Genomic DNA, 56592 nt, shown 5'->3' with positions numbered 1-56592 from the left:
TGCGCCGGTACGGGCCCACGTCGAAGGCGGTGGTGTGGGCGCACAACACGCACATCGGCGACGCCCGGGCCACCGATCAGTCCCAGTACGGCGAGATCACCATCGGTCAGCTGGCGCGGGAACGGTACGGCGACGCCCAGGTGCTGCTGGTCGGTTTCGGCACCTACCGGGGAACGGTGGTGGCCGGCCCGGGCTGGGGACAGCCGATGGAGGTCATGGGCGTGCCCGAGGCGCGGCCCGGTTCGCTGGAGGAAGTCTTACACGCGGCAGCTCCGACGTGCGGGTTGTTCGTCTTCCCCGCCGAGGGCCCGCGACCGGATCTGCTCACCACTGTGCTGCCGCACCGGGCGATCGGCGTGGTCTACCGGGCGGAGCGGGAGCGCTGGGCCAATTACGTGCCGACCGTGCTGGGTGAACGTTACGACGCGTTTCTGTGGTTCGCCGAGACGCGGGCGCTGCGGCCACTGCACACTCTCCGGGTGGACGCGCACGAGCCGGAGACGTACCCCAGCGGTGTCTGATTAACACCATGAAGGACCGGTTAAATGGATCTTTTGAATCTCGGTGGCACATCATTCAGTTGACGTGTGCGGATGCCTGAAAGGGCACGGACATGTGCCCGTGAATGCTGATCCACGGTGGGGGAGAACGGTTTTAGGCTGTGGCCTCCATCGATCATCCATTTCGGATACAGCAGGGAACGGGGTGCCATGAAGAAGATCTCCCGACTCATCCTCGCCGCGTTGATCGCCGCGTGCGGGGTGGTCGTCGCGACCGCCGGACCGGCGTACGCGACAGTGCCGGGATACGTGCTCAGCTCGTCCACCGCGAGTCTGCCGCCGAGTCTGTCCGCTCTCGCCACCGGCAAGCGGATCCAGTACGTCACCACCAACATCAACGGTGGGGTCATCACCGCGACCGGCCTGGTCCTCACACCACGCACCAACAAGAAGAACCGGGTCGTGGCGTGGGGACACGGCACCACCGGGCTCGCCGACACCTGCGCACCCTCCACCAACCATGCGGTCTTCTGGGAAGAGGCCCGGATCGCCGTCGCCGAACTGCTCGAACGCGGCTGGACGGTGGCCGCGCCGGACTATCCCGGGCTCGGGACGGTACAGCAGCACCCCTACCTGATCGGAGCCAGCGCCGGCCGGTCGATCATCGACAACGTACGGGCGGCCCGCAACCTCGACTCCGCACTGTCCACCCAGTACGTGGTCGACGGCCACTCGCAGGGCGGCACCGGCTCGCTGTTCGCCAGTCAGCTCGCCCCGTCCTACGACGGCAATCTGGTCCTCAAGGGCGCGGTGGCGATCGCCCCGCTCTCCAACGCACAGGAGATCATTCCGTACATCGCGGGCACTCCGGTCCAGGGCTACCTGGTGATGGCCCTGTACGGCGTGGCAGCCGTCGAACCGAGCTTCAAACCCGCCAACGTCCTCGCCGCTCCAGCCGAGGCCAAGCTCGGCGTTCTCCAGACCGGCTGCCTGTACGAGATCATGGCCGCCTTCGAGAACTTCACCGCCGAGCAGCTGGTCGAGGGCGGCACCGTGCCGGCCGCGGTGATCACCAAGATGGCCTCCTACGAGAACCCGCTCCAGACCGCGCCGAGCTCGCCGATCCTGCTCGTGCACGGCACCGACGACGAGGCCGTCCCCTACTTCCTCTCCGAGATGCTGGCCGGACAGATCCAGGCGTACGGGGTCTCGCTCACCTTCGAGACGATCGACGGCGCCACCCACGACACCGCCGTGATCCAGTCCGCCGACCTGGTCGCGAACTGGATCGCCGCCCGGTTCACCTGATCATTCGCGGACGCGCCCGGCGGCTCAGCCCGCCGGGCGCACCGCCCCGACCAGGCGCACCCCGGTGCTCATCGCCGGCGGGTCGGGCAGCACCGGCGCGAGCGCGGCCAGCAACCCGGGCCGGCGCTCGGCGGGGACCCGGCGCAGCACGGTCCGGCCCGCGTGCGAGTCCACCCAGGCGAGGAAGTGCTCCAGGTCGCGGAACTCACTGCGTACCGTCAGATCGCCGATCGTGACGTCGGCGAAGCCGGCGGCGCCGACCGCGGACCGCAAGGTGTCCTCGCTGTCGAACATCGCCGGGAGTTTCGGCTGCTGAGACGGCTCGTCGGTGTGTTCACCGATCACCCGCATCGCCTCCCGGTAGCCCGGGTCGAACGCCGCGAAACAGCTGAACGCGAGCCGGCCGCCGGGCCGCAGCAGCCGGAGGTACGCCCGCAGCGCGGCCTCCGGGTCCGGCAGGAAGAACAGCACCAGACCGAGCGCCACCACATCGAACGAGCCGGCCGGGAAGTCCGGCGCCTGACCGTCGCCGACCGTCACGGTGACCTGCGGCAAGCCGGCCGCCGCGGCCCGGGTCAGAACCACCATCGCCGGTGCCATGTCGATTCCGGTCACCGAACCGGACGGCCCGACCGCGGCGGCGGCCGGGAACAGCACCGCCCCGCGCCCGCAGCCCACGTCCAGCACCCGCTCACCGGCCCGGATCCCGGCGGCGGCGACCAGCGCCGACCCCATCGGCCCGACGAAATCCACCCCCACGCTGTCGTAGTCCGCCGCTGCCGCATCGAAGACGTCATATGGTTTCGTCACGGGATCAGAATGCATAACGAACCCGCAGATACGGCGTACGCTCGCCGATCAGATCGGTGAGCGCCGTTACGTAGGAGCCCTTCGCGCCGGTGCGGTAACGGACGTCCAGATCGCCGCTCTGCGAGCGTTTCACCTGCTGGAGGCCGGGCCGGAAATGCGCTCGATGTCGGCGAAAACGGTGATCGGATTGCTGTAGCCCTTGTGTCGCGGGACATAGCAGTAGGCGCAGCCGTTCGCCGTCGACGGGGCGATGAAACCGGCGGAGCGGCCGTTCGGGCGGGCGGTGATCGTCTTCTTCACACCCAGGACCAGCGCCTCCCGTTTGATCCGCACCCGGCGCCGGACATTCGCCTCGTCACCGTGCACCTCCGGGATCCGCTGGTGGCTCTCCGCCTCGACGATCGCCGCCCCCGGGAACCGGGCCAGGGTCTCGCGGCCACGAGGCAGATCGGCGGCGGCCGGTTCGAGGTAGATGCGTCGGATGTCCAACAGCTCACTCACACCCCGATTGTCCGTCAGGCCGGGTGAATCGGTTCGCCCTGGCGCGTGCACTACCGCCACGATCGGGCGCACAGGGATGTCCGGTGCCGCCGGAATGCCGTTGACTCGGCGCCGTCACCGCAGTCCCGCGACACCCGGATCGGAACCCGCGTGCCCCTTCTCCTGACCATCGGGCTGGCCGTCTCGCTCGTCACCGTGGCCCTGCTCCTGCTCACCCGCCGCCGCTCCAGCGCCGCACCCACCGCACCGGAACCGGACCCGGCTCCCTCCGGGCCGCGCGCCCCGATCACCGAGCCGGCTCCGGACCGGTCGCGTTTCCCGGCGTCGGCTCCGGACCGGGCGCGTTCTCCGGAGCCGACTCCCGGAACGGGTGCCGGGCTCGTGGCCGTGGTGGATCCGGGACCGTTCGGATCAAGGGGGTGGATCGTGCTGGACGCCGAACGGTCGGCGCTGGCCTGGGAGCCTCTCGCCCAGAGGCCGGCCTCCAGCGCCGAGAGGCCGCGATGTTCACGATCGTGACGTCGAGGCTGATGATGAGCAGGCTCATGCAGCAGATGGCCAGGATCGGGTAGCGGCGGGGCGCCTGTCGGTTGTACCCGCCGTCAGGAAACCCGACCCGGGGGACATTGGTCACAGTTTTCTCGCGGGGCGGTATTGGGCATGGTTGGCGCATGCATATCTGGCCGGGCAACCCGTACCCGCTGGGGGCCACCTACGACGGTGGCGGCACCAATTTCGCGCTCTTCTCCGAGGCGGCCACCCGGGTCGAGTTGTGCCTGTTCGACGAGGACGGCCGGGAGACCCGGATCGACCTGCCCGAACGGGAGGCGCTGGTCTGGCACGGCTACCTGCCGCGGGTGGTGCCGGGGCAGCGGTACGGCTACCGGGTGCACGGGCCCTACGATCCGTCCCGGGGGCTGCGGTGCAATCCGGGCAAACTGCTGTTGGATCCGTACGCCAAGGCGATCGACGGGGATTACCGGTGGGATCCGGCGCTTTTCTCATACGATTTCGGTGATATCGGTTCTTATAATGATGCGGATTCAGCGCCTTTTTCACCCCGATCCGTCGTCATAAACCCCTATTTCGACTGGGGCAACGACCGGCCGCTCAAGATCCCGATGTGGGAGACGGTGATCTACGAGGCGCACGTCAAGGGCATGACGATCCGGCATCCGAACATCCCGGACGACGTGCGCGGCACCTACTCCGGCCTGGCCCACCCGGTGATGATCAAGTACCTGAAGAGCCTCGGCGTCACCGCGGTCGAGCTCATGCCGGTGCACCAGTTCGTCCACGACAGCGGGTTGGTCGAGCGGGGCCTGACCAACTACTGGGGCTACAACACCATCGGCTTCTTCGCGCCGCACAACGGCTACTCGTCGTTCGCCGGCGGGGGCGGGCAGGTGCAGGAGTTCAAGGCCATGGTGAAGGCGCTGCACCAGGCCGGCATCGAGGTGATCCTGGACGTCGTCTACAACCACACGGCCGAGGGCAACCACCTGGGCCCCACGCTGTCCTTCCGGGGCATCGACAACCCGGCCTATTACCGGCTCGTCGACCAGGACAGGCAGTACTACTACGACACCACCGGCACCGGGAACAGCCTCAACGTCCGGCACCACGAGTCGCTGCGGCTGATCATGGACAGCCTGCGCTACTGGGTGACCGAGATGCACGTCGACGGGTTCCGGTTCGACCTGGCCGCCGCCCTGGCCCGGGAGTTCCATGAGGTGGACCGGCTGGCCGCGTTCTTCGACCTGGTCAACCAGGACCCGGTGGTGTCGCAGGTCAAGCTGATCGCCGAGCCGTGGGACGTCGGCGACGGCGGCTACCAGGTCGGCGGCTTCCCACCCAACTGGACCGAGTGGAACGGCAAGTACCGCGACTCGGTCCGCGACTTCTGGCGTGGCGAGCCGGCCGGGCTCGGCGAGTTCGCGTCCCGGTTCACCGGCAGCTCCGACCTCTACCAGGACGACGGCCGCCGCCCGATCGCGTCGATCAACTTCGTCACCGCGCACGACGGGTTCACCCTGCACGACCTGGTGTCGTACAACGAGAAGCACAACGACGCCAACGGCGAGGGCAACCGGGACGGCGAGAGCCACAACCGGTCCTGGAACTGCGGCACCGAGGGCGAGACCGAGGACGCCGACATCATCGTGCTGCGCGAGCGGCAGAAACGGAACTTCCTGGCCACCCTGCTGCTCAGCCAGGGCGTCCCGATGATCGCGCACGGCGACGAACTCGGCCGCACCCAGCGCGGCAACAACAACGTCTACTGCCAGGACAACGAGGTCTCCTGGGTGGACTGGGTTGAGGCGCGCAACGAGGACGTGCTCACCGGGTTCGTCCGGCGGCTGCTCAAACTGCGCGCCGAGCACCCGATCTTCCGGCGCCGGCGGTTCTTCACCGGCGACCCGGCCGGCGACTCGAAACTGCCCGACATCGCCTGGCTGCGCCGCGACGGCCAGGTCATGACCGAGGCGGACTGGAACACCCGCAGCGGCATGACCATGACAGTGTTCCTCAACGGGCACGGCATCCCGGAGCGCGACGCCCTCGGCGAGGAGATCCGGGACGACTCGTTCCTGCTGCTGTTCAACCCGCTCGACGAGGACGTGGCGGTCACGCTGCCGGATCGCGACTACGGGCGGACGTGGGAGGTCTCGGCCAACACCGCCGACCCGCTGCTGGCAGCCAGGCGCAAGACCGCGCGGGCCGGCGGGCAGTTCACCGTGACCAGGCACAGCCTGGTCGTGCTCCGCTGCCGTTACTAGCGGGTCAGGCCCGCGACGTGTACCACGCGATCTTCTCCCGGACCCGTCGCTGCTCCCGGCGCAGCTGCTCGATCTTCGCGTCGATCTCCTGATCGTGCTCGCGCAGCAGCGCCGTCCGCTGCTCGGCGCCCTCGTCACCGGTCTGCAACAGCTCGGCGAAGCGCCGCAGCCGGGAGATCGGCATGCCCGAGTCGCGCAGGCAGCGCAGCAGCCCCAGCCGGGACAGGTCGTCGTCGGAGAAGATCCGGCGGCCGCTGGAGTTGCGCTGGATGCCGTGCAGCAGCCCGATCTTCTCGTAGTAGCGGATCGTGTCGATGCTGACACCGAGCCGTTCGGCGGTCTCCCCAGGTGTGTAAGGCACGCCTGAGATTAACCGCTTCACCGCATTGGCAGCCGCCCCCACTGGTGCCGGACATGGCCGCGATGCTAGGCAGAGGCATGGAACGCGTAGCGCGGCCCCGGTTGCACTTCACCCCTCGCGCCGGCCAGGTCGGCGACCTCTTCGGTGTCCTCGCGGCGGACGGCCGCTACCAACTCTTCTACGAGCACCTCTCCGGCCAGGAGCCGGCCTGGGGGTACGCGGTCTCCGACGATCTCATCCTGTGGACCGAGCAGGCGGTGGCCGCGCCACCCGCCGGCCCCGGATCGGCCCGCCGCGGCGCGGTCGTGGCCGGTCCGGACGGGCCGGTGCTGTTCCACACCCGCGACGGAGGGGAGGTGGCCCGCGCGGTCGCGGCGCCCGGCCTCACCGGCTGGCGCCAGGACCCGGCCGGTCCGCTGATAGCCACGCCACCCTCCGGCGTCAGCGAGATGCGCGATCCGTACGTCTGGTGGGCCGGCAGCGGCTGGCGGATGCTGCTCGGCGCCACGATGCGCGGCGGGGCCGCCGCCGTCCTCCAGTACCACTCCGCCGATCTGCTGCGCTGGGCCTACGACGGCGTGATCGTCTCCCGCGAGCAGGGCGACTGGAACTGCCCGCGGCTCTTCCCGCTGGACGACGCCTGGGTGCTGCTCGTCTCCAGCGGCGACGAGGTCGCCTACGCGGTCGGCGGCTACGACGGCCTGCACTTCACGCCGCGCGCCTGGGGCGCGTTCGGGCGTGGCCGCCTCGGCCCCACGGTCACCTTCGTCGACGCGGCCGGGCGCCGCTGCGTGCTCGCCCGCCTCGGTGACGCCGAGGCCAGTGCCGGGTCGGTCTGGGCGGGCTCGCTCAGCCTTCCCTGGGTTCTCTCGGTACGCGACGACCGGCTGATCGCCACCCCGCATCCGAACCTCGACCCGTACCTGATCAGCGGCGCCAGCGGGCTCACCGCGGCCGGCGGGGAGGTCCGCGACCACGGCGAGCTGATCCTCACCATGCCCGCCGGCGGGGAGACGGTGCTCTTCGCCGACGCCGACATCGTCGAGGTCGCGGTCGAGGGCGTCAGCGGTCTCGGGGTGGCCAGGCGAACCGGCCCCACCGCGCCCGGTGTCAGGTTCGCCCGGTTCGGCACGGCTCCCGGCGAATGACGGCCCGGCGTTTGCCGGATCCGGCCACGGGCAACCTCTCCGGTATGCCTGGACGTGACGAACTACCCGAAACCCTCAAGCGATCCCCGAAGAAGGCGCAGGACACCTTCGTCAAGACCCACGACTCCGCCGTCGACCAGTACGGCGAGGGCGAGCGCGCCCACCGCACCGCCTTCTCCGCGGTCAAACACTCCTTCGAGAAGGTCGGCGACCACTGGGAGCCGAAGGTGAAGAAGGGCCCGAGCGACGCCAAGGCCGCCGGCGGGCGCGACACGAAAGCCGACACCGCGGGTGGCGTGGACGCCAACGCGAGCAAGGAGCACCTGCTGGGCGTGGCCCGTAAGCTGGACATCTCCGGCCGGTCGAGGATGACCAAATCGGAGCTGGTCGACGCGATCCAGAAGGCCAACGCCAGGGAGACGCGACGCGCGCGTGGATGATCTGATCCGATTCGTACGGGCACAGGACGGCGTCTTCGAGCGGGCGCTCGCCGAGTTGAGAGCCGGCCGCAAACGCACCCACTGGATGTGGTTCGTCTTCCCCCAACTGGCTGGCCTGGGCTCCAGCCCGACGGCGCGGACCTACGCCGTCCGGGACCTCGGCGAAGCCCGCGACTATCTCGGCCATCCCCTGCTGGGGCCGCGGCTGCTCCAGTGCGCCGAGGCGATGCTGGAGCATCACGGCCGCACCGCCGAGGAGATCCTCGGCTACCCCGACGACCTGAAACTGCGCTCGTCGATGACGCTCTTCGCCCGCGCCGCCGACGACCCGGCCCTGTTCGAGCGGGTGCTCGACCGCTACTACGACGGGCCGGATGAGCGGACGGTCGCGCTTCTCGGCGCACTGTAGGGGATTCCACCGTCCGGCGGGCTGCCGCCGTGTGACGATCGCGGCGGTCCCGTTCCCGCCGACGACGAGGTGGCTCCTTCATGCGACGTGCCCGCGCCCTCGTCGTGGCGGTGGCCGCCACCCTGCTCGGTGTCCCCGACCCGGCGGCCGCGTCCGGCGGGGGCACCGGCGATCTCGACCGGATCCTCACCGGCGCCGCGCTGGCCGGCGCCACCGTCGCCGTGGACGTGCGCGACGCTGCCGGGGGCGCCGTCTACCAGCGGAATCCCGGTCTTCGGGTGCTGCCGGCCTCCAACCAGAAACTGCTCACCGCGGCCGCCGCGCTCGAGGTGCTCGGCCCGGCGTACCGGTTCCGCACCACGGTCCGCGCCCGTGGCGGCGACCTCCACCTGCGCGGGCAGGGGGACCCGACCCTGACGATCGCGCGATTCGACGGGCTGGCCGCGGACGTCGCCCGGAGCCGGAAACGGTTCAGCGGGCGGCTGGTCGTCGACGACACCTGGTTCGACCGGGTGCCGCTCGGGCTGGACTGGTCGTGGCAGGACGAGTCGTTCGGTTGGACCGCACCCGTCTCGGCCCTCACCTTCGCGGCGAACGAGCGGTCCGACACCGGCGCCGTCGAGATCCGCTACCGGGGTGCCGCCGGGCGGCGGCCGTCGGTCACGGTGTGGCCACCGACCCGCAGCGTGCGGGTGGTCAACCGGGCGGTCACCGGGCGGGGCGACAGTGTGAGCGCGGTGCGGGTCCACGGCGGCCGGACGGTGACGGTCACCGGATCCGTCGCGCCCGGGCGCTCCGGGACCACGCTGGTGTCGGTGCCGGATCCGGCCCTCACCGCGGCCGGGGTGTTCCGGGCGGCGCTGCTCCGGCACGGGGTGACGGTTGCCGGGGGCACGGTCCGGGGGCCGGTCCCGCGTGCGGCCCGGACCCTCGCCACGCGGGCCTCCGCCCCGTTGCGTGAGATCCTGCGGCCGTTCCTGAAGCTTTCCCACAACGGCATCGCCGAGACGCTGGTCAAGGCGATGGGCCGGGCCGCGACGCCCGCGAGGCCGGGGAGCTGGCCGACCGGGCTGGCCGCGGCGACCGCCGCCCTCGGCCGTCTGGGCGTCGACACCCGGCTGCTCACCATGGGCGACGGCTCCGGCCTGAGCCGCCGCAACTGGGTCACCGCCCGGCAACTCACCACGCTGCTCACGGTGGCCCGGCGGCGCCCCTGGTTCCCGGCCTTCCGGGCGGCCCTCCCGGTGGCCGGCGCCGCGGACCCGCTGGTCGGCGGCACCCTGCGCCACCGCATGCGGGGCACCGCCGCGGCCGGCAACGTCCGCGCCAAGACCGGCACGCTGACCGGCGTGAACGCCCTCTCCGGCTACGTGACCACCCGCGACGGCCGCCACCTGACCTTCGCCGCACTGATCAACGGCGCCCTGACCAGCGCGAGCCCCACCCTCGACCGGGTGGCCGTGGCCCTCGCCGAGAGCACCGGCACGCCGGGAGGTCAGTCCTCCGGGAGGAAGGCGGCGGCGATGGGGGCCACCGTCTCCCAGCCGAGGGTCCGGTAGAGGTGCTGCCCGGCGTCGGTGGCGACCAGGACACCGGTGGTCATGCCCAGGTGCCGGGGCGAGTGGCCTGCCGGTCCAGGGCGGTGAGGCGGGCGGTGTCCCAGGTGCGCAGGACGTGCCGGAGCCGGTGGCCGGGCAGGTCCACCTCGGCGCGCCAACCGCCGGGAACGCCGACCGGGGCCGGCACGCCACGCGACGCGGCGTCGATCTGAGGACCGACGCCCGCAACAGCTGCTTCCGGGCCACGATCGCCGGGCTCGGCGCCCTGTTCGAGGGGATGGCACCGTCTCGCCGAAACCGGCCGGCCGGGGAGCCGGCCGGAGTCGCGCGGATGAGGCGTCAGCTGGAGCAGGTGTTGAGCATGGTCTGGAGCGCGGTCTTCTCGGACGACTGGAGCTTCAGCGCCCAGTAGTACTTCACCGCGATCCACATCTTGGCGTAGGTGCAGCGGTAGGAACTGACCGACGGCTGCCACGTCGACGGGTCCTGGTCGCTCTTCGACTGGTTCACGTTGTCGGTGACGGCGATCAGCTGCGGGCGGGTCAGGTCGTTGGCGAAGCTCTGCCGCTTGCTGGTGGTCCAGGCATTGGCGCCGGAACGCCACGCCTCGGCCAGCGGGACCACGTGGTCGATGTCGACGTCGGAGGCGGCGGTCCAGGTCGCCCCGTCGTACGGGGAGTACCACGAACCGGAGGTGGCGGCGCACGCCGAGCTGGTGACGACGTTGGTGCCGTCCCGCTTCAGCACCGTCTCCCGCGTGTTGCAGGTGCCGGAGATGGTGATCCAGTGCGGGAACAGGTCGCGGTCGTAGGTGCTCGCGTTCGCCTCGGCGGCCACGGTCAGGGCGTTCAGGTAGGTCTGTGCGGTCGCCTTGGACGGGATGCCGGTCGGGGCGGCCTGGGCGGGGGAAGCCAGCAGACCGATAGTGATCAGGCCGGCGGTGAGGCCGGCGATCAGGGGACGGGGGGAGAGGCGCATGCAACGGCTCCTTTGTGTCGTCCGATTCGGACACTGAAGAACTACGGGAGCCAAACGTCACCGGATGATGACAAGCGTGAATTTCTCATGACCGAACAAAAAAGATCAAAACTGCGCCGGAAACATCCCGTTAACAGACGGCGGGCGCGCTCCGCCCGTACCGGAAAAGGGGGTTGGCGAAGCCGATAGGGTGGGCGGGTGAGACCTCTGCTGGCCGTCGACGCCCCGAGCCTCTACTTCCGCGCGTTCCACGGCATTCCGGAGAAGGCGGCCCGGACCGAGGCCGGTGAACCGGTGAACGCGATCCGCGGCTTCCTCGACATGCTCGCCCAGCTCATCCGCACCCGCCGCCCGGACCGGCTGGTGTGCGCGCTGGACGCCGACTGGCGCCCGGCCTGGCGGGTGGAGCTGGTGCCGTCGTACAAGAAGCACCGGGTCGCCCACGGCGATGTCGAGGAGGTGCCGGCGTCGCTGGAGCGGCAGGTGCCAGTGCTGCTGGAGACCCTCGAGGCGATCGGCATCCCGGCGTTCGGCGTGAAGGGGTACGAGGCCGACGACGTGCTCGGCACGCTGGCGTTCGGGCAGCCGGCGCCGGTCGAGGTGGTCTCCGGCGACCGTGACCTGTTCCAGCTCGTCGACGACACCCGCGGGACCCGGCTGCTCTACTGCGGCCGTGGCGTGGCCAAGCTGGAGGACGCCGACGAGGCGCTGGTCCAGGCGAAATACGGGGTCGAGGCGCGGTGGTACGCGGACTTCGCCGCCATGCGCGGCGACCCCAGCGACGGTCTGCCGGGCGTGGCCGGCGTCGGCGAGAAGACCGCGGCGCGCCTGATCGAGAGGTACGGCGGGGTCGAGCAGATCCTGGCCGCCCTGGACGACCCGGACGCCGGTTTCGCCCCCGGCGTGCGGACGAAACTGCTGGCCTCCCGGGAGTACCTGGGCCGCGCCCTGCCGGTCTGCAAGGTCGCCACCGACGTGCCGCTGCCCGGCTTCGACCCGGTCCTGCCGACCGCACCACGCCACCCGGACGCGCTGCTGGCGCTCGCCGAGCGGTGGAACCTGGCCGGATCGGCCCGGCGCCTGGTGGACGCGATGGCCGGCTGAGGCCGGTTGCCGGACGGTTGCGGCCGCAGCGGGCGGCTCATGTCGGCCCCCGCGGACCCGATACGGCGAGTCGGCAAATGCCCGCCGCCTCACGATCGGAGTACGCCTTGTCGACGCGAGCCGTTCGCGCGTGCTTCGGTGTCTGGATCCTGGCTCTCGCCGGTGTCTATTACGCCGTTCCCGGCAGTCACCTCTACATATGGGCGGCGCTGGGCTGTTCGAGCGCCGCGACGGTGCTGCTGGGTGTCCGGATGCACCGCCCGGAGCGGCGGCTGCCGTGGATTCTGATCAGCGTCGCGCTGGTCCTCTTCACCACCGGTGACATCTGGAACAACCCGTTGGCGGACCTGTTCTACCTGCTGGCGTACCCGCCGCTGGCGGCCGGGTTGCTGCTTCTGGCGCGGGCCCGCGGCGGTGGCGCCGCCAACCGCGCGGCGCTGCTGGACGCGCTGGTGCCGACGGTCGGGCTGGGCCTGCTGGCCTGGGTGTACTGGATCGCGCCGTGCGCCCGCGCCGACCATCTGTCGGGACTGGGGAAGCTGGTGTCGATCGGCTACCCGCTCGGCGACGTGCTGGTGCTCGCGATGATCCTGCGGATGTTCACCGGCGCCGGCCGCCGGCGGGGCGCGGTCGCCGCCCTGGGCGCCGCCGTGGTGGGTCTGCTGGTCGCCGACGTGTTCTACGGCCAGTCGCGTCTGTACAGCGCGTGGGTGCTGGGCGGCCCGGTCGACCTCGGCTGGATCGTCTTCTACGCGGCGACGGGCTTCGCGGCGCTGTCGCCGACGATGCGGTCGCTGTCGGCGCCGGGCGAGCCGGTCATCCCGGAGATGGGCCGCCACCGGCTGTTCTGGCTGACCGCGGCCGCGCTGATCGCGCCGGCCGTGCTGGCCGTCGAGTACTTCCAGGGCCGGCAGGGCGTGGCCGACGCGCCGGTCATCGCGGCCGCCGCGGCGGTGATGTTCCTGCTGGTGCTGGGCCGGGTCGCGGACCTGGCCCGGATCCAGCGGGCGGCCGGTCTCCGGGAGCGGGCGCTGCGTGAGGCCGTGGCGCTGCTGAACGCGGCCGTCACCGACGTGGGCGTGGCCGCCGCGATCCGCCAGGCGGTGAGCCGGCTGATCCCCGCGGGCGAGCCGTACCACCTCCAGCTCTCGGTGCCCGAGCCGGGCACGGCCACGGTGGGGGTGAACCTGGTGGCCGCCGCCGATGTGCCGGACGGGCTGGACTCGGGCGGCTTCCCGCACGCGCTCTACACCACCCAGCGGCTGCCCGGCGAACGGGTCGGGATCATGGTGCTCGGCGCGCCGGACCCCGTCCTGCACGTGATGCGCCCGGCGTTCGAGACGCTCAGCGCACAGATCAACGCGGTGCTGGACCGGATCGGGCTGACCGACGAGGTGAGCCGCCGGGAGGGTGAGGCCCGGTTCCGCACCCTGATCCAGAGCGCCTCCGACGTCATCCTGATCCTGGACGCCGACGGTGTCATCCGCTACGCCACGCCGTCCGCGGAAACCCTGTTCGGCGCCGACCCGACCGGTACCCCGATCGCCGGGCTGATCGCGTCGCCGGAGGCGCTGCGTGAGGTCCTCGACCGGGTGGACTTCGGCGATCTGGACGACATCGAGCTGACCGCGGTGGGCGCCGGCGGCCGCACCATCGAGCTCGAGTGCGGCCTGCGGGACCTGCGCGACGACCCGACCGTGGGCGGCCTCGTGGTGACGCTGCGGGACGTGACCGCCCGGCGCGGGCTGGAGAGCGACCTCACCCACCAGGCGTTCCACGACGCGCTGACCGGGCTGGCCAACCGGGTGCTGTTCAAGGACCGGCTGGAGCAGGCGTTCTGTGTGGCCGAGCGGGACGGCGCGACCCTCGGCGTGCTCTTCGTCGACCTGGACGACTTCAAGGAGGTCAACGACACCCTCGGGCACGCGGTCGGCGACCAGCTGCTGCTGGCCGTGGCGCGGCGGATCTCGGCGATCATCGGGGCCGGCAGCACGGCGGCCCGGATGGGCGGCGACGAGTTCGCCGTCCTGGTCGAGCAGAGCGACACCGTGGACGCCGCGGAGACGGTGGCGGCGCGGCTCGTGGAGGCCCTGGGAGCGCCGATCGAGGTGTTCGACGCCGACGGTGGCACGCACGTGGTCAGCGGCGCGGCCAGCATCGGCGTGGCCACGAGCCGGGACGCCGAATCGGCCACCGAGCTGCTGCGCCACGCCGACCTGGCGCTCTACCTGGCCAAGGGCAACGGCAAGAGCGGCTGGCGGCGTTACCAGAGCGACCTGCACACCGCCATGGTGCAGCGGCTGGAGATGCGTACCGCCCTGCACGAGGCGATCGAGAGGGAGCAGTTCGTCCTCCAGTACCAGCCCATCGTGGAGCTCGCCGACCAGCGGATCACCGGCGTCGAGGCGCTGGTCCGGTGGCAGCACCCGTCCCGTGGCCTGCTCGGCCCGTTCTTCTTCGTGGAGGCGGCCGAGGAGAGCGGCGCGATCGTCGGGATCGGCTCGTGGGTCATCCGTGAGGCGCTGCGGCAGTTCGCGCGGTGGCGGGCCGAGAACCCGGAGACCACGCTGCGCTACGTGAGCGTCAACGTGTCGGCGCGGCAGTTCCGGACCGTGGACTTCGCCGACCAGGTACGCCGGGCGCTGGCCGAGACCGGGGCCCGGGCGCAGTGGCTGCTCCTGGAGATCACCGAGAGCCTCGTGCTGCGGGACGCCGAGAAGGTGCTGGCGGATCTCGAGGAGTTGCGGGCCATGGGCGTACGGATCGCGATCGACGACTTCGGCACCGGCTACTCGTCGCTCAGCTACCTTCGGCAGATGCCGGTGGACGTCGTTAAGCTGGACAAATCATTCATCGACGACATTCTGACCAGCCGGCAGCAGCACGCGCTGGTCGACGCCATCGTCACCCTGTCGCACAACCTCGACCTCGCGGTCGTCGCCGAGGGCATCGAGGAGGCCGGTCAGCGGGCCGCCCTGGATGCCATGGGCTGCCGTTACGGCCAGGGCTACCACTTCGCCAAGCCGCTGTGGCCGGCCGACATCCCGGAACTCACCGGGATGCCTTCCACACGTCGGGAAGCAACCGTATGACGGAACCCGACAGATAAGCGTGCGGGTGGTTAGACGGATATCTACTGGCGCGACCCGCCGCCAAGAGGCAGGGTCGGGGGTGTGCTGAACAACCCCGTGTGGGCCGCCCTCACCGGGCCGCAGGCGTGTTTCGCCGAGGCCGCGGGCAACGCCGCCCGATACCTGCCCGATATCGCCCCGTTCGCCGCGCTGAGCGACCCAGCCGACCCGGCCGCCTGGCGTGATCTGGCGACGATCACCAACTACGCACTCCTCACCGGCCCGTCCATCACTCCGCGCGCGGGGTGGGAGGTGGACCAGGTCACCCCGGGAGTGCAGATGATCGGCCAGAGCATGTCCGGCGTCGAGGATCCGGAGGCCGTCCTGCTCACCGAGAAGGACGTCCCCGAGATGCTCGACCTGGTCGCCCGCGCCGAGCCGGGCCCGTTCCTCAAGCGCACCGTCGACCTGGGCCGCTACCTCGGCATCCGGGACTCCGGCCGCCTCGTCGCGATGGCCGGCGAGCGGTTCCGGATGCCCGGCTGGACCGAGGTGAGCGCGGTCTGCACCGACCCGGCGTACCGCGGCAAGGGCCTCGGCGCACGGCTCACCCTCGCCGTGGCGGCCGGCATCCTGGCCCGCGGCGAGCTGCCGTTCCTGCACGCGGTCCACGACAACGAGAACGCGATCCGGCTCTACGGCCGCCTCGGCTTCACGCACAGCGCCGACGTGGTGTTCGCGTCGTTCAGGTACACGGGGTAGAGGTTCGAAGGCCGGCCGTCGACGGCCGGCCTTCAGAGTTGCCCGTGATTCGGCGGCAGCAGGTCCGAGAGCTCGTAGGCCGCGATGTGCGCGTACTTCCAGTCCATCGGGTCGTGGACGCTGTGCGTGCGCGCGTTGCGCCAGTGCCGGTCCAGGTCGTACTTCGCGGCCGCCGAACTCGTCCCGCACATGGTGAACAGCTCCGACCCGGCCTCCAGCGCGACCTCGCTGCCGAAGGCCTTCGCGGCCGCGACGGCGAGCGAGCCACGTGCCGCGGCCTCCGCGTCCGCGGGGATCAACCCCACTTCCTCGAGCGTACGGGCAGCCGAGTCCAGCAGGGCCTCCGCCGCTCGCACCCTGGTCGCCAGCCGTCCGTAACGGTGCCGCACGTGCGGGTCGTCGACGGCCGCCGCCGCACCGGACCGGACCGCCTCGGTGGACGGCCGCGCCTTCTCCCGCAGGTAGGACCGGGCGTCCCGCAGAGCCGCGCCCGCGATGCCCACCTCGATGGCCGCGTGCACCAACTGCGCCCGGGCCCCGATCTGCTGCGGGACCTCGTACGCGCCCGCGTAGTCGACACGCAGTCCGGCCTCCACCGGCACCCGCCGGAACGTGGCCGTCCCACTGATCGTCGCCCGCTGCCCGAGCATGTCCCAGTCGGTGTCGACCGACACCCCCTCGGCGGCCCGCGGCACCAGGGCCAGCACCAGCCGCCCCGTCTCGTCGAGGGCGCTCACCGCGATCCACGCGCTGGTCAGCGCCCCGGTGGTGTAGTACTTCACCCCGTCCAGCAGGCCGTCGGTGATCCGGGTGCGCAGATCCTGGGCATGCTGCCCGCCGCGTTCGGCGAACGCGTTCCCGAGCCGGCGGCCGGCCAGCACGTCACCGAAGGCGCGCTTGCGGGCCTCCGGGCCGGCGTGCACCGCGAGCACGTCCACCAGCAGGAAGTGGCTCTGCGGGACCTGGGCGATCGCCGGGTCGGCGGCCGCGACGATCCGCGCCACCTCTCCCAGGGTTCGCGGGCCCAGCCCCGGGCCGCCGTCGGACACCGGGACGGTGATGCCGAGCAGCCCGGAGCCGTCGAGTGCGGCCAGGGCCTCGTGCGGGACGACCTCCGCGCCGTCCCGGTCGCGCTGGATCGCGCCGGGCTCCAGGACCGCGGCGAGCCGGTGGGCGGCGGTGATCGCCTCATCGTGTGTCTGAAGTACGGCCTTGACTTCCTCCCCACGGCTATGGCCGGGGGATTCCTGGACCTCACGGCCCGAGGTTTTCTCCTTCATCGATTGCTGCCTTCCCGCGCTAGGCGCGAGGAGGTCTCACGCCATCTCCAGAGACGGACACCGCCAGCCCGGCGGCCAAGATGTTGCGCGCCGCGTTGACGTCACGGTCATGGACGGCCCCGCAAGGGCAGATCCAGGTCCGGACGTTCAGCGGCATGTTCGGGTTGATCCGCCCGCAGGCGGAGCAGGTCTTGGACGACGGGTAGAACCGATCGATCGCGATGACGGTCCGCCCGTACCAGTCGGCCTTGTATTCCAACTGGCGGCGCAGTCCCGACCACGAGGCGTCGTGGATGGCGCGGGCCAGGCTGTGGTTGCGGACCATGTTGCGGACCGACAGGTCCTCGATGACCACCGTTTGGTTCTCGCGGATGATCTTCGTGGACAGCTTGTGCAGGGTGTCGCGGCGACGGTCGGCGATCCGGGCGTGGATGCGGGCCACCTTGAGGCGGGCCTTGGCCCGGTTGGCAGAGCCCTTCTCCTTGCGGGCCAGGTTCCGCTGGGCCTTGGCCAGCCGGTCCCGGTCGTGCTGCTCGTGCTTGGGGTTGGTGACCTTCTCCCCGGTGGAGAGGGTCACCAGCGCGGTGATCCCGGCGTCGATGCCGACCGAGGTCCCCGCCGGCGGCAGGGCTGCGATGGCCTCCTCGACCAGGATCGAGATGAACCAGCGGTCCGCCGTATCCCGGGACACCGTCACCGACGACGGGTGCGCACTTTCGGGCAGCGGACGGGACCAGACGATGTTCAGCGGCTCGCTGCATTTGGCCAGCTTGATTCGGCCGTCGCGGAAGGTGAACGAGTTCCCGGCCGTGAACGTGGCCGACGGTTGGGACTTCCGTTTGGACTTGAAGGTGGGGTACTTCGCCCGCTTCTCCCAAAACGCTGCATACGCACCCTGGAGATGCCGTAGAGCCTGCTGGAGCGGAACGTTGGATACCTCCTGGAGCCAAGCCACCTCCGATTCCTGCTTCCAGGCGGTCAACATCTTTGCGGTCTCGACGTAGTTGATCCGCTTGCCGCCCTGAAACCAGGCGCGGTGTCGTTCCGCCAGCGCTCGGTTGTAAACGTAGCGGACACAACCGAACGTCCGATTCAGCAGCTCCCGCTGCTGATCGGTGGGATAGAAGCGGTACCTGTACGCCCGCTTCACCGCTCGGCTCGGCACGCTAACACGATAACATCTCAATGTGTTAGGGGAACGATTTCCCTGCGCTAAAGCGAGGCGTTTGCGCGTTACGGCTCATTGATCAGCAGATCCTATGGGTCCGCCTCCTCAAGTCGGCTCGCGCGGGACCGATCACCCCGGGGTCCAGCCCGGACGGAGGAGGGGTCTTGCAGACGCGGAGTCGACAGGTGCGGCCATCGTTCACCGCCGGTGCGCTGGTGATGTTCATCGCCGGGACGCTGGTGCAGATCATGATGCTGGCGCGGGCCTGGAATGACGGCGAGTTCTTCCCGTGGGGTGGCCTCGCCCTCGCCGGGGCGGCGCTGAGCGGGTTCGTGCTGTACCGGCAGACGCTGGCCCAGCGGGACAGCGGGCTCACCGACGGCCTGACCGGACTCGGCAACCGCGGCATGTTCCGGCAGGCGTCGGATCGGGCCCGTGACCGGCGGATGGGCGTCCTGCTGATCGACATGAACGGCTTCACGGAGATCAACGACACCCACGGTCACGCGTCCGGCGACCGGGTGCTCGTCGCGTTCGCCGAGGTGCTGCGCCGCTGCGTCCAGCGCCCGAACCTGCCGTTCCGCCTCGGTGGCGACGAGTTCGCGGTGGTGCTGCCGGACGTGGCCCGGCCCGAGGACGCCTACGAGGTGGCCGGCCGGATCGCCGCGGCCCTGGGCACGATCGCCGTCGACGGCCGGCTGGTCACGCTGGCGGCGAGCATCGGCGTGGCGGTCACCGAACCCGGCGAGCTCACCCACGACGAGATCGTGCACCGCGCCGGCCTGGCGATGCGGAAGGCGAAGTCGCTCGGCCCCGACACCCGCTGGGCGATCTGGCAGGAGCCGCTCGCCTCCGAGCTGCCCACAGCCGCTTGAAACCCGCATATCGTACGGAAGGGGCCGTCGCCAACCGCAACGGCCCCTTCCGTCCGCTCCCCGCGAGCCCGCCGGGCCCCAGGCCCGTGCCGCGCCCGCCGGGCGTGGCCCGCCGGGCGTGGTGGGTGGTCCGTGGCCCCGGCGCGCCCTACTCGTTGTGCAGGACCCGGGCGATGGTGAGGCGGGCCGCCGAGCGGGCCGGCAGCAGCGCGCCCACCACCGCGATCAGGACACCGCTGAGCACCAGCAGGGCGAGTTGCAGCGGGTCCCACACCCGCAGGACCGACTCCGGCAGCGTCACCTTGGCGGCGCCCGCGGAGAGCGGCACCACCAGCCGGTGCGCGACCATGCCGAACGGGATGCCGAGTAGGCCACCGGCCACGCCGAGCGCCGCCATCGAGGTGACCAGCATGGTGATCACCTGGCGTGGGGTCATCCCGATGGATTTCAGCATGCCCAGGTCACGCCGCCGGTCCAGGACGTTGAGCGCCACCGTGTTCAGCACGCCCAGCGCCGCCACCGTGGCCAGCAGCACCGCCAGCACACTGGAGAAGCCGGTCACGATCACCTGGAGTTCGTTGCTGCCGCCACGGCTCCACGGCGACAGCCCCGGATCTGCCGAGCGGATCGCCTCCATGTAGGCCTCCCGGTCCGTGCCCTCGGCGAGATCGACCTGGTAGAAGTAGTCGAACGGCTCCGCGTCCTCGAACTCCCGCCACGGGGCGAACAGGCCGTCCCCGGGGCCGGGCAGGTTCTGCAGCGTCTCGCCGACGACGGTCACGGTGGTCCGGACGCCCTGCAACTCCATGGTGATCGTGTCGCCGACCTCCAGACCCCGCTTGTTGAGCAGCTCCGAGGTCGCCACCATCTCGTCCGGCGCGGCCATCCAGCGGCCCTCGAGAAGCTGGTCCTCATACCCCATCGCGGCGACGTCGCCCCGGACGAAGTTGACCTGGATCGGCTCGCTCTGACCGAGGACCGACACCGGGCGGCCCAGCGCGACCCCGATCCTCTCGGTGCCGGGAAGGCCGCGCAGCAGCGCCTCCACCTCCTCGTCGGTGCGGCTGCTGGTCACCCCGGTGGGCCCGTCCGGCGGCTCCGGGCGGATGCCGACGTCACCGCCGGCCGCCGCGTCGAGCGCCGAGAACCGGATCAGCGTGTCGGAGAGGCCGGTCGCGAACGTCACCGTGGTCACGCCGAGCAGCAGCGACGCCATGGTCAGCGCGGTCCGGGCCGGACGGGCGAACAGGTGGCCCAGCCCGAGGCTGACCGAGCGTGGCAGACGAGTACCCCCGAGGGCTCTCTGCACGCGCAGACCGTGACCGCGCCGTGGGGCGCTGCCCGCGCTGATCGCCTCGGCGGCGGAGAGGCGGTGCGCGCGTGAGGCGGGCACCAGCGCGGTCAGGAGGACCAGCGCCGGTATGCCGACCAGCCCGGCCGCCCACACCCAGGCCGGCACGCCGGTGTCCTGCCCGAATCCCATCCCGCGGAAGGTGTCCTCCAGCAGTGGCCGCGCGCCGAGGTCGCCGAGCGCGGTGCCGAGGATCGCGCCGACCGTCGCCGGCACCGTCACCATGGTCAGGTAGACGGCGACCACCTGGCGTGGGGTGAAGCCGAGCGCCTTCAGCATCCCGATGTGCCGGAAGCCGGAGATGACCGCTCCACTCACCACATTCCCCACGATGATCACCGCGATGATCAGGCCGAGCACGCCGAAGGTTCCCAGGAACGGCAGGTACACGCCGGACCCCTCGGCCGCCTCCTCCTTGACGACCTGGTACGGCTGGGCCGCGATCAGCGCGTCCCCGGGAAGCCCCGTGGTCACCCCGGTGAGCCGCTGCTGAACCGCCTCCCTCGTGGACACGTCGCCGGAGAACCGGTACAGCATCTGCGTCCCGGTCGGCCGCAGCGCCGTCATCTGGTCCGGTGTCACCCAGCCGTCCGCCGAGCCGCCCACGCTGAACGCCCAGCCGACCACGGTCAGTGTCGTCCCGTCGGCGGTGAGCGACGGGATCCGGCTGAACGGGCCCATGGTGAAGCTCGTCTCGTCCTCGGGTGGCGCGTTCAGCACGACCTCGCCCGGCGCCGACGCCCACCGCCCCCGCCAGAGGTCGAGGCGGTCCACGTCGCCACCGGGGTCGGCCCGCCCGACCAGCGTCAGCGGGCCCCGCACGACCGGGCCGGACCCGCCGCCCATCTCGAACATCACCTGCCCGAACGGGCCGGCGGCCGCCTCCACGCCGTCACGCGCGGCCGTGAGCTGCGCGTCGGTCACCTTGGCCGGGTCGAACGCGGCGACCGCGTGCGCTCCCCGCTGCTGGGCCAGGGCCCGGTCGAACGGCGCCGACATCGCGTCCAGCAGGGCCAGCGACACCACCACGGTGGCCGTGCAGAAGAGCGCGACCAGGCCGATCACGAAGGTCTGGAGCCGGCGGCGGCGGATCGCGGCCTTCGCGGCCGCCCACACGGCGCTCATGAGTGCGCTCCGGTCTTCTCCGCGGCCGCCCGCACGGCGCTCACACCCGGTCCAGGGCGGACTCGCGGGCGATCCGGCCGTCGGCCAGCTCGACCAGCCGGCTGGCGCAGCGGTGCGCGAGCCGCTCGTCGTGGGTGACGATCAGCAGCGTCTGACCGATCTGGTTGAGGTCGATCAGCAGGTCCATCACCTGCTCGCCGGCCCGGCTGTCGAGGGCGCCGGTGGGCTCGTCGGCGAGCAGCAGCGCAGGCCTGTTCATCAGTGCGCGGGCCACCGCCACCCGCTGCCGCTCGCCGCCGGACAGGGCCGCCGGGTAGACGTCGCGGCGGCCGGCGATCCCCAGCTCGTCGAAGAGCTCCAGCGCGCGGCGCCGGGCGGTGGCCGCCGAGGACCCGGTCAGCTGAGCGGCCAGGGCCACGTTGTCCAGCGCCGACAGGTCGTCGAGCAGGTTGAAGAACTGGAAGATCATGCCGAGGTGGTGGCGGCGGAACAGCGCCAGCCCCGTCTCGTTCATCAGGTCGAGCCGCTCGCCGTGCACGGTCACCTCGCCCGCGGTCGGCCGGTCCAGGCCGGCGACCATGTTGAGCAGGGTGGACTTGCCGCAGCCGGACGGGCCCATCACGGCCACCGCCTCGCCGCGGCGGATCTCCAGCGAGACGCCGTCCAGGGCGGCCGTCTCACCGAACTCCTTGCGCACTCCATCGAGCCGCACCACCGTCTCTGTCGTCATGCCGGGAACGCTACGGACGACCGAGAGTGGCGTCATCGGCTTCCGGATGCAACCACCCAGGGTCTGTCATACCGGGGATGTAGGCGTGGCCGACCACGGGTTGATGTGCCGCCCGCGCCGGCATGCCAAGGTGGTCGGAGTGAGGACGCTGATGCTGGTCGTGGCACTCGTGGTGGCCTGCCTGGCCGCCGCGGCGCTCGGGTTCGCGCTGCGCCGGGCCCGGCAGCGGCACGAGCGGGCGCTGGGGGAGCGCGGCTGGCTGCTGGAGCGTGAGCGGGAGGCGGCGGCCCTGGCGGCGGTCGGTGCGGAGCGCGCGCGGATCGCGCGGGAGCTGCACGACATCGTCAGCCACAACGTCAGCGTCATGATCGTGCAGGCGGGCGCGGCGCGGGAGGTGCTGGCGAGCATGCCGGAGGAGGCGGCGTCGGCGCTGGCCGCGGTCGAGCGGGCCGGGCGCGACACGATGACCGAGCTGCGTCACCTGCTGGGCCTGCTGGCGCCCGCGCCGGACGGGTCGGAGGAGACCGAGCCGGAGGATCTCGCGCCGCAGCCCAGCCTGGCCCGGCTCGCACTGCTGGTGGACCGGATCGCGTTCGCCGGCCTGCCGGTCGACGTCCGGGTCTCGGGCGAGCCGTGCCCTCTGCCGACCGGCATCGACGTGACGGCGTACAGGATCGTCCAGGAGGCGCTGACGAATGCCCTGAAGCACGGCGCCGGCGGAAAGGCCGAGGTCACCATCCGTTATGCGGAGCATGCCCTGCGGGTCGAGGTGCTCACCACCGGCCCGAGCGTGCTGACCGGCGGCCCACCACCGGGCCGCGGCGGCGACGGCGCGGGCCGTGGTCTCGCCGGCCTCCGCGAGCGGGTCGCCGTCTACGGCGGCGACCTCGACGCCCGGCGCCGTCTCGGCGGCGGCTACCGGGTCCGCGCCCGCCTCCCGCTGGACGCGCCATGACCATCCCGCCGACCTTGGGAGCCTGATGAGTGCCGTTGCGGAGACGCCGAACGGGGACCGGGTGCCACGTGTGCTCATCGTCGACGATCAGGAGCTGATCCGGACCGGGTTCCGGATGATCCTCACCGCCCGCGGCATCGAGGTGGTGGGTGAGGCGGCCGACGGGGCCGCCGCCGTCGACGCCGAGCGCCGCCTGGAGCCGGATGTCGTCCTGATGGACATCCGGATGCCCGGGGTGGACGGGATCGAGGCCACCCGCCGCATCCTGGCCCGCAACCCGCGCTGCCGCATTCTCATGCTGACCACGTTCGACCTGGACCGTTACGTCTACACCGCCCTGGCGGCGGGGGCCAGCGGCTTCCTGCTCAAGGACGTGACGGCCGACCACCTGGCGGCGGCGGTGCGCCTGGTCGGCACCGGCGACGCCCTGCTCGCCCCGTCGATCACCCGGCGGCTGGTGGAGCGGTTCGCGGTCGGGGAGCAGCCCCCGGCGGTGCACCGTGACCTGGCCCAGCTCACCCCGCGTGAGCTGGAGGTGCTCACCCTGCTGGGCCGGGGCCTGTCCAACACCGAGCTGGCCGAGACGCTGACGCTCAGCGAGGCGACCGTGAAGACCCACGTCGCCCGGATCTTCGCGAAACTGGAGCTGCGGGACCGTGCCCAGGCGGTGGTTCTGGCGTACGAGACCGGGCTCGTCACACCATCCGGTTGAACGCTCGTTAAGCTGAGGTCATGACCGTGGATCGCATGCTTCCCACCCCTGAAGCGCACGACCTGCTCGACCTGACCGCCGAACTCGCCACCCGGGAGCTCGCCGGCAAGGTCGACGACTTCGAGGCGCGCGGCGAGTTCCCCCGAGACGTGCTGCGCACCCTGGGCCGATCCGGCCTGCTCGGCCTGCCCTATCCCGAGGCCGACGGCGGGGCCGGCCAGCCGTACGAGGTGTACCTGCAGGTCCTCGAGATCCTGGCCGGCACGTGGCTGGGCATCGCCGAGGCGGTCAGCGTGCACACCCTGTCATGCTTCCCGGTCGCCGCCTTCGGCACCCCGGATCAGCGCAAGATGCTGCCGGACATGCTCGGCGGGGAGCTGCTCGGCGCGTACGCCCTCTCCGAACCGCAGGGCGGAAGCGACGCCGCGGCCCTGGCCACCCGCGCGGTCCCCGACGGTGACGACTATGTCGTGACCGGCACGAAAGCCTGGATCACCCACGGTGGCCGCGCCGACTTCTACAACATCTTCTGCCGCACCGGCGGCCCCGGCGCCCGCGGCATCTCCTGCCTGCTCGCCGATGCCACCACCCCCGGCCTGCTGCCGCAGGCGACGGAACGGCTGATGGGCCTGCGCTCGTCCGCGCCCGCCCAGATCGTGCTGGAGGGCGCCCGCATCCCGCGCGACCGCCTGGTCGGCACCGAGAACGAGGGCTTCGCCATCGCCATGAAGGCGCTCGACGCCGGCCGGCTCGGCATCGCCGCCTGCGCGGTCGGGCTCGCCCAGGCCGCCGTCGACTACGCGACCGGGTATGCGAAGGAGCGCGAGCAGTTCGGTAAGCCGATCGCCTCGTTCCAGGGCCTCGGCTTCATGCTCGCCGACATGGCCACCCAGGTCTCCGCGGCCCGTGCCCTGCTGCTGTCCGCGGCCCGCCTCAAGGACGCCGGCCGCCCGTTCTCGATCGAGGCGGCGAAGGCGAAACTGTTCGCCACCGACATGGCCATGCGTGTCACCACCGACGCCGTCCAGATCCTCGGAGGGTACGGCTACTCCGCCGAGCACCCGGTCGAGCGCTGGTTCCGCGAGGCGAAGGTGCTGCAGATCGTCGAGGGAACCAACCAGATCCAGCGGATGGTGATCGCCCGGTCGATGACCGGAGGCTGAACGGAGGTCACCACCACCCGCGGCGCCGTGCCGTCCGGGCCGTTCGAGGGCACGCTTGCCGAGTCCTACCCGAAGGGCGCGGGCGGCATCACGCTGTCGGCCGCGAAGGCGGTCACCGGGTTCAGCGCGGCCGAGGCGAAGGCCGCGCCGTGCACCGCCACCTCGGGGCCGAGGATCCGGAGGACATCCGGCGGGCCGGCCATCCGCTGGATGTCACGGGCACCTGCTGACCGGCGGTTGACCGACCAGTAATGTGGCGCCGTGGAAGAGATCGACCAGGCGATCGTGTCGGCACTGACCGCGGACGGCAGGTTGTCGTACACCGACCTGGCCGAGCGGGTGGGCCTCAGCGTCTCCGCCGTGCATCAGCGTGTGCGCCGGCTCGAGCAGCGCGGCGTCATCAACGGCTACACCGCCCGGGTCTCGTACGAGGCGCTCGACCTGCCCCTCACGGCGTTCGTCGCGATCCGCCCGTTCGACCCGTCGCAGCCTGACGACGCTCCTGACCGGCTCGCCCATCTCGCCGAGATCGACTCCTGCTACTCGGTCGCGGGTGAGGACTTCTACCTGCTCCTGGTGCGGGTGAAGAGCCCGGCCGACCTGGAGCGGCTGCTGCAGGACATCCGCACGGCGGCGAACGTCACCACCCGTACGACGGTGGTGCTGTCCACACCGTACGAGAACCGGCCACCCCGGATCGCCGCCCCCGAGAGCTGAGGTCCGCTCACTGGCGGTGGCCTGCCCCGCTCACTACCGCAGGCCCGCTCTGCTCACTGGCGATAGTCCGCCAGGAAGGTGCCGAGCCGGCTGATCGCGTCGTCCAGCACGTCGACCGGGGCCAGGAAGACCACGCGCAGGTGGTCCGGCGTGTCGATGTTGAAGCCGGTGCCGTGCGAGAGCAGCAGGTGCTGCTCCTCCAGCAGATCGATGATCATCCGTTCGTCGTCGTGAATCTTGTGGACCGTCGGGTCGAGGCGGGCGAACAGGTAGAGCGCCCCCTCCGGCTTGACACAGTCGACGCCGGGGATCGCGACCAGCCGCTCCCAGGCGTGGTTGCGCTGCTCGTAGAGGCGGCCGCCGGGACGGATCAGCGCGTTGATGCTCTGGTAGCCGCCGAGCGCCGTCTGGATCGCGTGCTGCGCCGGCACATTCGGGCACAACCGCATGTTGGCCAGCAGTTGCAGGCCCTCCAGGTAGTCGGTGTCCCGGCCGCTGAAACCGCTGATCGCCAGCCAGCCGGAACGGAAACCGGCCGCCCGGTACGTCTTCGACAACCCGCCCATGCTGATCATCGGCACGTCCGGCGCCAGGGCGGCGGCCGTGTGGTGCAGCGCGCCGTCGTACACGATGCGGTCGTAGATCTCGTCGGTGAACACCAGCAGCCCGTGCCGCCGGGCCAGGTCGAGCATCCCCTCGAGGACCTCGCGCGAGTAGACGGCGCCGGTCGGGTTGTTCGGGTTGATGATCACCATGGCCCGGGTGGCGGGCGTGATCCGCGACGCCAGATGCTCCAGATCGGGCTGCCAGCCGGCGCTCTCGTCACAGCGGTAGTGCACCGCCCGGCCCCCGCACAGCGAGACCGCACCGGTCCACAGCGGGTAGTCGGGGCTCGGCACCAGCACCTCGTCACCGGTGTCCAGCAGCGCCTGCAACGCCATCACGATCAGCTCGGAGACGCCGTTGCCGAGCATCACATCCTCCGGCCGCACGGAGGTGACACCCTGGGTCTGGTAGTACTGCGCCACCGCGACCCGCGCCGAATAGATGCCGCGGGCATCGCTGTACCCCTGCGCGGCGGCGAGATTGTGCACCACGTCGGCGACGATCGGATCCGGCGTGGCCAGGCCCCACGGCGCCGGATTGCCCAGGTTCAGCTTGAGGATCTGGTGCCCGGCGTCCTCCAGCTCCTGGGCTCGGCGCAGCACCGGGCCGCGGATGTCGTACCGGACGGCCTTGAGCCTCTGCGCCTGTTTCACCAGGTAACTCTCCCACCCGAGGGTGGCAGTGTCGCGGTCCAATCCGCGGCGGGCGGACGTTTCATCGCCGGTGCTCTATCTTCTCGGTGTGGACCTATACACACGGATCGGTGAGGGACCGGCGGTCACGGCCGCCGTCGACGCGCTCTATCGGGTGGTTCTCGGCGACCACCGCCTGTCCGGCTATTTCGCCGCGACCGACGTGCCGCGCCTCAAGGAACACATGGTCGCGCTGCTCAGCCAGGTGCTCGGCGGCCCCCAGGACTACAGCGGGCGCGATCTGCGCGGCGCGCACTTCGGCCTGGGCATCACCCCGGCGGACTACGACCTGGTCGGCGCCTACCTGCTCGGCATCCTGGCCGGCCTGGGCGTCGACGACGAGGTCCTCGCAGCGGTCCGCGGCGTCCTCACCTCCGTCGCCGACGACGTCGTCGGCTGACCCGGACCCCACCCCTCACGGCAGGGTCCTGAAAACCTTTCGTGGTCGAGGTCCGCGTTCCACTTCCGGCTCTTTTCCGGTACGCGTGACCTCGCCCCGCCTCATCACGACCGTCCCGTCCGGTCGACGCGATCTCGCTGCCCGCTCCAGCCTGTGCCGCACCCGCCGGGCGGAGATCGGTGCCCGGGCAGGCCCGGCCAGTCATCCCCACGGCGCCTGCCGCCGCTCACGGTGATCGGTGCGTGGGGGCGGGCCGGGCTGGTCATCGCCACCCCGCCCCGCTGCCGGTGGCGGCCCGGGCGACGGGCTCGCCGGCCACCGGTCACGCTGATCGGGCGGTCACGATCCCGCCGGTGTGCTCGGGCGGCGCGGCGAAGAGGCGGTCCAGGTGGGAGTCGAGGATCCCGCGCGCCTGATCCGGCGTGTACTGCCCGCCCAGCAGGTAGACTCCCAGGCCCTCCATGAGGGCCAGTAGCCCGGCCGCCGCGTTCTCGGCATCGGGGCCCGGCAGCAGGCCGGCGATGAAGCCGACCATCTGCTCGGTTTCCTCCCGCAGCGCCGCGGACGCGGTTGGTCGCACGGCCGTATAGGCCAGGAACGCCAAGGCCACCCGCCCATCGGCGCGAGCCACCTCGTCCAGGGGCAGTAGCGTCCCGATGATCGTCTGCAGCAGGTCACGCGGCGACGGCGCGGAGCCCAGGTGGGTGACGGCGTCGGTGACGCGGATCTGGGTGCGCTCCCGAACCACATCCAGCGCGAAGGTCATCATCTCGTCCTTGGTGCGGAAGTAGTGCTGCACCATCCCGGCGGAAACACCCGCCTCAGCCGCGACATGGCGCAGGCTGACCGCTTCCAGGCCCTGTTCGGCGGCGACCCGCATGAGCGCGTCAGCGATCTGGGTGCGGCGCTTCTGGCGGTCGACCTTCTTGGGCATGGCGTCGATGCTGTCACAATGCCGTGGTCACGGTCCCGGCCGCACCGTCCACGGTGACCACCTGGCCATCAGTGATCAGCCGGGTCGCACCGGGAACGCTGATGACAGCCGGCAACCCGTACTCCCGGGCGACGGTGGGCCCGTGCGCCATGATCGCTCCCGTCTCGGTGACCAGGGCGGCCGCGGTGAGGAACAGTGGCGTCCACCCCGGATCGGTGGTAGCCACCACCAGGACCTCCCCGGGCTCGACGCGGGCTCGCGCAGGATCATGGACGATCCGGGCGCGGCCGGTCACCCTCCCCGCCGAGGCGCCGACCCCACGGAGCACGCCCGCAGCCGCCACTTCGTCCGATCCGCCTTCCCCCACGGGCGGCGCACCCCTGTCTGATGCGCGCTGCTCCGCGGCCAGCGCCGCCTCGACATCAGTGCCGTCGGACAGCAGAACCGGTGGCACGTGCCGCCGTAGGCACTCGGCTTCATACCAGCCTTTCCGTGCGGCGACGACCGCCCGCAGATCCGCGATGCCGGCGTCGGTCGTCAGGCTCGTCTCACCCGCGGGCCCGGATGGGGAACCGGTGCGCCGGCCCGCTGGGTCCGGCACCGATCCGGCCACGGACGGCTCCGCGGCCGCCGCTTCGCCGGGGGTCAGGAACATGATGTCGGCGGGCTCGGCGAGGCGGCCCGCCGCGACGAGTCGCGCTCCGGTCTCCAGGAGGCGACGGCGGTCGGCGGCAAGGTGGTACAGGCCGGCGAACTTGCCGGACTCCCGCAGACCGGCCAACTCGCGTGCCCGCCGCAACAGGAACACCGCCAGCGCTCCACGGACCGGGCGCCGCCGCCGAGCGCGGACGGCCAGGTCGGCGAGCGCGGCCTCGGCACGCTCGGCAGCGCGCGCGAAACGGCGATCGGGCGCCTGATCGAGGTCGGTCAGGCGCAGGTAGTTGGCGATCGCCGCGAACACCGGAGCCGGATCCTCGGACCAGCGTGGAACACCGAGATCAGCCTCCGCGGCGGCCCGATGACCGTAACGGTCCAGGAAGGCGCCCAGCCCGATGTCCGGCAGCCCGCCGCTCAGGTAGAGCCCGGCGAGGTCGGCAGGTGGGGTCTTGAGCAGTAGATCGGCGTGATCGCGGGCGGTATCGGCGAGCCGCCACAAGGCCAGGTCCATCTCGATGGTCACGTTGTGCGGCAGCCCGCCGAGCACCGTGTGGATCTCATCGTCGGTGACGACGCCGTCGAGCAGCCGCCCAGGCAGCGCGGATGCGAGCATCCCGGCGACGATCGGCCAAGTCAGATCATCGGAATCCGATGCCCCCGATGAGTTCGGTGTAACCGGGGACCCCGATGAAGCCGGCGATGCCGCCGAGGTCGAAGACGCCGGCGAAGCCGGCGAATCGATTGAAGCCGGCACCCCGGATCTGTCGTCGCCGCCCGCTGCGGCAACCCGGACGTGACCCTCTTCCCGGACCGCACCGCTCTCACCGGCGAGGCGGGCCACGGCCTCAGCCACGCGGGCACGGGCCGCGGCGGGGCGGGCGAGCGCGCGGCTGATGCCGGTGAGCGCCCGGAACGCGGTGGCCGGGGAGCCCGCGGGCCGGGTCGAACCACCCTTGACGGGCGCGAACCGGGGATCGGTCAGCACATGCTCCATGGCTGCCTGAGCTCGCGGGCCGAAGTCCACCGCCATGAGCTTGACCAGGCGGTTACGGGTCGCCGGGTGGCGGGCCAGGTCGGTGAGGTCGCCGTAGAGGCGGCCGCCGATGTCCACGATCTCCGCCCGGAAACCGAGCGCGGCGAGCATCGCGCTGATCACGTCCTTCAGCGTCGCCATCCCCATCGGGGTGACCGGCCGCAACATGCCCTGGACGTGACCGAACTCCACATAGACGCGCGGATCATCACTCGCCGGCGGTGCGGGGAAGAGAGTCGTGATCGGCCGGGACTGGAGGACCCACAGGGCGCCGGCGGGATCGATGGCCCATTCGACGTCCTGCGGGCAACCCCGGTGCCGCTGTAGTCGCTCGCCGAGGGCCCACAGCTCCGGCATCGCGGCGCCGTCGGCCAGGATCCGGCGGCTCACCGGGCCGCACCCGTCGACCACCGAGGTGCCCGGGCCGGAGGCGGACTCCACCATCATCTCGGTGCGGCGGCCGGTGACCGGATTCGCCGTGAAGAGGACGCCGGCCGTCTCCGCCCGGACCATCCGTTGCACCACGACGGCCATCCGCACGGTGTCGTGCCCGATGCCGCGGGCATCGCGGTAGGCCCTCGCCCGCTCACCGTGCAGCGACTCCCAGCACTCGGCGATCGCGGCGAGCACCGCCTCGGGCCCGGTGACGTCGAGGACGGTGAGATGCTGGCCGGCGAAGCTCGCGCCGGCCAGGTCCTCGGCCGTCGCGCTGGACCGGACCGCCACCGGACCGCCGCCGAGCGCCTCGTAGGCGGCGCGCACCTCGGTCTCGGGAAGCGCGCCGCGCCGGTGGGCGTCGGTGGTGACGCAGAACCCGTCGGGCACCCGCTCGCCCAGCCGGATCAACTCGCCGAGCCCGGCCGCCTTGCCGCCGGCGAGTGCGATGTCGGCGGCCGACACCTGGGAGAGCGGGATGACGAGCATGACAGGCCCCCGGTTGCGATACGACTGTATTGCCATTGACTCTACCCGCGTCAGCGATGCGATCGCAATGGAAAAGGGGGGCATGATGGCGGTCATGGATCACAGGGACGTCGACGACGCGGTGGCCGAGATGACGCGGGTCCTGCGGCCGGTTCAGGAGCGTGACTGGGAGGTGCGGGCCGGCCCGCTGGAGTGGACCTGCCGCGAGACGGCGGCCCATGTGGCACACGACCTGACGGCGTATGCGGGTCAGATCTCCGGCCGGGAGCCGGAGGCCTACCTGCCGTTCGATCTGGTCGTCAAGCCGGAGGCCGTGGCCCGTGAGGTCTTGAGCGTGGTGGTCGCGTGCGGCGCCATGCTGAGTGCGGCGCTTCGTGTCGCCGGGCCGGACGCGCGCGGCTGGCATTGGGGGCCGACCGACACGACCGGGTTCGCGGCCCTCGGCGTCAACGAGACCCTGGTGCACACGTGGGACATCGCCCGGGGCCTCGGTCTCGACTGGACACCGCCACCGGCGATGTGCGCCGGCGTGCTCGCGCGCCTCTTCCCGGAGGCGCCACCCGGTGATCCGGCCCAGGCGCTGCTCTGGTGCACCGGCCGCGTGGCCCTGCCGGACCGCCCACGCCGGCCATCGTCCTGGAAGCTGCGCGCGGCCCTGGGCTGACCCGTCCGGCGCTGGCAAGAAGGGACTGACCCGTCCGGCGCTGGCAAGAAGGGACTGACCCGTCCGGCGCTGGAAAGAAGGGTTGACCCGCCCAGTGCTGATGAAGGCCGGGCTGTTCGGTACCGGAAGAGCGCTTGGCCTGGCGTGGGATCTCGGTGGGAAGGCGCGACCGTGCGACCGGATCGACCGCCCGGAAGGGCCGACCCGGCCGGAGCCCGATCAACGTGGGTGGTCGAATTCCCCGCCTGCCACGCCCGCGATGAAGGCGGCGAACGATTCCCGGTCGAAGCTCAGCACCGCACCCTCCGGATTCTTGGAGTCCCGCACCAGGATCCGCCTGGGTAGCGGCGCGACCTCGACACAGGCTCCACTGCTGCTGTACGAGCTCTTGCGCCAGCGCGGCGCACCGGAAAGACCGTCCATGGTCCACCCACCCCATCTAACGTGACCGGGCGTGAGCCCCTTGACCCACGCCAAGAGCAGCTTATAGCGCAAATTGCCACAATTCTGACTCCGCGTGCACATTGCACCTGGTCTAAGGTGGGAGGGGGTGTCCAGAGGGGAGGAGCCATGGGTGGGCCGACGCCCGGCCCGGCGATCGCCCGGGCCCTCCTGTCCAAGGACCTGCGCACGCTGCGTGACGACCGCCCCGCATCCGACGTCGCCCGTGCCATGCACTGGTCACTGTCCAAGCTGAACCGGATCGAGAACGGCAAGGTCACCATCGGCCCGGTGGAGGTCGAGGCCCTGGCCCGGCATTACGGCGTGGACGACGCGGAGGAGCTGCGGCGCCTGGTGCGGCTCTCGGTCACCTCACGGCAGCGGATGTGGTGGCGCGACGAGCACTTCGCCGAGGATTTCACGAATTTCATCGCCTTCGAGCACGACGCCTCCAACCTGTACGGCTACCAGGCCACCTTCATCCCACCACTGCTGCAGATCCCGGAGTACGCGCTGGCCGTCACCTCCTCGGTGCTGCGCCGCCCCGCCCGCGACCGCCGGGTCCGCAACATCGTCGACGTCCGGCTCAAACGGCAGGAGTCGCTGTGGCAGCGGCTCGACGGTGATTTCCCGCCGAGCCTCAGCCAGGTCATCGACGAGGCCGTCCTGCTGCGCCCGGTCGGCGGCGGTGACGTGATGACGGCCCAGCTCGACCATCTGGCCGCGATGGCGAAGCGGCCCGGCATCCGGATCGTCGTCCTGCCGTTGCGGCTCGGCGTCCATCCGGGTCTGGGCGGCACGTTCGAGCTGCTCACCTTCACCGAGGACGACGACCTGGACGTGGTCTTCATCGAGACCCCGGCCAGCGATTTCCTGCTCACCGACCGGGAGGACACCGCCACCTTCCGCGAGATCACCACCGAGCTGCTGGACACCGACCCGTCCGGCGACAGCCTGCACCGCGCGCTCACCGCGGCGAAGGCGACGCTGCGTTCCTGATCCTGTCCGTCAGGACCCGGTGAACGGCGTCGATGGAGGGCTGAGCGATGGTCACCGGGCTGGTGCTGGACGACGCGGGTTTCGAGATCCTGGCCGAGGGCCGGCGGATCGGCCCGCGCCGGAGGCTCACGGACGACGACGAGGCGCGGCTGCGCGCTTTCGCCGACCGCTACGTGCAGGCGGTCCACGCGCACGCCGGCGACGCGACCTTCGTCGCGCTGGGCCGCGAGCTCTACGCGTGGCTGGACGGCGATCAGGCCCAGCTCAGCGACCTGCTCACCCAGGTGCGTGCGCCGGCCACCTTCGAGGTACGCGCTCCGAAGGACCCGCCCGACCGGGTCTGGGCCGTGTTGCGGGCGCCGTTCGAGGTGCTGGCCCGGCCACAGGGCGGCTTCCTGGCCGAGGACGCGCTGCTCCGTTTCGAGGTGGTGCGCCGCCTGGGCCGCGCCGAGACCCCGCCGGCCCTGGACGATCACCGCCTGGGCCTGATGTTCATGGCGTCGTCCCCGCGCGGTCAGTTCGAGCTGGATTTCGAGGCCGAGGAGACGGCCATCCTGGACGCGGTCGGCGACACCCGTGTCGACCTGGTCGTCGAGGACACCGGCGATCCGGAGCAGCTGGGTCACCGGCTGGCCGACCTGGGCGGCATGCCGGTGGTCCACCTCTCCTGCCACGGCGTCAACAACTGGCGTGCGGGTGCGGACGCCCCCGGCGTACCGGTGCTGATGATGGAGGACGAGGTCGGCGACGGCCGTCCCACCTCGGCGCCGGACCTGGTCCGTCTCTTCTCCGCACTGCCCCGCCTGGTCTTCGTCTCCGCCTGCCTCACCGCGACCGGCGCCGATGCCCGCGGCCACCTGCCCGCCGGGGAGGGCCGCCGCGACCTGGTCCTCGAGCCGGAGGACGCGACCGGGGTGATCGCCCATTCGATGTCCACCGGTCTGATCACCGCCGGCATCCCCGCGGTGATCGGCTGGGACGGCTCGGTCACCGACGTGGCCGCCACCCTGTTCGCCGAGGAGCTCTACCGCCGCCTGGGCGCCCGCGCCGATCTGGCGGTCGCCGTCGGCGACGCGCGCCGCGCGCTTCTCGCCCAAACCCAGGCAGAGGTACGGGCGGACTGGCACCTGGCCCGCATCTGGCTCGGCCCCACGGGCGGTGGCCCGGTCGTCGCAGGGAAGCGCAAACGCACCCTGGTGTCGGCCGTCCACGGCACGAAGACGTTCCTGGACAAGAAGAACCAGCACGTCCCGGTGGCCGCCCCCGGCATGTTCGTGGGCCGCCGCCGTGAGTTGCGGCGTTCCCTGCTGACCCTGCGCAACGCCGACCGCGCCGGCGTCCTGCTGCACGGTCAGGGCCGCCTCGGCAAGTCCAGCCTGGCCGCCCGGATCGCCGACCGCCTCAACGACCGCGCCGTGGCCGTCGTCTTCGGCGACTACACGGCCCTGGGCGTCCTCGACGCGATCGCCGCCGCCGTCACCACCAACCGCGACGCCCGCGAGTTGATCGAACGCCGGCTCCCCGAGGTCCGCGACCGTCCCGAAACCCTGGAAGCGCTGCTGATCGACCTGGTCAGCGGCCCGTGCGCCCAGTCCGGCACGGGCCAGCGCCCACTGCTGCTCATCGTCGACGACCTGGAGCAGATCCTGGAGCCGAACTCGGCCGGGGACCACCGGGTGTCCGCGGCCCACGCCCCGGTCATCGCCGCGATCCTGCGTGCCTTCGCTCCGGACGAGACCGACAGCCGTCTGCTCTTCACGAGCCGCTTCCGCTTCGCTGTGAACGGCCTGGAGACCCGCCTCGAACCGATCCAGTTGGAGCCCCTGTCGGAGGCTTCCCAGCGCAAACTCTCCACCCGCCAGAAGGCCCTGACCACGGACGATCTCCGCACCTCCCGCAAGGACCTGGCCCGCCGCGCGGTGACGGTGAGCCACGGCAACCCAGGCCTCCAGGACCTGATCGCCCTCCGCCTCGTCTACAGCGACCAGGTCGACGAGTCCCGCGCCGAGAACGTCGTGGCCGGCATGGAGTCCTACCTCTCCCGGGGCGATCTGCCCTCCGACACGGTGGTTCGCGGATTCCTGGAGAACCTCGCGCTGGACGCTCTGATCGACCTGGCCGGTTCCGACAACATCGCCCTGGTTCGGGCTCTCACTCTGTTCGACCTTCCGATCCCGGATCCGGTCTTGGAGGTCTTGGCGTCCCGGACCGGTGGAGCCTCGGACCGGCTTCGCGCGCTGGGATTGGTCGACGTCTTCGCCGACATCTATCGACCCGATCAGCCCGCCAGCGCCGCCAACAGCTTGACCGCCGGCCGGCTCGCCCCGCTCACCGAGAAGGAACGAGCGGAAACGGCGACCGTGGCGGCATCGCCGCTGCACACCGCCTGGGGCGGCGTCGCCGGAGGCCGCTATCGGGATCCGGTGGTGGCGTTGCAGTTGACCCGGCTCGGCCTGCTCGCTGACGATCCGGTGATCGTTGCGGCCAATGCGTCCCACGGCGTGGTGGAGCTTCGAACCGGCCGGGCATCGGATGCCCTCGACCTGGGACAGGAAGCCGTTGCGCTGCTGGACCGGTGTGCGATGCCGGTCCCCGTCTCGCTGCTGCGGCATGTGGCCGACGCGGCGCTGGCCGGCGGCCATGGCGACATCGGCGACGCATTGCTCGAGCGGGCGGCGGCGAATGGAGTCGGCGCCGAGGAGGCCTCGTCCGATGAGGGCCGTCTCGAGGATGCCCGGGTTCTCGTCGAACAGGCTCGCCGCTTGTTGGCCCGTGGTGAGCTGGACCGTGCGGAACGTTCAGCGCAACAGGCCTCCCAACTCTTCACCACCGCGGGCTCCGAGCATGAGGCCGCCATCAGCCAGGGTGTCATCGCCGATTCCCGGTACCGGCGAGGGGAGTACAACGAGGCGTTGCGGAGTCGGCGGGAGGTTCAGTTGCCGGTGCTCGAGGGACTCGGCGAGACCCGGGAGATCGCGTTGGTGTGGAGCGGAATCGCGGACGTGCTGTCCGAACTCGGTGATCACACGGAAGCTCTGCGGATCCGCCGGGAGGTTGAACTGCCGGTCTACCAGCGGATCGGTGACCTGAACTCGACTGCCGTGACATGGGAGGAGATCGCTCAGATTCTCGAGCAACAAGGTGAGTGGGAGGAGGCATTGCGGATTCGGCGTGAGATCCGCATGCCGATTCTCGACCGGCTCGGGGATGTTCGTGCCGCGGCGGATACCCTGTCCAGAATCGCGGACACCCTGTATGAGCATGGCGAGCTGGACGAGGCCATGCGGATCCGGCAGGACGTCGAGTTGCCCATGCGGGAAAGCATCGATGATCCGCTGGGGATCGCCGTCATCGATATGGCGGTGGCGCGGATGGCCCTGCAACGGGGGGCCCTCGGTCCGCCCAGGACCGCATGACGAAAGCGTTCCTGACTTTCGACCGTTCTGGGCATTCGGGCGGTGTCGCCTACATCGGGACCTTGCTGGCGCGGATGGTTGCCCGCGACGACCCGGAGAACGCACGGGTGCTGCTGCGAAATAGCCTTGCCGCCGCGATCGAGATCGGTGCCGTGGAGCTGGAAGGGGAGATCAGGGGCCTCCTGACGGAGATCGCCTCCTGATGGAAGGGCAGGTCGTTTCAAAGGGGGGTTTGTCGGGCATTGGTCGGGGGAGGGCAACCGATCAAGGAGGCTGACGATGAGCATCGCCGACAAGGCCAAGAACAAGGCCGAGGAACTGGCCGGCAAGGCGAAGCAGGGCATCGGCGAGGCGACCGACAACGAGCGCCTCTACGCCGAGGGCGAGGCCCAGGAGACGGCCGCGAAGGCCAAGCAGGCCGGCGAGCACGTCAAGGACGCCGGCCGCGACGTCCGGGACGCCCTCAGCTAGGGCGTACCGAGGAGGAAAAGGGAGGCACCGAGGTGCCTCCCTTTCTCATGCCTGCTGCTGCTTGCGCCACCAGTCCTGGCCCGATTCGGGCAGCGTGTCGATCGGGTCGTAGTAGGCGTACAGCTTGGAGAGGGCCTCGCTGTCGTCGGCCTCGATCGAGGTGCGGTAGTTCTTCGTCCAGTAGGAGATGCCGTGCTCCCGGTCGTAGTCGGCGATCATGTGCACCCAGCGCTTGCCCACGAACGGCACGTCGCAGACGATCCGCGGGGTCGCGTACCCCGGCAGGTAGCCCATCAGGTCGTGCTGGAGCTGCTGGGCGTGCCACACCGGCACCCGCCAGTGCTCCGCGTTGGGGATCATGTCGCACATGTAGAAGTAGTACGGCAGGATTCCGGCCTCGCCCTGGAGCGCGAAGCAGAGGTCGAGCAGGTCGCCCACGGTGGCATTGACACCCCGCATCAGCACACCCTGGTTGCGCACGTCACGCACGCCGACTTCGAGCAGCGTACGCACGGCGCGCGCGACCAGCGGCGTCAGCGAGTTCACGTGGTTGACGTGGGTGTGCACGGCCAGGTTGACGCCGCGCCGCTCGGCCGTCACGGCGACCCGGTGCATGCCCTCGACGACGTCGTCCTGGAGCCAGTGCTGCGGCAGCCCCATGAGCGCCTTGGTGGCCAGCCGGATGTCGCGCACGGTCGGCACCGACAGCAGCCCCATGAGGTACGCCTCGAGCTGCTTCCACGGCACGTTGGCCACGTCGCCGCCGGACACCACCACGTCGCGGACCCCGGGGTGGGCCTTGAGGTAGTCGAGGTGCAGCGTGTACCGGTCGACGGGCTTGAGCGTCAGCTTCAGCTTGTCGACGGTGGGGGTGCTGTTGCCGACCAGGTCCATCCGTGTGCAGTGCCCGCAGTACTGCGGGCAGGTGGACAGCAGCTCGGCCAGCACCTTGGTCGGATAGCGGTGGGTGAGCCCCTCGGCGACCCACATGTCGTGCTCGTGCAGGGAGTCACGGGTGGCGTGCGGGTGTGACGGCCAGTCGAGGTGCCGGTCGGTGGCGACGGGCAGCATGTACCGCCGGACCGGGTCGGCGTAGAACGACGCGGTGTCCGGCGCCCGGTCCGGGACCATGGTGTTGAGCATCTGCGGCGGCAGCAGCATCGACATGGTCGCCAGGCGCTGGTGGTCGTCCTCCAGGTCGGCGTAGAACGACTCGTCGACGAGATCGCCGAGCACGGCCCGCAGTTGCTTGATGTTCTTGACGCAGTTGACCCGCTGCCACTGGGCGGAATGCCACTGGGCGGCGGTCACGTCGCGCCAGCCGGGGAACCGCGTCCAGTCCGGCTCGACCAGCTCACGCCGCTGGTACTCGTACGGCTGTCCCGCCACGGTCTCTGCCACCGGATCCCTCCCGATATTTGGACTGCTGATCAACGTACTGGAGAATCTCCGGTCTAGAAAGCGGGTACGCGAAGGATTTACGGTAGCGCCGCGATATGACAGTGTTTTTGACGTGAGAGAGGCATGGGGAGCATGAGCATCGGGTTGCGGCGGGTCATCGAGCCGGCCGGCGTGCTGCCGCAGGCCGCGTGGAAGCTGGACGCGGACCCGCGGATCGCGCCGGACGAGGTGCGCATCCGGGTCCAGCGGCTCAACCTGGACGCCGCCAGCTACCGGCAGCTCGCGCAGAAGCACGCGGGCGACGGCGCCGCCATCCGCGCCGAGGTGCTGGAGATCGTCGGGACGCGGGGCAAGATGCACAACCCGGTGACCGGGTCGGGCGGCATGCTGATCGGCGTGGTCGACGAGGTCGGCCCGGAGTCGCCGCTGGCGGTCGAGCCGGGTGACCGGGTCGCCACGCTGGTGTCGCTGACCCTGACCCCGCTGCGGATCACCGACGGGCTGGCCGGGTGGGACGGGCTGAGCGAGCAGGTGCCGGCCGAGGGCACGGCGATCCTGTTCGGCCGTTCCGTGGTCGGGGTGCTGCCCGGCGACCTGGCGCCGGAGCTGGCGCTCGCCGTCTACGACGTGTGCGGCGCCCCGGCGCTGACCGACCGGGTGGTCCGTGCGAACCGGGCGGCCACCGTGGCGGTGCTCGGCGGCGCCGGCAAGAGCGGGTCCCTCACCCTTGCCGCCGCCAGGCGCGCGGGTGCCCGTACCAAAGCCGTGGTTCTGAACGAGGCAGAGCGGGACGCGCTGCTCGAAGCCGGACTCGCCGACGAGATCGCGATCGCCGACGCCCGGGACCCGGTCGCGGTGAGCGAGGCGGTCGGGGAACCCGCCGACGTCACCGTGGTCTGCGTGGACGTGCCCGGCTGTGAGCACGGCGCGATCCTGGCCACCGCGGCCGGCGGGACCGTGATCTTCTTCTCCATGGCGACCAGCTTCCCGGCCGCCGCGCTGGGCGCCGAGGGCCTGGCCGCGGACGTGACGATGCTGGTCGGGAACGGTTTCGTGCCGGGCCACGCCGATTTCGCGGTGGACCTGCTGCGCCAGGTTCCCGCGGTGCGCGCCCTCTTCGAGGCACGGATCGCGGCAGACTGACGCGCATGACTGACACACCCTCGGTTCGCTACGTCAACGGCCGCTTCTACTCGGCCGCGGAACCCCGCGCCACCGCCATGGTCACCCGGGGCGGCACGATCGCCTGGCTGGGCGACTCGGGTGACGTGCCGGCCGCCGACGTCACCGTCGACCTGGACGGCGCGCTGGTCACTCCGGCGTTCGTGGACGCGCATGTGCACGCCACCGACACCGGCCTGGCCTTCGAGGGCCTGGACCTGTCGGCGGTGCGGTCGCCGGGCGAGCTGCTGGAGAGGGTGGCGGCGTTCGCGGCGACCCGCCCGGCCGGTGGGGTGGTGCACGGGCACGGCTGGGACGAGTCGACCTGGAGCGACCAGACGCCGCCGACCGCGGAGCAGCTGGAACGCGCCGCCGACGGCCGCAAGGTGTACCTGTCGCAGGCGTCGGTGCATTCGGCGCTCGCCTCGTCGTCGCTGCTGCCGGTCGCGGCCGGGGTGCACGGCTACCACGAGTCCGGCTGGGTGCGGGAGGCCGCGCACCACGCGGTGCGTGCCGTGGCGCTCGGCTCGCTGACACCGGAGCAGCGGGCCGCGGCGCAGCGCACAGCTCTGGGCCGCGCCGCGTCGATGGGCATCGCGGCGGTGCACGAGTGCGGCGGCCCGGGGACCTCCAGCGAGGCGGACTTCGCGTCGGTGCTCGCGCTCTCCGGGCAGGGCCTGCCGCAGGTGTTCGGCTACTGGGGCGAGCTGGGCGGCGCCGAGCGGGCGCGGGAGCTGGGCGCGCACGGCGCGGCCGGCGACCTGTACGCGGACGGCGCGCTCGGTTCCCGGACGGCGTCGGTGCGGTCGCCGTACCGCGACGGCGACCACGGCTGCGGCGAGGCGTTCCTGACCGCCGAGCAGGCCGCCGAGCATCTGCTGGACTGCATCCGGATCGGTTTCCAGGGCGGTTTCCACGCGATCGGCGACGCCGCCATCGAGACGGTCCTGGAGGGTTTCGCGATCGCCGCGAAGAGCGTCGGCGTCGACAAGGTGCGCGAGGGCCACCACCGGGTGGAGCACGTCGAGCTGATCGACAAGGCGATGATCGCCCGGATGGTGGAGTTCGGCGTGATCGCGTCGGTCCAGCCGGTCTTCGACGCGCTGTGGGGCGGCCCGGACCGGATGTACGCGCAGCGCCTCGGCGCCGACCGGGCGCTGGCCAGCAACCCGATCGGGGCGATGCACGCGACCGGGGTGGCGCTGGCGTTCGGCTCGGACTCGCCGGTGACGGCGCTCGACCCGTGGGCCGTGGTGCTGGCCGCCGCGGCCCCGCGGAACCCGAGGTTCCGGATGAGCGTCCGGTCGGCGTTCGCGGCGAGCAGCGCGGGCGGCTGGCGGGCCGCCGCCGTGCAGAACGCGGGCGTGCTCAAGCCGGGCGCGACGGCGACGTTCGCGGCCTGGGAGACCCCGGCCGGGCTGGCCGACGGCCTCCCGGCCCTGCTGCCGGACATCGACGGCGCCGAACCGGCCCGTCCGGTCTGCCGTCGCACGGTGCTGCACGGCGACACGATTTTCGAGAGGTAACAGGAGGCGTTTCGTTGGCCGGGAAGCTGGATCTGGATGCGACCGTGGTCGCGCGGGCAAGGGCGCTCGCCGCGCGGGCGGGGCAGCCGGTGGTCGACCTGGCGCGGTCGCACACGACCGTGTCGGTGGAGCGTGCGGTGCTGCGGCTGGCCGGGGTGACCGGCGCCGACCCGGACGGCATCCCGTGGGTGAACCGGCTGGTCGACGCGGTGCGTGCGGACGTCGGGCTCGGTCACGGGGTGGCCGTGCCGGTGTTCCACGCGATGGAGACGGCCGGCGTGGAGGACGTGACGGTCCTGGCGCAGAAGGCCGCGGCGGGGTCGGTGCGGTTCACCATGCCGGCCTCTCCCGGCAGGGCGCGGCAGCGGGCCAGGCGCGCCACCGCGGCCGGCCTCAAGACGATCGACCGGCGCCGGGCCGAGCGGGACCGGCTGATCAAGCGGCACGGGGACCCGAAGCAGCGCCCGTGGATCTACCTGATCGTGGCCACCGGCGACATCTACGAGGACATCCCGCAGGCCCAGGCGGCGGCGCGGGCCGGCGCCGACGTGATCGCGGTGATCCGGTCCACCGGCCAGTCGCTGCTGGACTACGTGCCGGAGGGCGCCACCCGGGAGGGGTTCGCCGGCACCTACGCCACGCAGGAGAACTTCCGGCTGATGCGGGCCGCCCTGGACGAGACGTCGAAGGAGGTCGGCCGGTACGTGCGGCTGACCAACTACGCCTCCGGCCTGTGCATGCCGGAGATCGCCACGCTGGCCGGGCTGGAGCGCCTGGACATGATGCTCAACGACTCGATGTACGGCATCCTGTTCCGCGACATCAACCCGATCCGAACCTTCGTCGACCAGCGGTTCTCCCGGCAGATCCACGCCCGTGCCGGGATCATCATCAACACCGGCGAGGACAACTACCTGACTACCGCCGACGCCGTCGAGGCCGCGCACACGGTGACGGTGTCGCAGCTGATGAACGAGTACTTCGCCCACGAGGCCGGGCTGGCGGACTGGCAACTCGGCCTGGGGCACGCCTTCGAGATAAATCCGGATCTGCCGGAATCATTCCGTCTGGAGCTGGCGCACGCGCTGCTCGCCCGTGAGCTGTTCCCCGACGCGCCGCTGAAGTGGATGCCGCCGACCAAGCACATGACCGGGGACGTGTTCCGCGGCAACCTGCTCGACGGCTTCTTCAACCTGGCCGGGGCGCTCACCGGACAGGGCATCCTGCTGGTCGGCATGATGACCGAGGCGGTCGTCACGCCCTGGCTGTCCGACCGCGACATCGCCCTGCAGAACGTCCGGTACGTCCTCAACGGCGCCGGGAACCTGCACGAGGACTTCACCCCCGGGCCGTTCATCCGCGGCCGCGCGAACCAGGTCCTCTCCGAGGCGATCGACCTGCTGGAGCGCATCGTCGACGACGGCATGCTCAACGCCATCGCGGACGGCACGTTCGGGATCATGAAACGGCCCGCGGACCGGGGCAAGGGCCTGGACGGCGTCGAGAAGCAGGACGAGGACTACTACAACCCGGTCGCGGAGGCGCTGTGATCATCCGGCCCTATGGGGACACCACCGGCGACGGCATGGTGCAGATCTCCTTCACCCTGCCGATCCCGCACGACAAACGCGCCGAGGGCGCCGCCCTCCAGCTCGCCGGCAAGATGGGCATGGACCCGGCCATGCTGGTGCACGCCAAGCAGATGGGCGACGGCTACACCTTCTTCGTCGTGTACGGCAAGGTGAACCACCTCGTCGACACCGAGAAGGTCCAGGTGGTCGAGCGCGACTTCCCGCTGCTGAGCGCCAAGGAGGTCAACGCCGCGATCAAACGGCGGCTGCGGCGGCGGCTCAACGTGGTCGGCGCCTGCATCGGCACCGACGCGCACACCGTCGGCATCGACGCCATCCTCAACCTCAAGGGCATCGCCGGCGAGAAGGGCCTGGAGTACTACTCCGAGCTGTCGGTCACCAACATGGGCGCCCAGGTGTCGGTGCCCGACCTGGTGGAGACGGCCCGGGAGAAGAAGGCCGACGCCGTGCTCGTCTCCCAGGTCGTCACCCAGCGCGACGCGCACCTCCAGAACACCCGGGCCATGTCGGCCGCGTTCCGGGAGGCGCTGCCGGCCGGCAGACGGCCCCTGCTGATCGTGGGCGGGCCCCGGTTCGACGAGCTGATGACGGGCGAGCTGGGCGTCGACCGGATCTTCAGCCGCGGCACCACGCCCCGCGAGGTCGCCTCCTATCTCGTTCACGCCCTCGCCGGGAGCTCGAAATGATCACCGTGACGCACCGCCGCTACGTGCCCTACGCCCACGCCCACTACGCCGGGAACCTGGTCGACGGCGCCTACTCGCTCGGCCTGTTCGGCGATGTGGCCACCGAGATCTGCATCCGGCTGGACGGCGACGAGGGGCTCTTCGCCTCCTACGACGACGTGCAGTTCAAGGCCCCGGTGCGGGCCGGCGACATGCTGGAGATCACCGGGACCGTGGTGAAGATGGGCACCCGCTCCCGGAAGATCGACTTCGAGGTGCGGGTGGTCTGCCGCGGCACCGAGGGCTCCGCCGCCGCGGTGCTCGGCGAGCCGATCGTCGCCACCACGGCGACCGGCACCGTCGTCGTGCCACCGAAGTGACGACCGCGGTCTGCGTGGACGTCGGATCCACGTACACCAAAGCCGCCAAGATCGATCTGGACGGCGCGCGACTGATCCGCCGCGCCGAGGTGCCGACCACCTCCGCGACCGACGTCCTGCACGGGCTGGACGCCGCTGTCGCCGCCGTGGGCGGCGGCGACGAGCTGCGCGTCTGCTCCTCCGCGGGCGGCGGGCTGCGGCTCGCCGTGATCGGGTACGAGGCGCTGGTCACCGCCGAGGCCGGGCACCGGGTCGGCCTGTCCGCGGGTGCGCAGGTGGTGCACGTGGCGGCCGGGCCGATGAGCGGGCCCGGTCTCACCCGGCTGCGCGCCGCCCGCCCGGACGTGCTGCTGCTGGTGGGCGGCACCGACGGCGGCGACGGCGAGGTGCTGCTGCACAACGCCCGCCGCCTGGCCGCGGCCCGGATCCGGCTCCCGGTGGTCCTGGCCGGCAACGCGGACGTACGCGACGAGGCGCTCGCCGTCCTGACCGCCCGCGGTGTGCCGGTGACCCCGGCCGCCAACGTGCTGCCGCGCATCGGCGTCCTGGACCCGCTGCCGGCCCGCGCCGCGATCCGGGACGTCTTCCTGCGTCACGTGATCGGTGGCAAACGTCTCTCCCGGGGCCGCCGGTTCGCCTCGCTGGTGCGTGCCGCCACCCCGGACGCGGTGCTCGCCGGGGTCGAGGCGCTGGCCGACCGGACCGGGTTCGGCATCCTGGTCGTCGACGTGGGCGGCGCCACCACCGACGTCTACTCGGCGCTCGTTCCCGATCCGGAGAGCGAGACCGGGCCCCGGCGGGACGTGGCCGGCACCCTGTGGCGGGCCCGCACCGTCGAGGGCGATCTGGGCGTGGCCGCCGGTGCGGACGGCACCCGGGCCGCGGCCGTGGCGGAGAAGCTGCCGGAACCGGGCGACGACCGGGATCTGGCGGCGACGGCCGCGGTGGTCGCCCTGCGCCGGCACGCGCGCGGCCGTCCGGGGCTGTGTGACGTACGTCTCCTGCTCGGCTCCGGAGGTGTGCTGCGCCACGGTGGGGGAGAGCGGGTCCTCGGAGCCGTGCTGTCCGATGTGGCCGGTGGCTGGGCGCCCCCGGACCGGGCCCGCACCGTGATCGACGAGCAGTACGTTCTGGCCGCGGCCGGTCTCCTGTCGGCCGACCATCCCGCGGTCGCCGGTGAACTCCTGAGTAACTCGATCAGGTACGAGATGTGACACGCCGGTGAATACGACACGCCGTCACGCGGGTGCCCCGGTTGACAGGGCAGCGGGTGGACGACGTACCGTCTTCTGGTCCTGTTCCACGGCGAGCGGTCATGATCCGCTCCGCTCCTCCACCCACTGGCCGCAGTCCTCGCAGGGGTCGTGCGCAGAGCCAGGTCCAGGGGGCGGGGGCGCGCGGAGCGGTGCGGACCGGGCCGCGTTCAGGTGGCCCTTCCGGGGATCGGTCCATGGCCAGTAGACAACGGCACGACGCGGGCATCCGGCACGCGGCGGGTCGGTCCGAAGGTCACGGCGAGATCCCGCGGATTTCACCGGCCGTGGAGAGGACAGGAGCACCCGAGGGGCGTGGTCGAACCGTGACCGCGCCCCTCCGTCGTCGCAGGTCGCGGGCGGGTAGCCTGCCACGGGTGGAAATGACTCTCCCCCCGCGGGCGCTCGCCGATCCGGGCGCCGGCCCGGAGCCGACGGCGCGCCCGCTGCGCCTGCCGGTGGCCGCGGCCCTCGCGGTCGCCGCCGGCGCGGCCCTGCTGCTGGCCCTTCCCCCGTACGACCTGTGGTGGCTCTCACCGGTCGGGGTGGCGCTGCTGGCCGCGGCCGTGCACCGGCGCCGTCTGCGGGCCGGGTTCGGCCTCGGCGTGCTGGCCGGGGTGGTGCTGTTCTTCCCCATGCTGGAGTGGACGCGGATCGCCGCCGGCTGGCTGCCCTGGACGCTGCTGGCCGGCCTCCAGGCGCTGTATGCCGGCCTCGCCGGCCTGGCCGGATCCTGGCTGTCCCCGCTGGTGGACCGCTGGCGGGCGCTGTGGCCGCTGCTGGCCGGGCTGATCTGGACCACGAGCGAGTTCCTGCGCGACCGCACCCCGTTCGGCGGCTTCCCCTGGGGGCGGATCGCGTTCAGCCAGGGTGACGCGCCGACCCTGCGGCTGGCGGCCTACGGTGGCGCCCCCCTGGTCACCTTCGCCGTGGCGGCCGCCGGCGGCGCGCTCGTGGCGCTGGCCTGGCGCCGGTGGAGCCCCCGCACCCTGCTGCCGGCCGCCGGGTTCGCCGCCGTGACCGCCCTGCTGCTGGCCGCGCCGGCCGCCCTTCCGCTGACCGTGCCGGGCGGCGACGCCACCACGGTCGCGATCGTGCAGGGTAACGTGCCCCGGCTCGGCCTCGACTTCAACGCCCAGCGGCGGGCCGTGCTCGACAACCACGTCAACGCCACCCGGGCGCTGGCCGCCGAGGTCGCCGCCGGCCGGCAGAAGCAGCCCGGCCTGGTGGTGTGGCCGGAGAACTCCAGCGACATCGACCCGCTCCAGAACGCGGACGCGGCCGCCCTCATCCAGTCCGCCGCCGACGCGATCAGGGCACCCATCCTGGTCGGCACCCTCCAGCGCACCGAGGTGCCCGGCGACATCTACAACGTGGGCATCCTGTGGCGCCCCGGCACCGGCCCCGACCACGCCCAGCAGTATGAGAAGCGCCACCCGGTGCCGTTCGCCGAGTACATGCCGCTGCGCTCGGTCGCCCGGCTGGTCAGCGGCAAGGCCGACCTGGTCCGTAACATGCTCGGCGGCGACGAGCCCGGGGTCGTCGACACCGGCGCCGCGGTCCTCGGTGACGTCATCTGCTTCGAGGTCGCCTACGACGGGATCGTCCGGGACGTGGTGACCGGCGGCGCCCAGATCCTGGCGGTGCAGACCAACAACGCCACCTTCAACGAGGCAGAGGCCCGTCAGCAGCTGGCCATGGTGCGTCTACGGGCCGTCGAGCACGGCCGGGAGGCCCTGATGGTGTCCACCGTAGGAGTGTCCGGATTCGTTGACGCGACGGGCGATGTGCACGATTCGACCGGTTTCAACACGGCGGCGGTGGTGGTGCGTGACATGAATCTGGACGGACCGCGTACGCTGGCGACTCGTTCGGGCGCTCGGCCGGAGGCGGTCATCGTCTTTGGTACGGTCGTCGCCCTCGTCGGTGTGCTGCCGTTGCGCCGCCGACGGGGGACTATCAACAGTGACGGCGTACAGGTTTCGGAGGAACGGTGAGCGAGGCGGAAGGTTACCCGGGAGTGGGACGGGTCCTCGTGATCATCCCCACCTACAACGAGGCGGACAACGTCCGGGTGATCACCGATCGGGTCCGTAAAGCGGTCCCGGTCGTCGACATCCTGATCGCGGACGACAACTCGCCGGACGGGACCGGCGCCATCGCCGACGAGCTGGCCGAGGCCGACGATCACATCTTCGTCCTGCACCGGGCCGGCAAGGAGGGCCTGGGCGCGGCCTACAAGGCCGGTTTCCAGTGGGCGAAGGACAAGGGGTACGACGCGGTCGTCGAGCTGGACGCGGACGGCTCGCACGCCCCGGAGGAGCTGCCCGGTCTCCTCGACGCGCTGGGCGACCACGACGCGGTCCTCGGCACCCGCTACATCCCGGGCGGCAGCGTGCACAACTGGCCGCTGCGGCGCCTGCTGCTGTCGCGGGGCGGCAACATCTACATCCGGATGGCGCTGGGCATGCCGTTCAAGGACGCGACCGGCGGCTACCGGGCGTACCGTCTGTCGGTCCTCGACAAGATCGAGGTGGGCACCATCGCCTCCACCGGTTACTCGTTCCAGGTGGAGATGGCCTGGCGGGCGTACCGGCAGGGGTTCCGGATGATCGAGGTGCCGATCACGTTCACCGAGCGCGAACACGGCGTCAGCAAGATGAGCGGCAACATCTTCAAGGAACAGCTGCTGAGGGTCACCCTGTGGGGCGCTCAGGCCCGCAAGGAAGACCTGCTCAACCTGCTCAACCGCAAGCAACGGCAGAGCACCACCTGGCCGTGAGGTGTCATGCTGGACGGGGCCGGTCGTGAGACGGGCTCGCGACACCCATCGGTGAGTGGAGTTCGACATGCGGCGTAGCAGGCTTGCCTACCTACCGATCGCGTTCCCGTTGCTGGCGGTGGCGGAGATCGTGGTCTTCCTGGCGGTGGCGGACGCCATCGGCGCGCTCTGGGCGGTCCTGCTGCTCGCCGCGTCCTGTGTCGCCGGCATCGCACTGCTGCGCCGTGAGGGCGTTCGCGGCTTCCGCGCCTTCCAGGAGGCGGTCCGGGCGGGGCGCCCGCCCGGCAAGGAGGTCAGCAACTCCCTGATCGGCCTCTTCGGGGCGCTGCTGCTGGCCCTGCCCGGGTTCCTCACCGGCATCGCCGGTCTGCTCCTGCTGCTGCCGCCGGGCCGGATCCTGGCCCGCCGCGGGGTGGAGCGGTTCGCCCAGCGCAACCTCGGCGGCGCCGCCACCGGCGACCTGTTCGGGCCGCGCCGGGTCCGGGTGCATCAGAGCGACCCGGTCACCGTCGTGGTCGTCGACGACGACCAGCCGCGCCCGCCGGCCGCCGCCATCGAGGGCGAGATAGTCCGCTAGCCGGTAGGAACACGAGAAGGCCGCCCCCTCCAGACGGAGGGGGCGGCCTTCTCGTTTGCTGACCTCAGCGACCGCGGCGGGTGCGAACCTCCTGCAGCCGCTCGTTGAGGATGTCCTCCAGCTCGGCGATCGAACGCCGCTCGAGCAGCATGTCCCAGTGGGTGCGCGGCGGCTTCGCCTTCTTCTGCTCCGGCTCGTTGCCGTCGACCAGGCGGGCGACGCTGCCGTCGAACTTGCACTCCCAGGTGACCGGCACCTCGGCATCGACGGCGAACGGCACCTCGAACTGGTGACCCTTGACGCACAGGTACTCGCGGGACTGTCGGGGCGCCAGCTCGGTGTTACGGTCGGACTCGTAGCTGACCGCGCCAAGACGGCTGCCGCGCAGCATGCGTTCGCCCATGATCGGCTTTCCCCTCGCTTAGTGGTGCTGCTCTCGTTGGTGTAACGAAAGGAGCGGCCGCCGGATTCCTCCACCGGAATTCCGGCACCGCCAAAGTCCCTATCGGCCGCCTGTATCGGCGGTGTTAACGCTATGAGCGTAACCGGCCACTCACCCCACCCGGCAAACCGAACCCGCCGCCGAGTGGACCTTGGTCCACCTTATGGCGGTTTGAGAGTTCTACGGGTGGTGCGATGTCGGTCACTCGGTCGAATTCACTCGTAAATCACGGAACCGTAGGTCACCCTCCGGCTCGCCCACGGTAGTGATCGGTTCCCGTTCCGCCGCTTACAGGCCGGTGGGACGTGAGAAACTTCACCAGTTTACGGCCAGGGGCTCGAAATGCGGGCGAAACACCCGGCGGGCCGGCTCAACTGTTGCCGGACGGGGCGGGCTGAGCCGGCGGGCCCGGGCGGGCGGCGCCCAGGGCGGCCAGCGCGGACGCCAGATCGCTCACCTGCGAGGTCAACTGGGCCACCCGCTCCTGGGCGGCGTCGGCGTCGGCACGGGCGGACGCGAGGCGGCGTTCCAGATCGGCGCGTTCCCGCGCGGCGCGCTCGGCGGCACGTTCGAGATCATCCCCGGTACGCCGGAGGCCGTCCCGTTCCGCGACCACCGCCGCCAGCTCGTCCCGTTTCGCGGCGGCCTCGGCGTGCGCCTGCCGTGCCCGGGCGGCCGCCTCGTCCCGGTCCCGTTCGGCGGCCGCCGCCGCCTGCCGGACCTGCTCCGCCTCGGCCGTGGCGCGATCCGCCTCCGACCGTGCCGCGGCGAGCCGCTCCTGGGAGCGGTGCTGCTCCTCCTCGGCCCGGTCACGGAACTCCCTGGCGTCCTGGAGTGCTGTCCTCAGGTCCCGTTCCGCGGTGTCACGCTGTGCCCGTACCCCCTGAAGGTCCTGTTTGGCCGTGCCCAGCTCCTCGGCCGCGGCGTCCCGCTCGGCCTCGGCCCGCTCGCGCAGCGCGGCGGCAGCGGTCGCCGCCCGGACCGCCTCGTCGCGGGCTGTGACCGCCTCCTGCTCCCGGATCCCGGCCTCCTCGGCGGCGCGCTGCGCGTCACCGGCCTGCCGCCGGGCCTCGTCCCGTTCGGCGGTGGCCGCCGCCGCGACCTGCTGTGCCGCGATCGCCGCGTCGGCCGCCTGCTCGGCGTCGCGGCGGGCGTCGTCGCGTTCCGCGTGCGCCGCCGCCACCTGCCCGGACGTCTCCGCCCGCACCTCGGCGAGCTGGCGTTCCACCCCGGCCGGGGACATCTCCGAGTGCAGCGACTCGGTCAGCGTGCCGACCAACTGGTCGAGCCGGTCGACGACCTCCCAGGTGCGCGCCACCTGCCCGGCCAGTCCCGGCGACGAACGGTGCCGCATCCGCACGTTGCGCGAGGCCCGCTGGCACTCACCGTCGTTGTCACGGCAGTAGCGGAACGGGCGCCCGGCGGAGGCGCGCTGTGGCACGGGGCGCCCGCAGTGGGCGCAGGGACGGGTCTCGGCTTCGGAATCCTGCACAGTCATAGCGCTCCCCACCCTATGCGGGGCGGCGGCACCACCCCGGCAACCACACCGGCGCAACCGTTCGATCCTGGGCGTGACGGTCTCCCGGCGTGACCGGCCGGTCAAGTGCGGCTAGGTTGCTCACGTGAATCGCACCGCGTTGGTCACCGGCGCCTCGTCCGGTATCGGGAAGGCGACCGCGGCGGCACTCGCCGCCCGCGGTTATCGCGTGCTGGGCACCAGCCGTGACCCGTCCTCGCTCCAGCCGGAACAGAGGGCGCCCGGCGTCGAGTACGTGGCACTCGACCTCGCCGACGACGCCTCGATCGAGGGCCTCGCCGAGACGCTGAGCGGTGTGGACGTGCTGGTCAACAACGCGGGCGAGAGCCAGTCCGGGCCGATCGAGGAACTGCCGGGCGAGGCGCTGCGGCGGATCTTCCAGGTGAACGTGCTCGGTCCGGTCCGGCTCACGCAGCTCGCGCTGCCGGGGATGCGGGAGCGCGGTCACGGCCGGGTGGTGATGGTCGGGTCGATGCTGGCGTCGTTCCCGCTGGCGTACCGGTCGTCCTACGTCGCCTCGAAAGCCGCGATCAAGGGGTTCAGCAACGGGGCACGGCACGAGCTGTCGCCGTTCGGGGTGTGGCTGACCACGGTGGAGCCCGGGTCGATCGCGACCGGCATCAGCGAGCGGCGGACGAAGTACATCGGTGACGGCTCGCCGTACCGGGCCGACTTCGAGCGGATGCTGACCGCGCTGAACCGCAACGAGCGGGCCGGGGTCACCGCCGAGCGGGTCGCCGCCACGATCGTCGCGGCGATCGAGGCGGAGCGGCCGAAGGCACGGTACGCGGTGGGCAGCAACGCGCCGCTCGTCTTCGCGCTGCGGCGGTTGCTGCCCGGTGGTGTCGTCGAGAAGATCGTCCACCGGCGGCACGACCTGCCCCGCTAGACCGCCGCGTGGTCGATCTCGAGCAGCGCCCGCGGGTGTGACACCTCCCCCCGCCACCATCGGTGACCGTCGACCGGCAGAATGTGCGCCGGTGATCAACAAGTCGATGTGGCGGTGCGCGGTGGCGTTCGCGCTGAGTCTCGCCGCGGGGTGTTCGGCGCCGTCCGTGCCCATGCCGCCGCCGTCATCGGCTCCGGTCCCGTCGGCCCCGCCGGCTTCGTGGGTGGGGACCTGGGGGACCGCGGTCCAGCACGGTGGTCGGTCTTTTCAAGATCACACGGTACGGCAGATCGTGCACACCAGCATCGGCGGTGACAGCGCCCGTGTCCGGTTCTCCAACGAGTTCGGCAGCGGGCCGCTGGTCATCGGCTCGGCCTACCTGGCGAACCGGGCCGGCGGCGGCACCGTCACCGGCTCCCGGCCGGTCACGTTCGGTGGCGCGACCTCGGTGACCGTGCCGGCCGGGCAGACCGCGGTCAGCGACGAGGTGGCGTTCCCGGTGCCGGCCGACGGAGACGTGGCGGTCACCGTGCACCTGCCCACCACCGCCGGCGGGACCATGCACGGGATCGCGGTGCAGGACACGTACGTCGCCTCCGGTGACCAGGCGGCGGCCGGCACGCTGTCCGGGGCGAAGACCGAGAGCAGCTGGTACTTCCTGTCCGGGCTGGACGTGCGCAACGCGGACGCGGCCGGCGCGGTGGTCGCGTTCGGGGCCTCCATCACCGACGGGTTCGGCTCCCGCCTCAACGGCAACCAGCGCTGGCCCGACCTGCTCGCCGACCGTCTGCGCGCGGCCGGGCACACGGTCGGGGTGCTCAACGCCGGGATCAGCGGCAACCGGCTCACCGTCGACGACCGCGGCGAGAGTGCGCTCAACCGGTTCGAACGTGACGTCCTCAGCCGGCCGGGCGCCCGCTGGGTGATCATCTTGGATGACGCGATCAACGACCTGGGCGCGGCCGATCCGCCGTCCGCCGCCGAGCTGATCGGCGCCCTCGGGAAGCTGGTCGAGCGGGCGCACGGGGCGGGGCTGCGGGTGATCTGTGCGACGCTCACGCCGTACGAGGGCGCCGGTTACTGGACCGCCCACGGTGAGGCGGCCCGCGGTGAGATCAACGCGTTCCTGCGTGGCCCCGGCAGTGGCTGCGACGCCGTCCTCGACGCGGACCGGGCCACCCACGACCCGTCCGCGCCCACCCGTTTCCGGCCGGCGTACGACTCGGGCGACCACCTGCACCCCGGCGCGGCCGGGCTCCAGGCCATCGCCGACGCTGTCCCGCTGGACGTCTTCACCCGCTGAGAGGAGCGAGCGTGGCCTCGGCCAGCCGGCGCCAGTCGGCTGCCGTGCCGTCCGCCGTCGCCCCGGCGAACCCCTCGCCCAGGCGCTCGTGGACGGCACGCTCGATCCGGGCCGCGTCCGGGTGCGCGCGGTCCGGCAGGCCCCGGACCGCGGTGCTCGCCGCGAGCAGCCGCGCCGCCTGCTCCGGGTCGTCGTGGCGCAGCGCCTGGTCGGCGACGCCGACGAGCACCTGGGCGATCAGCGGCGCGTGGCTGGTCTCTACCGCCGCGCGGTAGGCGGCGGCGCGGTGCGTACCGGCCTCGTGGTGGTCCTCGGTGAGGTAGCCGAGCAGATCCTCGATCTCGGCACGGACGTTCGGCCGCTCGGCATCGTCGCCCAGGATCCCGGTCGCGGCCGTGAGCCGCCGGTACGCCTCCGTCCGGTCGCCGGCCCAGTGGGCCAGGCGCGCCTCGGCGAGTGCCAGCTCGGCCAGCGAACCCGGCCAGGTGACCCGCTCCGCCGAGCGCCGCGCCCCGGCGAGCGCGGTCGCGGCGGCCTCGCGGTCACCGGCCAGCCAGTACAGCTGCGCCTGCCGGGCCCGCATCCGGATCACGTCCTCGACCGCGCCGATCGGGGTGACGACCTCGATCGCCTCCTCGTAGTACCCGCAGGCGGTGGTGAACTCGCCGCGGGTGGCGATCCGGTTCGCCAGCTCGATCAGCGCGAACGAGATGCCGAACCGCTCGCCGAGCGCCCGGAACTCGGTGAGCGCCGTCTCGAGGTGGGCGTCCGCGTCGTGTCCACCGTGGCCGAGCAGCGTCCGCATCTTGCCCAGGTGCAGCCGGGCCAGCGCGCGGGCCCACGGATCCGGGTCGTCGAGCAGCGGTTCGAAGGCGGACAGGACCGCGCCCGGTTCCCGCAGCAGGCGCTCCAGCGGGGCGGTGAAACCGATCAGCGGATGGTGGCGTGGGGCGTGCCGGCTCAGCTCGTACGCCTTGACGATCCACTCGGCCGCCCGGTGCTCGTCGCCGGGGCCGTCGGTCAGGAACATGGTGAAGATCGCGTAGACGGTGGCCCGGATGTCGTCGGGCACCGCACCGGGCGTCCCGGTGGCCGCCAGGATCAGTTCCCCGCCCTCGGTCTTGTTGCCGCTGAGCCACCAGTACCAGCCGGCGGCCGCGGCCAGCCGCATCGCCGCGGGCGCGTCACCGGTCGCCAGCGCCCCGCGCATCGCGGCCCCGATGTTGTCGTGCTCGGCCTGGAGCAGCGCCAGCCAGTGCAGCTGCCCGGCCCGGCGCAGATGCGGCTCGGCGGTCTCGGCCAGGTCGGTGCACCAGTCCAGATGTGCCCGCCGGGCCTGTTCCGACTCGCCGGCCTCGGCCAGCCGGTCACCGGCGTACTCCCTGATGGTGCCGAGCATCCGGTAGCGGGGCGCGCCGTCCCCCTCGGCCACCAGCAGCGACTTCTCGGTGAGCGAGGTGAGCAGCTCCAGGTGGTCGCCGCCGCAGACCCGTTCGGCCGCCTCCAGGCTCGCCCCGCCGGAGAACACCGACAGCCGCCGCAGCATCGTGCGTTCCGCCTCGGACAGCAGCTCCCAGCTCCAGTCGATCACCGCCCGCAGTGTCCGGTGCCGGGGCAGGGCGGTACGGCTGCCGCCGGTCAGCAGCCGGAACCGGTCGTCGAGGCGGTGCGCGAGCTGGTCGAGGGACATGGTCCGCAGCCGGGCCGCCGCGAGCTCGATGGCCAGCGGCATCCCGTCCAGCGCCCGGCACACCCGGACCATCGTGGACAGGGTGGCGGGGTCGCTGCCGAGATCCTTGCGGACGGCGCCGGCCCGGTCGCGCAGCAGCCGTACCGCCGGGGAGCCGGCGGCGTCGCCGTCGTCCGCGGGCAGGGCCAGCGGCTCCACCGGCCACAGTGCCTCGCCGACGATGCCGAGCGGTTCCCGGCTGGTCGCCAGGATCCGCAGTTTCGGGCACTCGCCGAGCACCCGGTGCGCGAACTCCGCCGCCGCCTCGATCACGTGCTCGCAGTTGTCCAGGATGAGCAGCGTCTCCCGGTCCCGGACGGCGGCCATCAGCCGCTCCAGCGGGCCGGCCGGCGTCGCCTCGCCGAGCAGGGTGTCGCGCAGGCCGAGCCCGGCGAGTGCCGCCTGCGCCACGTCACCGTCCGGGCCGATCGCGGTGAGCTCCACGAGCCACGCCCCGTCCGGAAGATCATCGAGCAGGGCACGGGCGGACTCCGCGGCCAGCCGGGTCTTGCCCGAGCCGCCCGGCCCGGTCAGTGTGGTGAGCCGGTGCCCGGCCACCAGCTCCCGGACCGCCGCGACGTCGGCCGACTTGCCGACATAGCTGGTCAGCTCGGCGCGCAGGTTGGTGCGCCGCTGCTCCGGCCGCCGGGCGTCGCCGCGCAGCAGGGCGACGTGCAGGGCGGACAGCTCCGGTGACGGGTCCACCCCCAGGGCGTCGGCCAGCGCCTCCCGGGTGCGCTGGTAGACCAGCAGCGCCTCGCTGCCCCGGCCGGCGGCGGCCAGGGCGCGCATCAGGGCGGCGGCCAGGCGTTCCCGCAGCGGGTGCGCCGCGACCAGGGTGGTCAGTTCGGGGACCAGTTCGGGGTGGCCGGCGCCGGACTCGTACCGGTCCTCCAGCGCGGCCAGGCGCAGCTCCTCCAGCCGGGTGACGGCCGCGCCGAAGGCCGCGCTGTCCGGCAGCGTGACATCGCGCATGGCGGGCCCGCGCCAGAGGCCGAGCGCCTCCCGCAGCAGCCGCTCCCGGTCCGGGTCGTCGCCGGCCCGGGCGTGCGCCGCGGTGACCAGGCGCGCGAACCGGACGGCGTCGACCGCGTCCGGCTCGACGGTCAGCCGGTAGCCCTCGGTGTGCCCCTCGACCGCGCCGTCCGGCAGCACCTTGCGCAGCCGGGAGACCAGACGGTGCAGGGCGTTGGTGGCGTCGGCGGGCGGGTGTCCACCCCAGATCCAGTCGACCAGGGCCGCCTTCGGCACCACCCGGCCGGTCTCCAGCGCCAGGGCGATCAGCAACCCGCGCAGCCGTGCGCCGGGCACGTCGGTGCGGGCGCCGTCGTCGCCGTGCACCTCGAACGATCCAAGCATCCCGATCCGCACCAGCAGATCCTGCCACGTCGATGCCGGGCGCCGACCTCACGGCCAGGTCAGGACCGCCAGGGGCAGAGTGCCGCACGGCGTGAGCCGGACCCCGTCGGGCAGCACCGCCGGAAGCGCGGTGAGCAGCGCCGTCCGGATGTGCGCGTCCCGGATCAGGGAACCCGCCAGGTGGTGGGCCGTGCTGCCGGCGACCACCCGGCCGTGCGTGTTGACCAGCGCGACCGGTGTGCCGACCGCCTCGGTCAAACGAGCTGATCGGCGAGTACTGGTCCGAGCTGGATGGCCTTGAGCTCCACCTGCATCTGCTCGTGCAGTTTCAGGTCGAGCGCGAAGCTGCCGCCGCCACGGCCGCGGCGTGTCTCCTGGACGACGATCAAGGGACGCCTGGCCGCCGCACGACCTCACCACCCGCTGGTGGTCGGCCGCCTGGGCCAACGACGGCGCCCGGCAGGCGCTGCTCACGTCGGTGCAGGCCGGGCTCGGCGCCACCGCGATCGCCCTGGTGCTGGGCACGATGATCGCCTTCGCGGTGCAGCGGTTCCAGTTCTTCGGCCGGGACACGATCTCGCTGCTCGTGGTGCTGCCGATCGCGCTGCCCGGCATCGTCACCGGCATCGCCCTGGACAGCGCCTGGCGGTCGGTGCTGGCCGGTGGATCTTCAACAACCTGTTCCGGCCCAACCAGGCCCCGGTCGTCAACGTGGTGGCCGCGGTTCTGATCGTCGTCTCGGTGATCCCGGTGTGGCCGGCCCAGCGCATCGCCGGACCCCAGGCGGGCGCCGGCCGTACCTGACCCGCATTCGTAAACCCGGGCTTCTCGTGGTCGATCCTCCGTGGCGAGTCGTTCGCCCCGGGGTCTGTTTGGCCGCAACCGGGTGGCACCGGTTCGGGCACTTGGCACGCAACTGCCGCCCTGGAATCTCTTTCCCATGCCCGGCCGA

The 56592-nt window shown here is 71.8% G+C and carries 55 protein-coding genes (1 of these 55 only partly in view); 34 read left to right on the top strand and 21 right to left on the bottom strand.

What is annotated here, in order from left to right:
* Nucleotides 1-521 carry the end of an erythromycin esterase family protein gene (locus tag KZ829_RS40365; RefSeq protein WP_220149114.1) on the top strand. The gene continues 739 nt to the left of window position 1, outside the view, so only the last 521 of its 1260 coding nucleotides appear in the window; its start codon lies beyond the left edge, outside the window; the stop codon is at nt 519-521.
* Nucleotides 522-710: 189 nt separating this feature from the next.
* Nucleotides 711-1808, top strand: coding sequence for an alpha/beta fold hydrolase (locus KZ829_RS40360; protein ID WP_220149113.1), 1098 nt, complete (start codon nt 711-713; stop codon nt 1806-1808).
* Nucleotides 1809-1832: 24 nt separating this feature from the next.
* On the opposite strand, the gene KZ829_RS40355 is transcribed toward KZ829_RS40360, so the two are convergent.
* Genes KZ829_RS40355 through KZ829_RS40350 form a run of 3 tightly spaced genes read right to left on the bottom strand, consistent with a single transcriptional unit; the run spans nt 1833 to nt 3119 of the window.
* Nucleotides 1833-2618 (bottom strand): class I SAM-dependent methyltransferase, encoded by a 786-nt coding sequence (locus KZ829_RS40355; RefSeq protein ID WP_308285863.1) that lies wholly within the window; start codon nt 2616-2618, stop codon nt 1833-1835.
* Nucleotides 2619-2622: 4 nt separating this feature from the next.
* Nucleotides 2623-2751 carry a hypothetical protein gene (locus tag KZ829_RS44325; protein WP_281428360.1) on the bottom strand — a complete coding sequence of 43 codons (129 nt, stop codon included), beginning with the start codon at nt 2749-2751 and terminating at the stop codon, nt 2623-2625.
* Nucleotides 2748-3119 (bottom strand): spore photoproduct lyase family protein, encoded by a 372-nt coding sequence (locus tag KZ829_RS40350; protein ID WP_246637066.1) that lies wholly within the window; start codon nt 3117-3119, stop codon nt 2748-2750. Before KZ829_RS40350 ends, KZ829_RS44325 begins: the two co-directional genes overlap by 4 nt.
* 150 nt (nt 3120-3269) lie before the next feature.
* Here KZ829_RS40350 and KZ829_RS40345 point away from each other — a divergent pair, with 150 nt between their 5' ends.
* Both KZ829_RS40345 and glgX read left to right on the top strand, forming a co-directional pair.
* Nucleotides 3270-3638 (top strand): hypothetical protein, encoded by a 369-nt coding sequence (locus KZ829_RS40345; RefSeq protein WP_220149111.1) that lies wholly within the window; start codon nt 3270-3272, stop codon nt 3636-3638.
* A gap of 152 nt (nt 3639-3790) precedes the next feature.
* A complete protein-coding gene (glgX, locus tag KZ829_RS40340; protein WP_220149110.1) occupies nt 3791-5899 on the top strand; it encodes a glycogen debranching protein GlgX in 2109 nt (702 codons plus the stop codon).
* Between the two features lie 4 nt (nt 5900-5903).
* Here the strand turns inward: glgX and KZ829_RS40335 are convergent, their stop codons facing one another.
* Nucleotides 5904-6260, bottom strand: a complete 357-nt coding sequence (locus tag KZ829_RS40335) for a MerR family transcriptional regulator (RefSeq protein WP_183218951.1) — start codon at nt 6258-6260, stop codon at nt 5904-5906.
* A 77-nt stretch (nt 6261-6337) separates the two neighbouring features.
* On the opposite strand from KZ829_RS40335, the gene KZ829_RS40330 reads away from it, so the two are divergent.
* The 4 genes from KZ829_RS40330 (at nt 6338) to dacB (ending at nt 9816) form a co-directional block, all read left to right on the top strand.
* Nucleotides 6338-7408 (top strand): glycoside hydrolase family 32 protein, encoded by a 1071-nt coding sequence (locus tag KZ829_RS40330; protein ID WP_220149109.1) that lies wholly within the window; start codon nt 6338-6340, stop codon nt 7406-7408.
* Nucleotides 7409-7452: 44 nt separating this feature from the next.
* On the top strand, nt 7453-7848 hold the full coding sequence (locus tag KZ829_RS40325; protein WP_220149108.1) for a ChaB family protein: 396 nt from the start codon (nt 7453-7455) through the stop codon (nt 7846-7848).
* Nucleotides 7841-8257 (top strand): DUF1810 domain-containing protein, encoded by a 417-nt coding sequence (locus KZ829_RS40320; protein ID WP_220149107.1) that lies wholly within the window; start codon nt 7841-7843, stop codon nt 8255-8257. Before KZ829_RS40325 ends, KZ829_RS40320 begins: the two co-directional genes overlap by 8 nt.
* An 80-nt stretch (nt 8258-8337) precedes the next feature.
* Nucleotides 8338-9816 carry a D-alanyl-D-alanine carboxypeptidase/D-alanyl-D-alanine endopeptidase gene (dacB, locus tag KZ829_RS40315; RefSeq protein ID WP_220149106.1) on the top strand — a complete coding sequence of 493 codons (1479 nt, stop codon included), beginning with the start codon at nt 8338-8340 and terminating at the stop codon, nt 9814-9816.
* Nucleotides 9817-9856: 40 nt separating this feature from the next.
* On the opposite strand, the gene KZ829_RS40310 is transcribed toward dacB, so the two are convergent.
* Complete coding sequence (locus tag KZ829_RS40310) at nt 9857-10003, bottom strand: hypothetical protein (protein ID WP_220149105.1); 147 nt, start codon at nt 10001-10003, stop codon at nt 9857-9859.
* Nucleotides 10004-10155: 152 nt separating this feature from the next.
* On the bottom strand, nt 10156-10794 hold the full coding sequence (locus KZ829_RS40305; RefSeq protein ID WP_220149104.1) for an HNH endonuclease family protein: 639 nt from the start codon (nt 10792-10794) through the stop codon (nt 10156-10158).
* Between the two features lie 198 nt (nt 10795-10992).
* Between KZ829_RS40305 and KZ829_RS40300 the strand changes: the two genes are divergently transcribed.
* The 3 genes from KZ829_RS40300 (at nt 10993) to KZ829_RS40290 (ending at nt 15731) form a co-directional block, all read left to right on the top strand.
* Nucleotides 10993-11898 carry a 5'-3' exonuclease gene (locus tag KZ829_RS40300; RefSeq protein WP_220149103.1) on the top strand — a complete coding sequence of 302 codons (906 nt, stop codon included), beginning with the start codon at nt 10993-10995 and terminating at the stop codon, nt 11896-11898.
* A 107-nt stretch (nt 11899-12005) separates the two neighbouring features.
* Nucleotides 12006-14990 carry a putative bifunctional diguanylate cyclase/phosphodiesterase gene (locus tag KZ829_RS40295; RefSeq protein WP_220149102.1) on the top strand — a complete coding sequence of 995 codons (2985 nt, stop codon included), beginning with the start codon at nt 12006-12008 and terminating at the stop codon, nt 14988-14990.
* An 81-nt stretch (nt 14991-15071) separates the two neighbouring features.
* The gene (locus KZ829_RS40290) at nt 15072-15731 is read left to right on the top strand and encodes a GNAT family N-acetyltransferase (protein WP_220149101.1); all 660 of its coding nucleotides are present in this window, start codon (nt 15072-15074) and stop codon (nt 15729-15731) included.
* A gap of 32 nt (nt 15732-15763) precedes the next feature.
* On the opposite strand, the gene KZ829_RS40285 is transcribed toward KZ829_RS40290, so the two are convergent.
* Both KZ829_RS40285 and KZ829_RS40280 read right to left on the bottom strand, forming a co-directional pair.
* Nucleotides 15764-17011, bottom strand: a complete 1248-nt coding sequence (locus tag KZ829_RS40285) for an acyl-CoA dehydrogenase family protein (protein WP_220149100.1) — start codon at nt 17009-17011, stop codon at nt 15764-15766.
* 19 nt (nt 17012-17030) lie between these two features.
* Nucleotides 17031-18176, bottom strand: a complete 1146-nt coding sequence (locus tag KZ829_RS40280) for an RNA-guided endonuclease InsQ/TnpB family protein (RefSeq protein WP_220149099.1) — start codon at nt 18174-18176, stop codon at nt 17031-17033.
* Nucleotides 18177-18343: 167 nt separating this feature from the next.
* Here KZ829_RS40280 and KZ829_RS40275 point away from each other — a divergent pair, with 167 nt between their 5' ends.
* Nucleotides 18344-19054, top strand: a complete 711-nt coding sequence (locus tag KZ829_RS40275; protein ID WP_246637064.1) for a GGDEF domain-containing protein — start codon at nt 18344-18346, stop codon at nt 19052-19054.
* A 148-nt stretch (nt 19055-19202) separates the two neighbouring features.
* Here KZ829_RS40275 and KZ829_RS40270 read toward each other — a convergent pair whose 3' ends face one another.
* Together KZ829_RS40270 and KZ829_RS40265 are read right to left on the bottom strand one after the other, a co-directional pair.
* Nucleotides 19203-21530, bottom strand: a complete 2328-nt coding sequence (locus tag KZ829_RS40270) for an ABC transporter permease (RefSeq protein WP_220149098.1) — start codon at nt 21528-21530, stop codon at nt 19203-19205.
* Nucleotides 21531-21570: 40 nt separating this feature from the next.
* Nucleotides 21571-22260, bottom strand: a complete 690-nt coding sequence (locus KZ829_RS40265; RefSeq protein WP_183218941.1) for an ABC transporter ATP-binding protein — start codon at nt 22258-22260, stop codon at nt 21571-21573.
* A 151-nt stretch (nt 22261-22411) separates the two neighbouring features.
* On the opposite strand from KZ829_RS40265, the gene KZ829_RS40260 reads away from it, so the two are divergent.
* The 3 genes from KZ829_RS40260 to KZ829_RS40250 are packed head-to-tail and all read left to right on the top strand — an operon-like array spanning nt 22412 to nt 25090.
* Entirely contained in the window at nt 22412-23215 is an 804-nt protein-coding gene (locus KZ829_RS40260; protein ID WP_220149117.1) for a sensor histidine kinase, read from the top strand.
* 25 nt (nt 23216-23240) lie between these two features.
* Nucleotides 23241-23927 (top strand): response regulator, encoded by a 687-nt coding sequence (locus KZ829_RS40255; protein ID WP_220149097.1) that lies wholly within the window; start codon nt 23241-23243, stop codon nt 23925-23927.
* 20 nt (nt 23928-23947) lie between these two features.
* A complete protein-coding gene (locus tag KZ829_RS40250) occupies nt 23948-25090 on the top strand; it encodes an acyl-CoA dehydrogenase family protein (protein ID WP_220149096.1) in 1143 nt (380 codons plus the stop codon).
* Nucleotides 25091-25155: 65 nt separating this feature from the next.
* On the opposite strand, the gene KZ829_RS40245 is transcribed toward KZ829_RS40250, so the two are convergent.
* Nucleotides 25156-25293, bottom strand: coding sequence for a hypothetical protein (locus KZ829_RS40245; RefSeq protein ID WP_220149095.1), 138 nt, complete (start codon nt 25291-25293; stop codon nt 25156-25158).
* Between the two features lie 58 nt (nt 25294-25351).
* Between KZ829_RS40245 and KZ829_RS40240 the strand changes: the two genes are divergently transcribed.
* Nucleotides 25352-25807, top strand: a complete 456-nt coding sequence (locus KZ829_RS40240; RefSeq protein ID WP_183218937.1) for an Lrp/AsnC family transcriptional regulator — start codon at nt 25352-25354, stop codon at nt 25805-25807.
* A 53-nt stretch (nt 25808-25860) separates the two neighbouring features.
* Here the strand turns inward: KZ829_RS40240 and KZ829_RS40235 are convergent, their stop codons facing one another.
* Entirely contained in the window at nt 25861-27066 is a 1206-nt protein-coding gene (locus KZ829_RS40235; RefSeq protein WP_220149094.1) for a pyridoxal phosphate-dependent aminotransferase, read from the bottom strand.
* 88 nt (nt 27067-27154) lie between these two features.
* Between KZ829_RS40235 and KZ829_RS40230 the strand changes: the two genes are divergently transcribed.
* Entirely contained in the window at nt 27155-27505 is a 351-nt protein-coding gene (locus tag KZ829_RS40230) for a group I truncated hemoglobin (RefSeq protein WP_220149093.1), read from the top strand.
* 322 nt (nt 27506-27827) lie between these two features.
* Here KZ829_RS40230 and KZ829_RS40225 read toward each other — a convergent pair whose 3' ends face one another.
* Both KZ829_RS40225 and KZ829_RS40220 read right to left on the bottom strand, forming a co-directional pair.
* On the bottom strand, nt 27828-28439 hold the full coding sequence (locus KZ829_RS40225) for a TetR/AcrR family transcriptional regulator (RefSeq protein ID WP_220149092.1): 612 nt from the start codon (nt 28437-28439) through the stop codon (nt 27828-27830).
* Between the two features lie 13 nt (nt 28440-28452).
* Nucleotides 28453-31053 carry a PEP/pyruvate-binding domain-containing protein gene (locus KZ829_RS40220; protein WP_220149091.1) on the bottom strand — a complete coding sequence of 867 codons (2601 nt, stop codon included), beginning with the start codon at nt 31051-31053 and terminating at the stop codon, nt 28453-28455.
* 94 nt (nt 31054-31147) lie between these two features.
* Between KZ829_RS40220 and KZ829_RS40215 the strand changes: the two genes are divergently transcribed.
* A complete protein-coding gene (locus KZ829_RS40215) occupies nt 31148-31717 on the top strand; it encodes a maleylpyruvate isomerase family mycothiol-dependent enzyme (protein ID WP_220149090.1) in 570 nt (189 codons plus the stop codon).
* 219 nt (nt 31718-31936) lie between these two features.
* Here KZ829_RS40215 and KZ829_RS40210 read toward each other — a convergent pair whose 3' ends face one another.
* Nucleotides 31937-32140 carry a DUF397 domain-containing protein gene (locus KZ829_RS40210; RefSeq protein ID WP_220149089.1) on the bottom strand — a complete coding sequence of 68 codons (204 nt, stop codon included), beginning with the start codon at nt 32138-32140 and terminating at the stop codon, nt 31937-31939.
* Between the two features lie 147 nt (nt 32141-32287).
* On the opposite strand from KZ829_RS40210, the gene KZ829_RS40205 reads away from it, so the two are divergent.
* From KZ829_RS40205 to KZ829_RS40190, 4 genes are all read left to right on the top strand, one after another.
* Nucleotides 32288-33157 carry a helix-turn-helix domain-containing protein gene (locus KZ829_RS40205; protein WP_220149088.1) on the top strand — a complete coding sequence of 290 codons (870 nt, stop codon included), beginning with the start codon at nt 32288-32290 and terminating at the stop codon, nt 33155-33157.
* Between the two features lie 47 nt (nt 33158-33204).
* Nucleotides 33205-36573 (top strand): CHAT domain-containing protein, encoded by a 3369-nt coding sequence (locus KZ829_RS40200; protein WP_220149087.1) that lies wholly within the window; start codon nt 33205-33207, stop codon nt 36571-36573.
* Nucleotides 36570-36776, top strand: a complete 207-nt coding sequence (locus KZ829_RS40195; RefSeq protein ID WP_220149086.1) for a hypothetical protein — start codon at nt 36570-36572, stop codon at nt 36774-36776. Before KZ829_RS40200 ends, KZ829_RS40195 begins: the two co-directional genes overlap by 4 nt.
* Before the next feature lie 76 nt (nt 36777-36852).
* Complete coding sequence (locus KZ829_RS40190) at nt 36853-37044, top strand: CsbD family protein (RefSeq protein WP_220149085.1); 192 nt, start codon at nt 36853-36855, stop codon at nt 37042-37044.
* A 45-nt stretch (nt 37045-37089) separates the two neighbouring features.
* On the opposite strand, the gene KZ829_RS40185 is transcribed toward KZ829_RS40190, so the two are convergent.
* On the bottom strand, nt 37090-38478 hold the full coding sequence (locus KZ829_RS40185; RefSeq protein ID WP_246637063.1) for a KamA family radical SAM protein: 1389 nt from the start codon (nt 38476-38478) through the stop codon (nt 37090-37092).
* A gap of 99 nt (nt 38479-38577) precedes the next feature.
* On the opposite strand from KZ829_RS40185, the gene kdd reads away from it, so the two are divergent.
* From kdd to KZ829_RS40140, 9 genes are all read left to right on the top strand, one after another.
* The gene (kdd, locus tag KZ829_RS40180) at nt 38578-39588 is read left to right on the top strand and encodes an L-erythro-3,5-diaminohexanoate dehydrogenase (protein ID WP_220149084.1); all 1011 of its coding nucleotides are present in this window, start codon (nt 38578-38580) and stop codon (nt 39586-39588) included.
* Nucleotides 39589-39593: 5 nt separating this feature from the next.
* Complete coding sequence (locus KZ829_RS40175; RefSeq protein ID WP_220149083.1) at nt 39594-41132, top strand: amidohydrolase; 1539 nt, start codon at nt 39594-39596, stop codon at nt 41130-41132.
* A 14-nt stretch (nt 41133-41146) separates the two neighbouring features.
* Nucleotides 41147-42682, top strand: a complete 1536-nt coding sequence (kamD, locus tag KZ829_RS40170) for a lysine 5,6-aminomutase subunit alpha (protein WP_220149082.1) — start codon at nt 41147-41149, stop codon at nt 42680-42682.
* Nucleotides 42679-43410 carry a lysine 5,6-aminomutase subunit beta gene (gene kamE, locus KZ829_RS40165; protein ID WP_188125900.1) on the top strand — a complete coding sequence of 244 codons (732 nt, stop codon included), beginning with the start codon at nt 42679-42681 and terminating at the stop codon, nt 43408-43410. Before kamD ends, kamE begins: the two co-directional genes overlap by 4 nt.
* Nucleotides 43407-43769 carry a 3-aminobutyryl-CoA ammonia lyase gene (kal, locus tag KZ829_RS40160; protein ID WP_183218922.1) on the top strand — a complete coding sequence of 121 codons (363 nt, stop codon included), beginning with the start codon at nt 43407-43409 and terminating at the stop codon, nt 43767-43769. The genes kamE and kal overlap by 4 nt, the downstream gene beginning before the upstream one ends.
* The gene (locus tag KZ829_RS40155; RefSeq protein WP_183218921.1) at nt 43766-44983 is read left to right on the top strand and encodes a glutamate mutase L; all 1218 of its coding nucleotides are present in this window, start codon (nt 43766-43768) and stop codon (nt 44981-44983) included. Before kal ends, KZ829_RS40155 begins: the two co-directional genes overlap by 4 nt.
* Nucleotides 44984-45405: 422 nt before the next feature.
* Nucleotides 45406-47019, top strand: a complete 1614-nt coding sequence (gene lnt, locus KZ829_RS40150; protein ID WP_220149081.1) for an apolipoprotein N-acyltransferase — start codon at nt 45406-45408, stop codon at nt 47017-47019.
* Nucleotides 47016-47804: a polyprenol monophosphomannose synthase gene (locus KZ829_RS40145; protein WP_220149080.1), complete on the top strand. Its 789-nt coding sequence runs from the start codon at nt 47016-47018 to the stop codon at nt 47802-47804. The genes lnt and KZ829_RS40145 overlap by 4 nt, the downstream gene beginning before the upstream one ends.
* Nucleotides 47805-47871: 67 nt before the next feature.
* Nucleotides 47872-48381, top strand: a complete 510-nt coding sequence (locus KZ829_RS40140; RefSeq protein ID WP_220149079.1) for an FxsA family protein — start codon at nt 47872-47874, stop codon at nt 48379-48381.
* A 64-nt stretch (nt 48382-48445) separates the two neighbouring features.
* On the opposite strand, the gene KZ829_RS40135 is transcribed toward KZ829_RS40140, so the two are convergent.
* Together KZ829_RS40135 and KZ829_RS40130 are read right to left on the bottom strand one after the other, a co-directional pair.
* Complete coding sequence (locus KZ829_RS40135; RefSeq protein WP_220149078.1) at nt 48446-48784, bottom strand: RNA polymerase-binding protein RbpA; 339 nt, start codon at nt 48782-48784, stop codon at nt 48446-48448.
* A gap of 409 nt (nt 48785-49193) precedes the next feature.
* Nucleotides 49194-50321, bottom strand: coding sequence for a coiled-coil domain-containing protein (locus KZ829_RS40130; protein WP_220149077.1), 1128 nt, complete (start codon nt 50319-50321; stop codon nt 49194-49196).
* Nucleotides 50322-50445: 124 nt separating this feature from the next.
* Here KZ829_RS40130 and KZ829_RS40125 point away from each other — a divergent pair, with 124 nt between their 5' ends.
* Together KZ829_RS40125 and KZ829_RS40120 are read left to right on the top strand one after the other, a co-directional pair.
* Nucleotides 50446-51249, top strand: coding sequence for an SDR family oxidoreductase (locus tag KZ829_RS40125; protein WP_220149076.1), 804 nt, complete (start codon nt 50446-50448; stop codon nt 51247-51249).
* Nucleotides 51250-51541: 292 nt separating this feature from the next.
* Nucleotides 51542-52552 carry an SGNH/GDSL hydrolase family protein gene (locus KZ829_RS40120; protein ID WP_220149075.1) on the top strand — a complete coding sequence of 337 codons (1011 nt, stop codon included), beginning with the start codon at nt 51542-51544 and terminating at the stop codon, nt 52550-52552.
* Here KZ829_RS40120 and KZ829_RS40115 read toward each other — a convergent pair.
* The 3 genes from KZ829_RS40115 to KZ829_RS44320 are packed head-to-tail and all read right to left on the bottom strand — an operon-like array spanning nt 52542 to nt 56029.
* On the bottom strand, nt 52542-55652 hold the full coding sequence (locus KZ829_RS40115) for an ATP-binding protein (protein WP_220149074.1): 3111 nt from the start codon (nt 55650-55652) through the stop codon (nt 52542-52544). The two genes, KZ829_RS40120 and KZ829_RS40115, sit on opposite strands and share 11 nt — an antisense overlap.
* A gap of 36 nt (nt 55653-55688) precedes the next feature.
* Nucleotides 55689-55898 carry a hypothetical protein gene (locus tag KZ829_RS40110; RefSeq protein ID WP_220149073.1) on the bottom strand — a complete coding sequence of 70 codons (210 nt, stop codon included), beginning with the start codon at nt 55896-55898 and terminating at the stop codon, nt 55689-55691.
* Nucleotides 55895-56029, bottom strand: coding sequence for a hypothetical protein (locus KZ829_RS44320; RefSeq protein ID WP_281428359.1), 135 nt, complete (start codon nt 56027-56029; stop codon nt 55895-55897). The genes KZ829_RS40110 and KZ829_RS44320 overlap by 4 nt, the downstream gene beginning before the upstream one ends.
* Here KZ829_RS44320 and KZ829_RS40105 point away from each other — a divergent pair.
* A complete protein-coding gene (locus KZ829_RS40105; protein WP_220149072.1) occupies nt 56008-56370 on the top strand; it encodes an ABC transporter permease in 363 nt (120 codons plus the stop codon). The two genes, KZ829_RS44320 and KZ829_RS40105, sit on opposite strands and share 22 nt — an antisense overlap.
* The last annotated feature ends 222 nt before the right edge of the window (nt 56371-56592 follow it).

The sequence above is a fragment of the Actinoplanes hulinensis genome (assembly GCF_019429605.1).
Lineage (GTDB): Bacteria > Actinomycetota > Actinomycetes > Mycobacteriales > Micromonosporaceae > Actinoplanes > Actinoplanes campanulatus.
This window is presented reverse-complemented; position numbering and strand designations above follow the sequence as displayed.

Coding starts and splice junctions, on each gene's coding strand:
- glgX (WP_220149110.1), top strand. CDS start 3,791: ATGCATATCTGGCCGGGCAACCCGTACCCGCTGGGGGCCACCTACGAC.
- KZ829_RS40245 (WP_220149095.1), bottom strand. CDS start 25,293: ATGGCCGGCCCGCCGGATGTCCTCCGGATCCTCGGCCCCGAGGTGGCG.
- kdd (WP_220149084.1), top strand. CDS start 38,578: ATGAGCATCGGGTTGCGGCGGGTCATCGAGCCGGCCGGCGTGCTGCCG.
- KZ829_RS40325 (WP_220149108.1), top strand. CDS start 7,453: ATGCCTGGACGTGACGAACTACCCGAAACCCTCAAGCGATCCCCGAAG.
- KZ829_RS40140 (WP_220149079.1), top strand. CDS start 47,872: ATGCGGCGTAGCAGGCTTGCCTACCTACCGATCGCGTTCCCGTTGCTG.
- KZ829_RS40285 (WP_220149100.1), bottom strand. CDS start 17,011: ATGAAGGAGAAAACCTCGGGCCGTGAGGTCCAGGAATCCCCCGGCCAT.
- KZ829_RS40210 (WP_220149089.1), bottom strand. CDS start 32,140: ATGGACGGTCTTTCCGGTGCGCCGCGCTGGCGCAAGAGCTCGTACAGC.
- KZ829_RS40205 (WP_220149088.1), top strand. CDS start 32,288: ATGGGTGGGCCGACGCCCGGCCCGGCGATCGCCCGGGCCCTCCTGTCC.
- KZ829_RS40130 (WP_220149077.1), bottom strand. CDS start 50,321: ATGACTGTGCAGGATTCCGAAGCCGAGACCCGTCCCTGCGCCCACTGC.
- KZ829_RS40195 (WP_220149086.1), top strand. CDS start 36,570: ATGACGAAAGCGTTCCTGACTTTCGACCGTTCTGGGCATTCGGGCGGT.
- KZ829_RS40260 (WP_220149117.1), top strand. CDS start 22,412: ATGCTGGTCGTGGCACTCGTGGTGGCCTGCCTGGCCGCCGCGGCGCTC.
- lnt (WP_220149081.1), top strand. CDS start 45,406: ATGACTCTCCCCCCGCGGGCGCTCGCCGATCCGGGCGCCGGCCCGGAG.
- KZ829_RS40135 (WP_220149078.1), bottom strand. CDS start 48,784: ATGGGCGAACGCATGCTGCGCGGCAGCCGTCTTGGCGCGGTCAGCTAC.
- KZ829_RS40255 (WP_220149097.1), top strand. CDS start 23,241: ATGAGTGCCGTTGCGGAGACGCCGAACGGGGACCGGGTGCCACGTGTG.
- KZ829_RS40200 (WP_220149087.1), top strand. CDS start 33,205: ATGGTCACCGGGCTGGTGCTGGACGACGCGGGTTTCGAGATCCTGGCC.
- KZ829_RS40265 (WP_183218941.1), bottom strand. CDS start 22,260: ATGACGACAGAGACGGTGGTGCGGCTCGATGGAGTGCGCAAGGAGTTC.
- KZ829_RS40220 (WP_220149091.1), bottom strand. CDS start 31,053: ATGCTCGTCATCCCGCTCTCCCAGGTGTCGGCCGCCGACATCGCACTC.
- KZ829_RS40360 (WP_220149113.1), top strand. CDS start 711: ATGAAGAAGATCTCCCGACTCATCCTCGCCGCGTTGATCGCCGCGTGC.
- KZ829_RS40250 (WP_220149096.1), top strand. CDS start 23,948: ATGACCGTGGATCGCATGCTTCCCACCCCTGAAGCGCACGACCTGCTC.
- KZ829_RS40175 (WP_220149083.1), top strand. CDS start 39,594: ATGACTGACACACCCTCGGTTCGCTACGTCAACGGCCGCTTCTACTCG.
- KZ829_RS40215 (WP_220149090.1), top strand. CDS start 31,148: ATGGATCACAGGGACGTCGACGACGCGGTGGCCGAGATGACGCGGGTC.
- KZ829_RS40225 (WP_220149092.1), bottom strand. CDS start 28,439: ATGCCCAAGAAGGTCGACCGCCAGAAGCGCCGCACCCAGATCGCTGAC.
- KZ829_RS40270 (WP_220149098.1), bottom strand. CDS start 21,530: ATGAGCGCCGTGTGGGCGGCCGCGAAGGCCGCGATCCGCCGCCGCCGG.
- dacB (WP_220149106.1), top strand. CDS start 8,338: ATGCGACGTGCCCGCGCCCTCGTCGTGGCGGTGGCCGCCACCCTGCTC.
- KZ829_RS40330 (WP_220149109.1), top strand. CDS start 6,338: ATGGAACGCGTAGCGCGGCCCCGGTTGCACTTCACCCCTCGCGCCGGC.
- KZ829_RS40305 (WP_220149104.1), bottom strand. CDS start 10,794: ATGCGCCTCTCCCCCCGTCCCCTGATCGCCGGCCTCACCGCCGGCCTG.
- KZ829_RS40190 (WP_220149085.1), top strand. CDS start 36,853: ATGAGCATCGCCGACAAGGCCAAGAACAAGGCCGAGGAACTGGCCGGC.
- kal (WP_183218922.1), top strand. CDS start 43,407: ATGATCACCGTGACGCACCGCCGCTACGTGCCCTACGCCCACGCCCAC.